55 protein-coding genes and 1 pseudogene (1 of these 56 running past the window's edge) are annotated in these 55,668 nt (G+C 63.1%); 30 read left to right on the top strand and 26 right to left on the bottom strand.

The window, feature by feature from the left end; all coding sequences use genetic code 11:
* The 3 genes in view from AX767_RS07725 to AX767_RS07715 are tightly spaced (at most 31 nt apart) and all read right to left on the bottom strand, a layout consistent with a single transcriptional unit that may run on beyond the window.
* On the bottom strand, positions 1-697 hold the 5' portion of the coding sequence (locus AX767_RS07725) for a serine hydrolase domain-containing protein (protein WP_082754903.1). 623 nt of this gene lie to the left of the window's left edge; 697 of the gene's 1,320 nt are visible here — the first part of the coding sequence; the start codon lies at positions 695-697; its stop codon lies off the left edge, out of view.
* Between the two features lie 13 nt (positions 698-710).
* Positions 711-1,532: a crotonase/enoyl-CoA hydratase family protein gene (locus tag AX767_RS07720; RefSeq protein WP_068630117.1), complete on the bottom strand. Its 822-nt coding sequence runs from the start codon at positions 1,530-1,532 to the stop codon at positions 711-713.
* Positions 1,533-1,563: 31 nt separating this feature from the next.
* A complete protein-coding gene (locus AX767_RS07715; RefSeq protein WP_068630115.1) occupies positions 1,564-2,412 on the bottom strand; it encodes a 3-hydroxybutyryl-CoA dehydrogenase in 849 nt (282 codons plus the stop codon).
* 100 nt (positions 2,413-2,512) lie between these two features.
* On the opposite strand from AX767_RS07715, the gene purT reads away from it, so the two are divergent.
* Entirely contained in the window at positions 2,513-3,712 is a 1,200-nt protein-coding gene (gene purT / locus AX767_RS07710; RefSeq protein ID WP_068630113.1) for a formate-dependent phosphoribosylglycinamide formyltransferase, read from the top strand.
* 39 nt (positions 3,713-3,751) lie between these two features.
* Positions 3,752-4,699, top strand: coding sequence for an alpha/beta hydrolase (locus tag AX767_RS07705; RefSeq protein ID WP_068630111.1), 948 nt, complete (start codon positions 3,752-3,754; stop codon positions 4,697-4,699).
* Positions 4,700-4,789: 90 nt separating this feature from the next.
* Here the strand turns inward: AX767_RS07705 and AX767_RS07700 are convergent, their stop codons facing one another.
* From AX767_RS07700 to AX767_RS07690, 3 genes are all read right to left on the bottom strand, one after another.
* Positions 4,790-5,191, bottom strand: a complete 402-nt coding sequence (locus AX767_RS07700) for an RNA recognition motif domain-containing protein (protein ID WP_068630109.1) — start codon at positions 5,189-5,191, stop codon at positions 4,790-4,792.
* 178 nt (positions 5,192-5,369) lie between these two features.
* Positions 5,370-5,603 carry a DUF3820 family protein gene (locus AX767_RS07695; RefSeq protein WP_068630107.1) on the bottom strand — a complete coding sequence of 78 codons (234 nt, stop codon included), beginning with the start codon at positions 5,601-5,603 and terminating at the stop codon, positions 5,370-5,372.
* 7 nt (positions 5,604-5,610) lie between these two features.
* Positions 5,611-5,997 carry a translation initiation factor Sui1 gene (locus AX767_RS07690; protein WP_068630105.1) on the bottom strand — a complete coding sequence of 129 codons (387 nt, stop codon included), beginning with the start codon at positions 5,995-5,997 and terminating at the stop codon, positions 5,611-5,613.
* Between the two features lie 38 nt (positions 5,998-6,035).
* On the opposite strand from AX767_RS07690, the gene AX767_RS07685 reads away from it, so the two are divergent.
* The 3 genes from AX767_RS07685 to AX767_RS07675 all read left to right on the top strand — a co-directional run bounded on the left by AX767_RS07685 (position 6,036) and on the right by AX767_RS07675 (position 8,074).
* Positions 6,036-7,295 (top strand): DEAD/DEAH box helicase, encoded by a 1,260-nt coding sequence (locus AX767_RS07685; protein WP_068630103.1) that lies wholly within the window; start codon positions 6,036-6,038, stop codon positions 7,293-7,295.
* 140 nt (positions 7,296-7,435) lie between these two features.
* Positions 7,436-7,627 carry a hypothetical protein gene (locus AX767_RS07680; protein ID WP_156480995.1) on the top strand — a complete coding sequence of 64 codons (192 nt, stop codon included), beginning with the start codon at positions 7,436-7,438 and terminating at the stop codon, positions 7,625-7,627.
* A gap of 129 nt (positions 7,628-7,756) precedes the next feature.
* Entirely contained in the window at positions 7,757-8,074 is a 318-nt protein-coding gene (locus AX767_RS07675; protein ID WP_237288594.1) for a hypothetical protein, read from the top strand.
* Positions 8,075-8,098: 24 nt separating this feature from the next.
* On the opposite strand, the gene AX767_RS07670 is transcribed toward AX767_RS07675, so the two are convergent.
* Positions 8,099-8,860, bottom strand: a complete 762-nt coding sequence (locus AX767_RS07670; RefSeq protein WP_068633461.1) for an ABC transporter permease — start codon at positions 8,858-8,860, stop codon at positions 8,099-8,101.
* A 46-nt stretch (positions 8,861-8,906) separates the two neighbouring features.
* Entirely contained in the window at positions 8,907-9,836 is a 930-nt protein-coding gene (locus tag AX767_RS07665; protein ID WP_068630100.1) for an ATP-binding cassette domain-containing protein, read from the bottom strand.
* A gap of 101 nt (positions 9,837-9,937) precedes the next feature.
* Here AX767_RS07665 and AX767_RS07660 point away from each other — a divergent pair, with 101 nt between their 5' ends.
* Positions 9,938-10,408 (top strand): hypothetical protein, encoded by a 471-nt coding sequence (locus AX767_RS07660; RefSeq protein WP_156480994.1) that lies wholly within the window; start codon positions 9,938-9,940, stop codon positions 10,406-10,408.
* On the opposite strand, the gene AX767_RS07655 is transcribed toward AX767_RS07660, so the two are convergent.
* From AX767_RS07655 to AX767_RS07625, 7 genes are all read right to left on the bottom strand, one after another.
* The gene (locus AX767_RS07655; protein ID WP_068630096.1) at positions 10,409-11,926 is read right to left on the bottom strand and encodes an AMP nucleosidase; all 1,518 of its coding nucleotides are present in this window, start codon (positions 11,924-11,926) and stop codon (positions 10,409-10,411) included.
* A gap of 40 nt (positions 11,927-11,966) precedes the next feature.
* Positions 11,967-13,025, bottom strand: coding sequence for a DUF616 domain-containing protein (locus AX767_RS07650; RefSeq protein ID WP_068630094.1), 1,059 nt, complete (start codon positions 13,023-13,025; stop codon positions 11,967-11,969).
* A gap of 39 nt (positions 13,026-13,064) precedes the next feature.
* Positions 13,065-13,856 carry an FkbM family methyltransferase gene (locus AX767_RS07645; RefSeq protein ID WP_156480993.1) on the bottom strand — a complete coding sequence of 264 codons (792 nt, stop codon included), beginning with the start codon at positions 13,854-13,856 and terminating at the stop codon, positions 13,065-13,067.
* Positions 13,853-15,226 (bottom strand): UDP-glucose dehydrogenase family protein, encoded by a 1,374-nt coding sequence (locus AX767_RS07640; RefSeq protein WP_068630090.1) that lies wholly within the window; start codon positions 15,224-15,226, stop codon positions 13,853-13,855. Before AX767_RS07640 ends, AX767_RS07645 begins: the two co-directional genes overlap by 4 nt.
* Positions 15,227-15,477: 251 nt before the next feature.
* On the bottom strand, positions 15,478-16,848 hold the full coding sequence (gene gorA / locus AX767_RS07635) for a glutathione-disulfide reductase (protein WP_068630089.1): 1,371 nt from the start codon (positions 16,846-16,848) through the stop codon (positions 15,478-15,480).
* Positions 16,849-16,891: 43 nt separating this feature from the next.
* Positions 16,892-18,007 (bottom strand): extracellular catalytic domain type 1 short-chain-length polyhydroxyalkanoate depolymerase, encoded by a 1,116-nt coding sequence (locus AX767_RS07630; RefSeq protein ID WP_068630087.1) that lies wholly within the window; start codon positions 18,005-18,007, stop codon positions 16,892-16,894.
* 27 nt (positions 18,008-18,034) lie between these two features.
* The gene (locus AX767_RS07625) at positions 18,035-18,460 is read right to left on the bottom strand and encodes a CopG family transcriptional regulator (protein WP_068630084.1); all 426 of its coding nucleotides are present in this window, start codon (positions 18,458-18,460) and stop codon (positions 18,035-18,037) included.
* 90 nt (positions 18,461-18,550) lie between these two features.
* Between AX767_RS07625 and AX767_RS07620 the strand changes: the two genes are divergently transcribed.
* Both AX767_RS07620 and AX767_RS07615 read left to right on the top strand, forming a co-directional pair.
* A complete protein-coding gene (locus AX767_RS07620) occupies positions 18,551-18,982 on the top strand; it encodes a rhodanese-like domain-containing protein (protein ID WP_068630083.1) in 432 nt (143 codons plus the stop codon).
* A gap of 30 nt (positions 18,983-19,012) precedes the next feature.
* A complete protein-coding gene (locus AX767_RS07615; protein WP_068630081.1) occupies positions 19,013-19,789 on the top strand; it encodes a type III pantothenate kinase in 777 nt (258 codons plus the stop codon).
* A gap of 12 nt (positions 19,790-19,801) precedes the next feature.
* On the opposite strand, the gene AX767_RS07610 is transcribed toward AX767_RS07615, so the two are convergent.
* The 3 genes from AX767_RS07610 to AX767_RS07600 all read right to left on the bottom strand — a co-directional run bounded on the left by AX767_RS07610 (position 19,802) and on the right by AX767_RS07600 (position 23,291).
* Entirely contained in the window at positions 19,802-20,896 is a 1,095-nt protein-coding gene (locus AX767_RS07610; RefSeq protein WP_068630079.1) for a M14 family metallopeptidase, read from the bottom strand.
* Positions 20,893-22,092: a M20 aminoacylase family protein gene (locus AX767_RS07605; RefSeq protein ID WP_068630078.1), complete on the bottom strand. Its 1,200-nt coding sequence runs from the start codon at positions 22,090-22,092 to the stop codon at positions 20,893-20,895. The genes AX767_RS07610 and AX767_RS07605 overlap by 4 nt, the downstream gene beginning before the upstream one ends.
* Positions 22,093-22,160: 68 nt before the next feature.
* Positions 22,161-23,291 (bottom strand): glycerophosphodiester phosphodiesterase, encoded by a 1,131-nt coding sequence (locus tag AX767_RS07600; RefSeq protein ID WP_237288593.1) that lies wholly within the window; start codon positions 23,289-23,291, stop codon positions 22,161-22,163.
* Between the two features lie 162 nt (positions 23,292-23,453).
* On the opposite strand from AX767_RS07600, the gene argE reads away from it, so the two are divergent.
* The 4 genes from argE to AX767_RS21320 all read left to right on the top strand — a co-directional run bounded on the left by argE (position 23,454) and on the right by AX767_RS21320 (position 26,945).
* The gene (gene argE / locus AX767_RS07595; RefSeq protein ID WP_210392577.1) at positions 23,454-24,668 is read left to right on the top strand and encodes an acetylornithine deacetylase; all 1,215 of its coding nucleotides are present in this window, start codon (positions 23,454-23,456) and stop codon (positions 24,666-24,668) included.
* Between the two features lie 10 nt (positions 24,669-24,678).
* Entirely contained in the window at positions 24,679-25,899 is a 1,221-nt protein-coding gene (locus AX767_RS07590; RefSeq protein ID WP_068630074.1) for a DUF445 domain-containing protein, read from the top strand.
* A 278-nt stretch (positions 25,900-26,177) separates the two neighbouring features.
* Positions 26,178-26,552: a GIY-YIG nuclease family protein gene (locus AX767_RS07585; RefSeq protein WP_210392575.1), complete on the top strand. Its 375-nt coding sequence runs from the start codon at positions 26,178-26,180 to the stop codon at positions 26,550-26,552.
* Between the two features lie 54 nt (positions 26,553-26,606).
* Positions 26,607-26,945: a hypothetical protein gene (locus AX767_RS21320; RefSeq protein WP_156480992.1), complete on the top strand. Its 339-nt coding sequence runs from the start codon at positions 26,607-26,609 to the stop codon at positions 26,943-26,945.
* Positions 26,946-27,255: 310 nt separating this feature from the next.
* On the opposite strand, the gene AX767_RS07580 is transcribed toward AX767_RS21320, so the two are convergent.
* Positions 27,256-28,380 (bottom strand): ABC transporter substrate-binding protein, encoded by a 1,125-nt coding sequence (locus AX767_RS07580; protein WP_068630072.1) that lies wholly within the window; start codon positions 28,378-28,380, stop codon positions 27,256-27,258.
* A 74-nt stretch (positions 28,381-28,454) separates the two neighbouring features.
* On the opposite strand from AX767_RS07580, the gene AX767_RS07575 reads away from it, so the two are divergent.
* Genes AX767_RS07575 through AX767_RS07565 form a run of 3 tightly spaced genes read left to right on the top strand, consistent with a single transcriptional unit; the run spans position 28,455 to position 32,015 of the window.
* Positions 28,455-30,527 (top strand): molybdopterin-containing oxidoreductase family protein, encoded by a 2,073-nt coding sequence (locus AX767_RS07575; RefSeq protein ID WP_068630070.1) that lies wholly within the window; start codon positions 28,455-28,457, stop codon positions 30,525-30,527.
* Positions 30,524-31,684: an aminopeptidase gene (locus tag AX767_RS07570; RefSeq protein WP_082754901.1), complete on the top strand. Its 1,161-nt coding sequence runs from the start codon at positions 30,524-30,526 to the stop codon at positions 31,682-31,684. The genes AX767_RS07575 and AX767_RS07570 overlap by 4 nt, the downstream gene beginning before the upstream one ends.
* Positions 31,677-32,015, top strand: coding sequence for a polyhydroxyalkanoic acid system family protein (locus AX767_RS07565; RefSeq protein WP_068630068.1), 339 nt, complete (start codon positions 31,677-31,679; stop codon positions 32,013-32,015). Before AX767_RS07570 ends, AX767_RS07565 begins: the two co-directional genes overlap by 8 nt.
* Before the next feature lie 6 nt (positions 32,016-32,021).
* Here the strand turns inward: AX767_RS07565 and AX767_RS07560 are convergent, their stop codons facing one another.
* The 6 genes from AX767_RS07560 to AX767_RS07535 form a co-directional block, all read right to left on the bottom strand.
* On the bottom strand, positions 32,022-32,288 hold the full coding sequence (locus AX767_RS07560; RefSeq protein ID WP_068630066.1) for an acyl-CoA-binding protein: 267 nt from the start codon (positions 32,286-32,288) through the stop codon (positions 32,022-32,024).
* A gap of 4 nt (positions 32,289-32,292) precedes the next feature.
* Entirely contained in the window at positions 32,293-33,123 is an 831-nt protein-coding gene (locus AX767_RS07555) for a hypothetical protein (RefSeq protein ID WP_156480991.1), read from the bottom strand.
* Positions 33,123-33,812, bottom strand: coding sequence for a TetR/AcrR family transcriptional regulator (locus AX767_RS07550; RefSeq protein WP_068630064.1), 690 nt, complete (start codon positions 33,810-33,812; stop codon positions 33,123-33,125). Before AX767_RS07550 ends, AX767_RS07555 begins: the two co-directional genes overlap by 1 nt.
* A 75-nt stretch (positions 33,813-33,887) precedes the next feature.
* Positions 33,888-34,376 carry a phasin family protein gene (locus AX767_RS07545; protein WP_068630062.1) on the bottom strand — a complete coding sequence of 163 codons (489 nt, stop codon included), beginning with the start codon at positions 34,374-34,376 and terminating at the stop codon, positions 33,888-33,890.
* A gap of 16 nt (positions 34,377-34,392) precedes the next feature.
* Entirely contained in the window at positions 34,393-35,517 is a 1,125-nt protein-coding gene (gene gmd, locus AX767_RS07540) for a GDP-mannose 4,6-dehydratase (protein WP_068630060.1), read from the bottom strand.
* Positions 35,514-36,956: a mannose-1-phosphate guanylyltransferase/mannose-6-phosphate isomerase gene (locus AX767_RS07535; RefSeq protein WP_068633453.1), complete on the bottom strand. Its 1,443-nt coding sequence runs from the start codon at positions 36,954-36,956 to the stop codon at positions 35,514-35,516. Before AX767_RS07535 ends, gmd begins: the two co-directional genes overlap by 4 nt.
* 215 nt (positions 36,957-37,171) lie before the next feature.
* Here AX767_RS07535 and rfbB point away from each other — a divergent pair, with 215 nt between their 5' ends.
* The 15 genes and pseudogenes from rfbB (at position 37,172) to AX767_RS07465 (ending at position 54,805) form a co-directional block, all read left to right on the top strand.
* Positions 37,172-38,239 carry a dTDP-glucose 4,6-dehydratase gene (gene rfbB, locus AX767_RS07530; RefSeq protein ID WP_068630057.1) on the top strand — a complete coding sequence of 356 codons (1,068 nt, stop codon included), beginning with the start codon at positions 37,172-37,174 and terminating at the stop codon, positions 38,237-38,239.
* Positions 38,236-39,126: a dTDP-4-dehydrorhamnose reductase gene (gene rfbD, locus AX767_RS07525; RefSeq protein WP_068630055.1), complete on the top strand. Its 891-nt coding sequence runs from the start codon at positions 38,236-38,238 to the stop codon at positions 39,124-39,126. The genes rfbB and rfbD overlap by 4 nt, the downstream gene beginning before the upstream one ends.
* Before the next feature lie 29 nt (positions 39,127-39,155).
* Entirely contained in the window at positions 39,156-40,043 is an 888-nt protein-coding gene (gene rfbA, locus AX767_RS07520) for a glucose-1-phosphate thymidylyltransferase RfbA (RefSeq protein WP_068630053.1), read from the top strand.
* Complete coding sequence (rfbC, locus tag AX767_RS07515; protein ID WP_068630051.1) at positions 40,040-40,588, top strand: dTDP-4-dehydrorhamnose 3,5-epimerase; 549 nt, start codon at positions 40,040-40,042, stop codon at positions 40,586-40,588. Before rfbA ends, rfbC begins: the two co-directional genes overlap by 4 nt.
* A 40-nt stretch (positions 40,589-40,628) precedes the next feature.
* Positions 40,629-40,943: pseudogene (locus AX767_RS22260) on the top strand (hypothetical protein); the annotation flags it as partial.
* A gap of 1,155 nt (positions 40,944-42,098) precedes the next feature.
* Positions 42,099-43,766 carry a glycosyltransferase family 2 protein gene (locus AX767_RS22255; RefSeq protein ID WP_156481115.1) on the top strand — a complete coding sequence of 556 codons (1,668 nt, stop codon included), beginning with the start codon at positions 42,099-42,101 and terminating at the stop codon, positions 43,764-43,766.
* An 89-nt stretch (positions 43,767-43,855) separates the two neighbouring features.
* Positions 43,856-45,226: a UbiA family prenyltransferase gene (locus AX767_RS07505; protein WP_068633449.1), complete on the top strand. Its 1,371-nt coding sequence runs from the start codon at positions 43,856-43,858 to the stop codon at positions 45,224-45,226.
* Positions 45,226-46,542, top strand: coding sequence for an FAD-binding oxidoreductase (locus AX767_RS07500; protein WP_068630049.1), 1,317 nt, complete (start codon positions 45,226-45,228; stop codon positions 46,540-46,542). Before AX767_RS07505 ends, AX767_RS07500 begins: the two co-directional genes overlap by 1 nt.
* Positions 46,543-46,553: 11 nt before the next feature.
* Complete coding sequence (locus AX767_RS07495) at positions 46,554-47,300, top strand: SDR family oxidoreductase (protein WP_068633447.1); 747 nt, start codon at positions 46,554-46,556, stop codon at positions 47,298-47,300.
* 9 nt (positions 47,301-47,309) lie between these two features.
* Positions 47,310-49,247 carry a hypothetical protein gene (locus AX767_RS07490; protein WP_156480990.1) on the top strand — a complete coding sequence of 646 codons (1,938 nt, stop codon included), beginning with the start codon at positions 47,310-47,312 and terminating at the stop codon, positions 49,245-49,247.
* Positions 49,244-51,070 carry a hypothetical protein gene (locus tag AX767_RS21315; protein WP_156480989.1) on the top strand — a complete coding sequence of 609 codons (1,827 nt, stop codon included), beginning with the start codon at positions 49,244-49,246 and terminating at the stop codon, positions 51,068-51,070. Before AX767_RS07490 ends, AX767_RS21315 begins: the two co-directional genes overlap by 4 nt.
* Before the next feature lie 62 nt (positions 51,071-51,132).
* Positions 51,133-52,065, top strand: coding sequence for an NAD-dependent epimerase/dehydratase family protein (locus tag AX767_RS07480; protein WP_068630045.1), 933 nt, complete (start codon positions 51,133-51,135; stop codon positions 52,063-52,065).
* Between the two features lie 3 nt (positions 52,066-52,068).
* The gene (locus tag AX767_RS07475; protein ID WP_068630044.1) at positions 52,069-53,385 is read left to right on the top strand and encodes an NAD(P)/FAD-dependent oxidoreductase; all 1,317 of its coding nucleotides are present in this window, start codon (positions 52,069-52,071) and stop codon (positions 53,383-53,385) included.
* Positions 53,379-53,774 (top strand): GtrA family protein, encoded by a 396-nt coding sequence (locus AX767_RS07470; RefSeq protein ID WP_068630042.1) that lies wholly within the window; start codon positions 53,379-53,381, stop codon positions 53,772-53,774. The genes AX767_RS07475 and AX767_RS07470 overlap by 7 nt, the downstream gene beginning before the upstream one ends.
* Positions 53,775-53,815: 41 nt before the next feature.
* Positions 53,816-54,805, top strand: coding sequence for a lysylphosphatidylglycerol synthase transmembrane domain-containing protein (locus AX767_RS07465; protein WP_156480988.1), 990 nt, complete (start codon positions 53,816-53,818; stop codon positions 54,803-54,805).
* Between the two features lie 3 nt (positions 54,806-54,808).
* On the opposite strand, the gene AX767_RS07460 is transcribed toward AX767_RS07465, so the two are convergent.
* Entirely contained in the window at positions 54,809-55,435 is a 627-nt protein-coding gene (locus AX767_RS07460) for a hypothetical protein (protein WP_156480987.1), read from the bottom strand.
* Positions 55,436-55,668 lie beyond the last annotated feature (233 nt).

Here is a 55,668-nt window from a genome sequence, read left to right as displayed (position 1 = left end):
GCAGCATGCCGCCGGCGCGCGCATAGTCGAATACTTCAGCTTTCGGGTCGGCGTAGTTCTCCGAGTACTTCACGCCGATGGTCATGTCCATGACCTGCCGAACCGTCGCGTCGCCGTATGCGGTGTCCTTCATCTCGGGCAGGTATTGAACGACCGGCGCGGCCGGGTCGAGCTTGCCTTCGGCCACGGAAATCGCGGCCAGCGTACCGACAAAGGATTTCGTCACCGACATCGCCAGGTGCGGCCGCTCGGGCGTGAGTGCACCGAAGTACTTCTCGTAGACCACGCGGCCCTTGTGCAGCACGAGCACGCCATCGGTGTAAGTGCGCGTCAGCATCTGGCCGAAGTTCAGGTCCTCGCCGGACATCGATTTGAAGGCGATGCCGTCGAGCTCGCGCGGTGCCGTTACCAGCGCGCTGCCGGCACCGCTGCCGCGCCACACATTGGCCGTCGGCCCGAGTTCGCGAACGTGCGAGAAGGTCCAGCGGTTGCGCGGAAACGCGCCGCTCATCGGGTTTTCGAAAACGATCTGCTTGTCGACCGTCGGCGGGAAGCCCTGCATCCAGCCCATCGCGCCGACCGACGTCGTGGCGGGGTCGGGAAGGGCCGGGGTGGGCGGCGTCTGGGCCTGGCTGATGGTCATGGTGAAACTGAAAAAGGTCGCGGCGAGGGCGAGCGGGCGGAGCAGGAACGACATGGCGGTGCGAAGCTCAACGGCCCGTGAACTTCGCCGGGCGCCGCTCGATGAACGAGCGCACCCCTTCGGCCGCATCCTCGCTGTGCAGCAGGCGCTGCTTGACGGGTTCGAAATCCTGCGTGGCCTGCACCGCGCCTTCCTCGATCGCGCGCAGCACGTTCAGGCGCGTTGCGATCACCGCTTGCGGTGCCTGTGCGGCGATGCGCTGGGCGATCTTGATCGCTTCGTCGAGTTCCTGCCCCGCGGGCACCACCTTCTGCACGAAGTTGAGGCGATAGGCCTCGGCACTGTCGAACTCGTCCGCCGTGAGCAGGTGCAGCATCGCATTGCCCATGCCGGCACGCTCGGCCATGCGGATCGTCGCGCCGCCCGAGGCCATGATTGCGCGCTGCACTTCGAGTTGCGAGAAGCGGCAGTCGTCCGCCGCCACCACGATGTCGGCGGCCAGCATCAGCTCGATGCCGACCGTGAAGCAGATGCCCTTGACCGCGGCGACCATCGGCTTGGTACGGCGGCGGTAGCCGGGCTGCCCCATGTTGTGCGGCTCGACCAGCGTGCCGTCGTCGGGAATCACCTTGGCGCCCGTCTTCAGGAACGCCGCGAACATCGGCAGGTCGAGCCCGGCCGTGAAATGGTCGCCCATCGCGTGCAGCACGCCGACGCGCAAGCTCGGGTCGTCGTCCAGGCGCGTATACGCCTCGGCGAGTTGCCTGAACATCTGCGGCGTCCAGCCGTTGCGCTTGGCCGGGCGGTTGATGCCGATCAACAGCACGTGGTCGAGCACTTGCGTGTCGATGCAGCCTTCAGCGGGTGGGGTGGTGGCGATGACGGTCATGGTTTTGTCTCCTGGGGTTTTTTTGAAGGGGTCAGTACGTGTACACGCCGCGTTGGGTCTTGCGTCCGAGCTGGCCCGCCGCGACCATCTCCTTGAGCAGCGGGCAAGGGCGGTATTTGGAGTCGCCGAACTGGTCCAGGTACACCTCCATCACGGCGAGGCACACGTCCAGGCCGATCATGTCGGCGAGCGCCAGCGGGCCGATGGGCTGGTTGCAGCCGAGCTTCATGCCGGCGTCGATGTCTTCTGCGGTCGCGATGCCTTCCGACAACACGAAGAAGGCCTCGTTGATCATCGGCACCAGGATGCGGTTGACCACGAAGCCGGGCGCGTTCTTCACCGTGATCGGCGACTTGCCCAGCTTCTCCGACAAGGCCTTCACCGCATCGTGCGTCGCGTCGCTCGTGAGGTAGCCGCGGATGATCTCGACCAGCGCCATCATCGGCACCGGGTTGAAGAAGTGCATGCCGATGAAGCGGTCGGGGCGCGCGGTGGCGGCGGCCAACTGTGTGATCGAGATCGACGAGGTGTTCGACGCGATGATCACTTCGGGCGCCAGCAGTTCATCGACCTGCTTGAGGATCTTGAGCTTGAGCGCGTGGTTCTCGGTGGCCGCCTCGATCACCAGCTGCGCGCCCTTCAGGTCGTCGTAGTTCGTTGAGCCTTTGATGAGCGCGAGCGCCGCGGTTTTCTGCGCCTCGGTCAGCTTCTCTTTCTTGATCAGGCGGTCCAGGCTGCTCGCCACGTTGGCCACGCCCTTGTCGACCGCCACCTGCGCGATGTCCACCATCACGACGTTGACGCCTGCCACTGCGCAGGCCTGCGCGATGCCGTTGCCCATGGTGCCGGCGCCGATGATGCCGACCGTTTGAATCGTCATGGAAAAACTCCTTGAATGTGAAAGCTGGGAAAAGGGAGGGGCGCGCGGGCGCCCGATCTGGCCGACATTGTGGGACAGCGTCTGATTTAAAGTCGTCACCATGACGACCCTCGGCACCCCACTTTCCCCTTCTGCAACCCGCGTGATGCTTCTGGGCTCCGGCGAACTCGGCAAGGAGGTGCTGATCGCCCTGCAGCGCCTCGGCGTCGAGACCATCGCGGTCGACCGCTACGAGAACGCACCCGGCCAGCAGGTGGCGCACCACGCGCACACCATCACCATGAGCGACCCGGCCGCGCTGAAGGCGCTGATCGAGGCCGAGCGGCCGATGCTCGTGGTGCCCGAAATCGAAGCGATCGCCACGTCGATGCTGCAGGAGCTCGAAGATGTCGGCGTGGTGCGGGTGATTCCGACCGCCCGCGCAGCGCGCCTCACCATGGACCGCGAGGGGATTCGGCGCCTCGCCGCCGAAACGCTGGGCGTGCCGACCAGCCCCTACAAGTTCTGCGATTCGCTGGAAGAACTTCAGGCCGCGGTCGATGGCGGCGTCGGGTATCCCTGCATCGTCAAGCCCGTCATGAGCAGCTCCGGCAAGGGCCAGAGCAAGATCGACGGTCCGGCGGACGTGAAGAAGGCGTGGGATTACGCGATGGCCGGCGGCCGGGTCAGCCACGGTCGCGTCATCGTCGAGGGCTTCATTGACTTCGACTACGAGATCACGCTGCTCACGGTGCGCTCGCTCGACGCGGCCGGCCAGGTGCAAACGTCGTTCTGCGAACCGATCGGCCACGTGCAGGTGAGCGGTGACTACGTCGAAAGCTGGCAGCCGCATGCGATGGCCTCGCCCGCGCTGAAGAAGGCGCAGGAGATTGCCGAGAAGGTCACGTCCGACCTCGGCGGCCAGGGCCTTTTCGGCGTCGAACTGTTCGTCAAGGGCGACGAGGTCTGGTTCAGCGAGGTGAGCCCACGGCCGCACGACACCGGCATGGTGACGATGGCGACGCAGTGGCAGAACGAGTTCGAACTGCACGCCCGCGCCATCCTCGGCCTGCCGGTCGACACCGGTTTGAAGAGCCCGGGCGCGAGCGCGGTGATCTATGGCGGTGTCGACGCGACCGGCATCGCGTTCGATGGCGTGGCCGACGCGTTGCGCGTGCCGGGGTCCGACATCCGTCTGTTCGGCAAGCCCGAGAGCTTCGTCAAGCGCCGCATGGGCGTCGCGCTGGTGCATGCGGCGGATGTCGAGACCGCGCGCACGCTCGCCAAGGATGCCGCCTCGCGCGTCAAGCCGCGCCGCTAGCTTTTTCTGTCACCCGATCGATCAACGGAGAAACGTCCCATGCTGCATCCCCAGGCCCGCGCGCTGATCGACTTGATGGTCGAGCGCGGCGTTCCGCCGACCCACACGCTGTCGCCCGCCGACGCGCGCAAGTTCTATCGCGAGCGCCGCACCTTCACGCAGAACGAGCCACTGGCGGTCGCCGAGGTGCGCGACCTGACCGCCGAATCGGGCGGCGCCGCAATCCCGCTGCGCCTGTACCGACCGGCCGGTTCGCAGGCGACGGATGCATTGCCCGTGCTCGTCTACTACCACGGCGGTGGCTGGGTCATCGGCGACCTCGACACGCATGACGTGCTGTGCCGCGAACTCGCCAACGGCTCGGGCTGCGCGGTCGTCGCGGTCGACTACCGCATGGGGCCGGAGCACCGCTTCCCGGCCGCGGTCGACGACGTGCTGGCCGCCACGCGTTGGGTGCGCACCAACGCCGTGAGCCTGGGCGTCGATGCCGACCGCCTGGCTGTTGGCGGCGACAGCGCGGGTGGCAATCTCGCGGCCGTGGTCGCGATCGCCGCACGCGATGCCGGCGACCTGCCGATCGCGTTCCAGCTGCTGATTTACCCCGCCACCGACATGCGCCGCGGGCACGCCTCGCACGTGACCAACGGCGATGGCTACATGCTCACCAAAGACACGATCGCCTATTTCCACGACCACTACATCATCGACCCGGCGCACGACCTCGACTGGCGCGCCTCGCCATTGCTGCAGTCCGACCTGAAGGGCTTGCCGCCGTCGCTGCTGATCACCGCCGGCTACGACCCGCTGCGCGACGAAGGCCTCGACTACGCACGCGCACTGACGGCGGCCGGCAACCGGGTGAGCTACGTTTGCTTCGAGCGCCAGATCCACGGGTTCATCACGATGGGTCGCGTGCTCGACGAGGCGAACACGGCCGTTTCGCTGTGTTCAGCGGAATTGCGCCGTGCGTTGAAAGCCCTCGCCTAGGCGGACGACTCCGGCGACCGAGACATCGCGACCATGAAAAAAGGCTCCCGAGGGAGCCTTTTTTAGTTCAGCGAGTGCTGATGGGGGAGCTTAGTAGCCGCCGCGACCACCGCCGCCGCCGCCACCACTGCGGCCACCGCCGCCGCCGTAACCACCACCGCCGCCGCCAGCGCCACCACCGTAGCCGCCACCACCGCCGCCGCCGCTACGGCCGCCGCCGAAGCCGCCGCCAGCAGGACGGGGTTCCATCGGACGGGCTTCGTTCACGGTGAGTGCACGACCGTCGAGCGAATGGCCGTTCATGCCTTCGATGGCAGCGAGCGCTTCAGCGTCGGTGCCCATTTCGACAAAGCCGAAGCCCTTCGAGCGGCCGGTGTCACGTTCCATCATGACCTTGGCGGATGCCACCGAGCCGTACTGGCCGAAGGCCTGTTCCAGATCGTTGTCGCGGATGTTGTAGGACAGGTTGCCTACGTAAAGTTTCTTGCCCATGTGGGACTCCTAAATCAAACCAAAAAAATACAAAGCGATGGAGTCCCAGAATCACAACAAACAAAATGGCGCTGTGGCGCGAAACTGACCGATCACCCAATCCGTGCAGCAGTAAAACCGCTTGCACGTCTGAGGATTATCCGCTCGAAATGGAGATTGGGGGCGAAATTGTGTTTTATTACTTCCGAACACCGGTTGACGGGCGGTTGCGCAACGGTTTCAGCAGGTCGGACAGGCCGTTGTGGTCGATTTCATGCATCAACGCCAACAACCGGCCGATCTCACCCGAGGGAAAACCCTCGCGCGCGAACCAAGTGAGGTAGTTTCCGGGCAGATCGGCGATGAGTGTGCCCTTGTGCTTGCCGAATGGCATTGGAAGGGTCACCAGCCGCTGCAGGTCTTCGGGTTGCATCGCGGACTCAGCCTCCGGCGCGTTTCACGGTCTTGCCCAGCTTCACGAGGGCTGCGATGACCAATTCGCGGTGGTCGCCCTGGATTTCGATGGTGCCGTCTTTCACCGTGCCGCCCGAGCCGCAAGTGGCCTTGAGCTGTTTCGCGGTCTGCGCCAGCGTCTCGACATCGCGCGCGAGGCCCTTGATCAGCGTGACGCCCTTGCCTTTGCGGCCCTTTGTTTCGTGCGACACACGCACAATGCCGTCTGACGGCGCTGCGGCGCCCAACGCCCGGTTGGCACGGCAGGCGCATTGCGCCACGGGCTGACCGCATTCGGGGCACATGCGCCCCGCATCGGTCGAGTACACCAGGCGGGTGGCGCCGGCAGCGCCCGTCGAACTGTTTTTTTTCATCTTTCCAACCGACCTCGCATCAGCGCACCCTCTTCGTCATGTCATTCCAGTCTCTCGGCCTCGTCGCCGCCCTCGTCAGCGCTGCCACCGAGCGGGGCTACGCCACGCCGACGCCGATCCAGACCGCGGCCATTCCCGCGATTCTGCAGGGCAGCGACGTCCTCGGCTCGGCGCAAACCGGTTCGGGCAAGACGGCCGCATTTTCGCTGCCGATGTTGCAGCGCCTCGCAGCCGGCCAGGCGGACCCTCATCCGTCGGGCTCGCGCCGCGTGCGTGCGCTGGTGTTGGTGCCTACGCGTGAACTGGCGGCGCAGGTCGGCGAGGCGATTCGCGCGCTGGCACAGCATCTGCCGCAGCCGATGCGCATCGCGATCGTTTTCGGCGGCGTGTCGATCAACCCGCAAATGATGGGCTTGCGCGGTGGCGCGGACATCGTCGTGGCCACGCCCGGACGGCTGCTCGACCTGGTCGCGCACAACGCGCTCAAGCTCTCGTCGGTGTCGACGCTGGTGCTCGATGAAGCCGACCGCCTGTTCGACCTCGGCTTCGCCGAGGAACTCGGCAACATCCTCGCGCTGCTGCCGGTGCGCCGCCAGAACCTGCTCTTTTCGGCCACCTTCCCGCCGGCGATCCAGACGCTGGCCGACAAGCTGCTGCAAGACCCCGTCCGCATCGAGGTGCAGGGCGAGCCCGGTACCGAACCCGACATCGTGCAACGCGTCATCGAGGTGGATGCCAACCGCCGCACCCAGCTGCTGCGGCATCTCATCAAGGAAAGCAAGTGGGAGCGCGTGCTGGTGTTCGTGGCGACGCAGCACGCGGCGCAAACGGTGGCCGAGAAGCTCTACAAGAACGGCATCTATGCGGTGCCGTTCCATGGCGATATCGCCCAGGGCACCCGCACCGACATCCTTTCTCAGTTCAAGGACAGCCGCTGGGACGTCGTGGTCGCGACCGATCTCGCCGCGCGCGGCCTGGACATCGTCGACCTGCCGGTGGTCGTCAATTACGACCTGCCGCGTTCCACCGTCGACTACACCCATCGCATCGGCCGCACCGGGCGCGCCGGTGAAAGCGGGCTGGCGATCAGCTTCGTCACAGCGGCCACCGAGCCGCACTTTCGTCTCATCGAAAAGCGCCAGGGCCTGAGCTTGCCGCGTGAGCGCATCGAGGGCTTCGAGCCGGTCGAGACAGCGCCGGAGGCCGTGCCGCAGGGCAATGGCGGCGTCAAGGGCGCGCGCCCCAGCAAGAAGGACAAGCTGCGCGCCGCCGCGGCCGGCGCCATCAAGCCCGACTGAGCCCCGTGCCGCAGGCCCACTGCGGCTTACGCATGCGGCATCCGCCTGGATTCAGGCGCTTTCCCCCTACCGTTTCGGGCCGCGCGGCGTAACTTTGACGTCTGGTCAGGGAGTCGTCTGTGATCTTCGCGGAGACGGGCATGCGGAACAGGACAAGCGAATTGGGACCGGTGTTCGGCGACTGGCAGGACGCGGCCGACGCTTATGCGGTGCAACTGGACGCGCTGATGCGGCGCGAACCCGGCGCGGCCGAAGCGTTGGCGCGGCTGTCGAGGCGGCTCGCGCAATGCGCGTCCGAGTTCCGGGAGACCGGTGGCGAGCTGAACGACTGAAAAGCGCTGACGGACTCCCTGCCCATGCGTGCAAAAGTGTGTGGGCTTGCGGCAACTGGCGGGCTGTGTCCGACACCCGGTGTCGGATATTTTCGCTAGAGTAAAGAGCTCATCAAAGGAGAGCAAGCCGTGGAAAACAACGACGCAGGTCTGGACGTCAATGCGAAGCTGGTGTTCGACATGAACCTGGCGCTTTACCTCGACCTGATCGCCGTCCTCGAAAAATCCGGGGTGGTCACTTACCGCCAGATGGCCGCACGCGTGCTCAACATCAGCATCGATGCGCGGGACGATGGCGACACCAACCTGGCGACCGCACTCGAAGGCGTGGCCAAGGGCTTCGCGGGACAAGACGGCGGCCTGTCGATCGGCTTGCTCAAGACGGCTGGCGACCTGCGCAACGACGAGGCGCTGGGCGACATCCCGATGCGCCCGAACGACCTCTGAAAAACTCCTGAGCGTTGGGCGGCGCTAGGCTCTGAAGCGTTTGCGCGTCAGCGCCAGCGCGATCCAGAAGGCCGCCACCGCATACACCGCGAGCACGGTCGCATGGCGCCACCAGTCGGTGGGCCACTGGTCCATGAAGAGCGGCCGCACCAGCGCCACCGCGTTGGCCAACGGCAGCCATCCCGCCACCGCACGCACCACGCCCGGCAGTTGGTCCAGCGGAAAGAACACGCCACTCAGGAACATCATCGGCGTCATGTAGAGCGTGAAGTAGTAGGTGAAGAAGTCGTAGCCCTTGGCGAGCGCGTTGAAGATCAGCGCGATGCTCGAGAATGTGATGCCCGATGCCACCAGCACGAGCCAGGCGACCACCAGTTTCGGGCTGTGGCTGATGCCGAGTGCCAGCATCACGAACAGGATCGCCGTCACCGTGAAGATCGACTTGAACGCCGCCCACAGCATTTCGGCCAGCACGATGTCGTCGAGCCCGACCGGCGCGTTCATGATGCCGTCCCAGGTCTTTTGCACATGCATGCGCGAGAAGGCGGAGTAGAGCGCTTCGAAGCTCGCTGCGTTCATCGCGCTCATGCAGATCGAGCCGCTCGCCAGGAACAGGATGTACGGCACCTTGACGCCATCGACCGCGACCTCGCCGACCAGCGCGCCCATGCCGTAGCCGAAGGCCACGAGCCAGATCAGCGGCTCGGCGATGTTGCCGATCAGGCTCGGAATCGCGAGCTTGCGCCACACCAGCAGGTTGCGCAGGAACACCGGCCACCAGCGCATCGAGAGTTCGGGTGCGCGCCACACCGAGGGGGACGCGGCTTGCGCTTCAGCCGTCTTCACGAATTTGCCTTCCAGTCAATTTGAGGAACAGGTCTTCGAGGTTGGCCGGCCGGTGAAAGGTGCGCAGGCCGCCGCGCTGCGTGAGCGCATCGCGCAGGCGCCGCGCATCCTGCGTGTAGAAGAACACCGTCTCGCCGCTGACCTCGACGCGTGCGGCCATCGCCGTCAGTTCGGGCACCTCGGCCAGGGCCACCGCGCCGTTGCCATACACCTCGACCACGTCGGGTTCGAGGTGCTCGGCGATCAGGTCGCGCGGCTTGCCTTCGGCGATCTTGCGACCGTGGTCGAGCACCAGCAGGCGAGAGCACAGGCGCTCGGCCTCGTCCATGAAGTGCGTGGTCAGCAGGATCGACTTGCCCTGCTGCAACAGCACCTGCAGCCGCTCCCACATGAGGTGGCGGGCCTGCGGATCAAGGCCGGTGGTGGGCTCGTCGAGCAAGAGCAGCTTCGGGTCGTTGACCAGCGCGCGCGCCAGTGAGAGCCGCCGCCGCATGCCGCCCGACAACTCGCCCGGCTTGGCATCGGCCTTGTGCGACAGTGCCGCGAACTCGAGCAGTTGCGGCACGCGCGGCTGGATCTGCGACTTGGCCAGCCCGAAATAGCGTCCGTAGACAACCAGGTTCTCGGCACAGGAAAAGTCGGGGTCGAGCGTGTCGAACTGCGTCACCACGCCGAGCTGCGCCTTGATGGCCAGCGCATCGCGCGGCATGGCGAGGCCCATGGCCTCGATGCTGCCGCCGTCGGGGGCGGTCAGCCCGAGGCACATGCGGATCGTGGTGGTCTTGCCGGCGCCGTTCGGGCCGATCACGCCGAGGCATTCACCGGGAGCGATCTCGAACGAGAGATCGTCGACGACGGTAGTCTCGCCGTAGCGCTTGCGCAGCTGGTGCGCCTTGAAAAGGGGAGGTGCGGACACCGGCGCATTGTGGCGCAGGGCAGCGATCGCGCGCTGCGCAGCCCGACGAACCGGAGCCGTACACTGCCGCGCAGCGCCCGTCGGGCAGCCAAGGATTTGCGATGAAGGTTCGAATTTCGGCGGGATGGGTTGGAATCGTGGCGCTGGCCGCACTGCTGACGGCCTGCGCCGCGCCGACGTTGACGCCGGAGCGCGTGGGCCAGCTGGCCTATGCCGCGCTCGGCCCCGAAATGCAGATGGGCGAGCAGCTGACGCTGGTGTGGATCGAGGCGCCCGGCGCCACCGCGCAGCCGGTGGCGAATGCAGCCGCCGAAGCGGCGCGTTCACCGATGGTGCCCGAGCTCACGGCAGCCTTGTCGCGTGCGGCGCGGGAGCCGATCAACCTGGCCGTCGGCGGGCCCGACAGCGCCTATGCCGCGCAGGTGTTCCTGCAGGCCTTGCGCGCGGTGCCGCAGCCCGAACTGCCGGGGCTGCGCGTGGCCTTCGTCGGGCAACGCGCGGATGCCGCGCAGCTGGCGCCCGTCATGGCCGCCAAGCGCGCGGCGCTGCACTTCGAGCCGCCGTCCGACTGATCACTGGAACGCCACTTCCGCGAAGCTGCGCAGCTTCCGGCTGTGCAGCTTGCTCGACCCTTCGCTGCGCAGGATGTCGACGGCGGTCATGCCGATGCGCAGGTGCTGCTCGACGCGCTCGCGGTAGAAATGATTGGCCATGCCGGGCAGCTTGATCTCGCCGTGCAGCGGCTTGTCGCTCACGCACAGCAGCGTGCCGTAGGGCACCCGGAAGCGGAAGCCGTTGGCGGCGATGGTCGCGCTTTCCATGTCGAGCGCGACCGCGCGGCTCTGGCTGAAACGGCGCTGCGGCGTGTTGTTGGGCAGCAGTTCCCAGTTGCGGTTGTCGGTGCTCGCCACGGTGCCGGTGCGCATGAGGGTCTTGAGCTCCGGACCCCCCAGGCCGGTCACCTCGGCCACCGCGCGCTCGAGCGCAAGCTGGATTTCCGACAGCGCCGGGATCGGCACCCAGAGCGGCAATTCTTCGTCCAGCACATGGTCTTCGCGCACATAGGCGTGGGCCAGCACGTAGTCGCCGAGCTGCTGGCTCGGGCGCAGGCCGGCGCAGTGGCCGAGCATCATCCAGGCGTGCGGACGCAGCACCGCGACGTGGTCGGTGATGGTCTTGGCATTGGCCGGGCCGACGCCGATGTTCACCATCGTGATGCCCGTGCGGTCTTCGCGCACCAGGTGGTAGGCGGGCATCTGCGGCAATCGCGGCGGGGCCATGCCCTGCGTGCCGTCGAGCAGTTGGCCGAACACCTTGCTCGCGCCAGCCGTCAGTCCGCGCCGCCGCGTGACCACGTTACCGGGCTCGACGAAGGCGATGTATTCGCTGTGCTCGTCCGCCATCGCCTCGTGGCCGAGCCGCACGAATTCGTCGATGTAGAACTGGTAGTTGGTGAACAGCACGAAATTCTGGAACCACTCGGGCACCGTGCCCGTGTAGTGGCGCAGGCGGTGCAGCGAATAGTCGACGCGCGCGGCGGTGAACAGCGCCAGCGGCTGCGCCTCGCCCGACTTCGCTTCGTAGGTGCCGTTGGCGATGCCGTCGTCCATCGCGTGCAGGTCGGGCAGGTCAAACACATCGCGCATCAGCGCACGGCGTTCGGTGGCCATGGTGCCTTCGATGTGGTCGTTCTCCGCGAAGGAAAAGTGGATGGGGATCGGCTGCGTGCTGGTGCCGACCTCGAGCTCGACCTCGTGGTTCTCGAGCAGCAAGCGGAACTGTTCAAGGTAGTACGCGGCGAACAGGTCAGGCCGGGTCAGCGTCGTCTCGTAGCGGCCCGGTCCGGCGACGAAGCCGTAGCTCAGGCCGGCGTTGGCGGGCGGCGTCTTGCGCGCCGACGTATGGGTGTGCACCCGCACGAACGGGTAACAGGCGCGCACGCGGCCCGGCAGGCTTTCGCCGGCCACGAAGCGCTGCATGGTGTCGCGCAGATGCTGCAGCCCGCCGTCGTAGATGCTGCGCACCTGGGCGAGTGCCGCGGCGGCATCGGTGAAACGGGCGGGCGCGATGAAGGCGGGCATGTAAGGCATCGACGGATTGTGCAATGCGGCCCGCAGGAGCCGGCGCCACTCACACTCGGCGCAACCAGCGCTTGATACGACGAAGTGGCCCGGTCACGCGCCAGCTTGTGCTCGCGTGCACGGCGGCCAGCATTTCTTCCAGCGCTCGCATCTGGTCGGTTGTTGCGGCTTGCAAAGTGGCGAACCGTTGCGCTGCATGCTCGGCGTCAGTCCGCTGTCTGTCGACCATGGCTTGCACTTGGTCGAGTTGTCGGGCGCGCGCCGTGATGCCGTCGAGGAAGCCGTTGGCTTCCTGGCGAGAACCATCCAGCTCGACTTGAGCAACCTGCAGTTTGGCTTGGGTGCTCTCCAGTTCGTGGCGCAGCTGTGCCAACTGCGTCTGCGGCGGCATGAACGACGTCAGCGGATTTCTGGGTCCCGCGAAGCGCTCGCGCTGTGGCGTGTGCGGCCATGTATGAAAAAAGGAATCGTGGTTGTCGATCTCCCAGCGGTCGGGGACGAGGCCGACTGAGCGCATGGCCGTGTTGAACGACAACTGGTCCCGCCTCGAATAACGCAGAACGTGGAACATCCAAGATTCCATGGCGCGCCGTACCTTGTCGTTGCGGTGGTCCCGCAGCAGGATCGCGGTCCAGTGGGGCCGCTCTTCCAGTGCGGCATCCCCGGTGGCCAGGTAGTGGTTCAACTGCTCGAAGATCCGGTTCTGGTCGTCGAAGCCAACCCGCGCCACCTCGATGAATTCGTCGTGAACCGTGTTCCTGAAGCTGTGGGTCGGAAGACCGATACCGCTGGCAGCTTCCAGGCTTCCGACGAATCGCTCCGGCGCCTCGCGCAAGATCACCGAGTTGTCGATGTAGAGCGATCGATCGAATTCCGACAGGGCCGGGATCCAGTGAGGGCATGTTTTCAGGATGCGCTGGCTGCGAATCGGATCCATCGGAAACGCAGTGGACACCTGGACAATGGTCCAGCTCTCGCTCGTGAGCAGCGGGTTGTCGGTCAGGCAGATGAACGGAATGTCCGATTCCAGTGCCATGGGCTGTTCGTTCAGCGCTTCATAGTCGCCGATCAGCAACGTGTAGACACAAAATTTGGAAGGAATGTTCATGAAGCTTGGCCGGCCGGGCGAACAGCGCGGCGAGCGTGACTAGCGTTGAGGTCTGCGCCGCAGGGCGATGTCTTGCGAGTGGAAGGCGCGGGTCGCCAGCACGGCGGCCAGACGTCTTCCGTCGCCTTGGATCGGGGTGAAGGCGCCGGTGGCGGGATCAAACACCTCCGGCTGGAAGCGGCTCACGAGCCAGTCGATGTCCGCCTGTCCCAGGTGATGGACTTCGAGAAAGATGACAAGGTCGGCCAGCGCGTCGCCAACGCCATGAAGGCCGCGAAGGACATCGCACTCCCAGCCCTCCACGTCCAGCTTGACCAGCACTCGCTTTTCCTTGAGAGGTGTGCCGTCGTCGATCAATGCGGCCAGCGTGGTGACCGCCACATCCAGGCTTCTGACGGTATGGCCTTGGCTTTCGGCATGAGGTTCCGCCCCGAGCTTGCTCAATCCGGACCATGTTTCGTCCACGAGCAGGGGCAGCGTGCCATCGGCTCTGCCGAGCGCCTTCTCGACGACCGGGATTTCCAGCCCCGCGTCGGCGATCGAGCGCCGGAGCAAGGCCGCGAGCAACGGATTGGGTTCGACCGCTACGCATCGTACGGCCAGAGGAACATCGATGTTGAGCAGCATTTCGCCGTAGTTCGCGCCGACATCGACGATGTCGGTCCACGCGGAGGCCGCCAGCCGTTGCCATGCCTTGAGGGACAGGGGGTTCAGGTTCCCAGCGCACTCGCGCAGCCGCACGCCACGCAGGTCGTTGGCCGCCACATGGATGCGTCGTCCGTTGGTGCACACGGCGACCAGGGGATCATCGGCAACATTTTCGAGAGTCACGGGCGCACCCCCTGCTCGGAGCTCACGGGGCCGCGCTTGCTGCCCTGAAGATTCCCTTTCCCCAGCCCGGTGTAGGCAAAGCCGGCGGCCACAGCGGCTTGCGGGCAAAAGATGTTGCGCAGGTCGATGAGCACCGGTGTGCGCATTCCGCGGCGCAAGCGGGGAAGGTCCAGCGCACGGTATTGCGACCACTCCGTGGCAATCACGATGGCATCGCAGCCCTTGCTGCATTCGTAGGGATCGTCCAGACACGTCGCTTGGGGCACCAGTGCAAGCACATGGTGCAACGCCTGCGGGTCGGACAGCCTGACGGTGGCGTTGGCAGCGCACAGTGCGATGGCCAGGGCCAACGCCGGCGCTGCCCTGACGTCATCGGTGTCCGGCTTGAATGCGACGCCCAGGATGGCAATCGTCTTGCCGTCAACATTGCCATCGAACGCACGTCGGATCTTCTCGACCATGGCTTCGGTGCGTTGTTCGTTCAACGCGATGACCGTTTCCACGATCCGCAGCGGCGCGTGGTGCGCCTGCGCCGTTCCGCGCAGCGCGACGAGGTCTTTCGGCAGGCAGGAGCCGCCGTAACCCGGGCCTGCCCGCAAGTATTGCGACCCGATGCGGGGGTCGAGGCCCATCCCCACCGCAACCTCCTCCACGTCGGAGCCGACCTGCTCGCAGAAGTCGGCGATTTCGTTGATGAAGGCCAGCTTGGTGGCGAGAAACGAATTCGCCGCGTACTTGATCAACTCCGCCGTGCGCCGGCTCGTCACGACGACGGGGATGCCTTTCGCCGTCAGTGGTGCGTAGAGGCGTCGCACCAGCGCCGAAGCCTTGTCCGATTCGCTGCCAATGACCACGCGAGCGGGTTCGATGAAGTCGTCAATGGCACTGCCTTCGCGCAGGAACTCAGGATTCGACACCACGGCGATGTGCGCCGAAGGGCGCACCTCCTGCACGCGGCGCTGGATGTCGTCGCCTGTGCCGATCGGCGCGGTGGACTTGATCACCAGCACCGCATCGGGCTGCATCGCTTTTGCGCTGGCCTCGACCGACGCGTGCAGTTGGGAGAGGTCGGCGTTCTCGCCGTCCTGCGCCATCGGCGTGCCCACGGCGATGATCACCAGCTCGGCTTGCGCCACGCCTTCTTCGAGGTTGCTGGAAAAGCGCAGCGGCGTGCGGCCGTCTGGTCGCACAACGCGGCCTTCGGCCACCAGTGCCTGCAATCCTGGCTCGAAGAAGGGAATCTTCCCCTGCTCCAGGTCCGCGATGCGTTGGACGTCTCGGTCGACACAGGTGACGCCGTGGCCCAGCGCGGCCAGGCAGGCACCGGAGACGAGACCGACGTATCCGCTGCCCACCACGCAGATGCGCAATGCGGGATGGTCCGGGTCGGGCGCTGAAATTGGGGGGTGGGAGAGGAGGGAAGTGAGAACGGATGAGGGCACTGAGAATGGGTCATTCGAAGAGGATGGGGGGCAGTACCCGGCACCTCGACAAGCTGGTGACGCCCAGCTGGAGCCGATTAATCTTTGTGAAAAATTATTAAACAGTGGATGCCCGGCGATCTCAAGCAGGCAAAAGTATTCGGCAACCCCGGTCGTGAACCTTGGAGACAGCCCTTCGCTCAGGCCATCGACCCCGCCACCGGATCGCGCATCGTGACGAATTCTTCCGCCATCGTCGGGTGGATGCCGATGGTGCTGTCGAACAGCGCCTTGGTCGCGCCCGCGCGCATCGCCACCGCGAAGCCCTGCACGATTTCGCCGGCGTCCGCGCCGACCATGTGCAGGCCGACCACGCGGTCGCTCGCCGTGTCGACGATCAGCTTCATGAAGGTGCGCTCGGTGCTGCCCGACAGCGTGTGGCGCAGCGCCCGGAACTCGCTGGAGAACACCGTGACCTTGCCGTATTTCGCGCGCGCGTCGGTTTCTGAATAACCGCAGGTGCCGATGTTCGGATGCGTGAAGACGGCGGTCGGAATGAACTCGTAGTCCATGCGGCGCCGACGCTCGCCGAAGAGCGCGTCGACCACCACCATCGCCTCGGCCAGCGCGACCGGTGTGAGCTGCACGCTGGTCGAGACGTCGCCCACCGCGTAGATCGACGGCACCGAGGTGTTGTAGTGCCCATCGACCGCGATCGCGCCGCGCTTGTCGACCGCGACGCCCGCGGCTTCGAGCCCGAGTGCCTGGGTGTTGGGCACGCGCCCGGTCGCCATCAACACCGTGTCGACCTCGAGATGGCGTCCGTGCGACAGCATGACTTCCAGCCCGTTCGCGCCGCGCGTGATGCTTTGGACTTCGGTGCTCAGCATCAGGTCGACGCCGGCCTTGCCCATCTCGGAAGAAACGAACTGGCGCACGTCGTCGTCGAAGCCCGACAGCACATGGGCGCGGCGATGCACCTGCGTGACCGTCGCGCCGAGGCCGTTGAAGATCGATGCGAACTCGCACGCGATGTAGCCGCCGCCGACCACCAGCAGCCGCTTGGGAAAGGGGTCGAGGTCGAACATGCCGTCGGAAGTGACGGCGTGCTCGCGGCCCGGAAGCTCCGGCACGAAAGGCGTGCCGCCGGTCGCGATGAGGATGTGCCGCGCGGTGAAGGGCTGCCCGTCGACATCCACCGTGTGCGCGTCGAGCAATTGCGCCCAGCCGTTGAGCAGCTTGACGTTGGCGTTCTGCAGCAACGCACCGTAGATCCCGTTGAGCCGGGTGATCTCGCGCGCGCGCTGCGACTTGAGCAGCGACCAGTCGAGCTGCGGCGCCTCGGGCGGCACGCGCCAGCCGTAGCCGGCGGCTTCTTCGAAGGCCTCGCCGTAGCTGGCCGCATAGCTGTAGAGCTTTTTGGGAATGCAGCCGACGTTCACGCAGGTGCCACCCAGCTCGGCGGCCTCGGCCACGGCCACGCGCGCACCCCGCTGGGCGGCCATGCGTGCTGCGCGCACGCCGCCGCTGCCACCGCCGATGACAAAGAGATCGAAGTCGTATGTGCGCATCAAAAAGCTCCTTCGCGATGACTGTAGCGGGCTTGCATTGTCATCAAGCGTTGGCTTTCGGATGTGCGAGGAAGAAGCGGAGCATTTCGCTGCTGGCGTCGGCGCCGCGTGGATCGGTGAAGCTGCCGCGTGCGCTGCCACCGGACCACGCATGTCCCGCGCCGTGCAGTTGCCAGTATTCGACAGCCTGATGGCCGTCGGCTGCGGCGTACACGGTGCGCGTGAAGCGCTGGCCCCCGGCCGAAGCGCCTTCGGCTGCGCGCTGTGGTGCTGCGTCGCCGGCGTTGCGAGCGCCGAGCGCGCCCGCCACCACCGCCTCGCCATTGCGCGCGCTCACGGTGGCATCGGCATCGCCGTGGAAAACGATGAGCGGCGGCATCGGCGACGCGTCGGTTCGGTGTGCCATGGCCGGGCCGCCATGCATCGCGGCCATGGCCGACATCACGTCGTGCGCCGCGCCGGCCGGCAGGCCCGAATGCACGCCCACCGCTGCGAAAACGTCGGGGTAGCTGCGTCCGAGGATGTCCGCCATCGCGCCGCCTGCCGACAGGCCCGCCACGTAGACGCGCGCCGGGTCGATGCCGTTTGCCGCCATGACCGACTGCGTCAGCGCGACCAGCGCCGCCGGTTCGCCCCGACCGCGCTGCTGGTGCTGCGGCTTGAACCAGTTCCAGCATTTTTGCGGGTTGGCGGGCTGCGTCTGCGCCGGGTACAGCACCGCGACGCCGAGCTCGCGCGCCAGCGTGTTCATCTGCGTGCCGGCCGCGAAGTCGTCGGGGTTCTGCGTGCAACCGTGCAGCATCAACACGAGCGGCAGGCGCTGTGGGGCGTCGGCGATCGCGCGGGCCGCTGGCGGCAGGTAGAGCTTGTAAGCGAGCGTGCGGCCCTGGTGGGTGAAGCTGCCGTCGGTCCACTGCTCGGACGCGCTGTCGGTGCGCTGCATGGGCACGGCTTCATCGCCGACCACGCGCGCCGGTACGTCGATGACAACGGCGGCGTGGTGCGGCGGGGCATCGGCCGCAGGCATTGGCGTCGGCGCGCTTGCGACGCTCGGCTCGCCACGCAATGCGCGCTGGATCGCGTCGGTGGCGTCCTGCAGGTTGCCGCCGCGGGTGAGGCGCGTGGCTTCGTTCATCAGGCGTTGGAAGAGGGGGTTCATGGGCGCTGCTTTCGGATTGTTCGGATGTCAGTGGATGCGGCCGGCAAGCGCGACCTTGACCGGACCGCTGGCGTGCAACGCGCCGAGCACGGTGATCGACTCGATGGTGGCCAGCGCCAGTTCGGGCGTCACGTCGGCCGCGAGGGTCGCGAGGCCCAGCACGCGAATCTGCAGCGTCTGGCCGGCGGCGCGCACCGCCTCGAGATCGGCGGCAGAAAACTGTTGCAGCCCGAGCACCAGCATCTTGCGGGCGACCACCTGCCGAAGCGCGTCGCCGTGGGCGGTGAGCTGGTTGCGGATGGCGGTGCGGATGAAGTCGGTGCGGTTCGAATAGAAGCCCTCGGCGACGAGCAGGTCGATCTGGCCGAGATCGACGTAGCCGAGGTTGATCGTGATTTTTTCGGAATCGAGCGGTTTGACTTTGGCGGGAAGGGGTGCGGTCGCTTGAGGCATGGCTCAGAGCATAAAACCATCTGTATGGATGGTCAAGGGATGGAAATTGATAGGAATGCCTAAATCCCGGGCCGCTGTCACAATTTCTCCATGACGCTTTCCCACACACCTTCCGACCCGGTCCAACCCGCCGAGGGCTACGCCGGGGACATCTCGCCGCCGATGGCCGCGCATTGGGTGACGGCAGGCGATGCCGTGCTGGTCGACGTGCGCAGCGATGCCGAACGCGAGTGGGTCGGCTACGTGCCGGGCGCCGTGCCGGTGGCCTGGAAGCAGTGGCCCGGAATGGCAATGAACGAGGGCTTCGATGCCGCGCTGCGCGCCGCCGTGCCCGCTGGCCAGAAGGTGGTGCTCCTGTGCCGCAGCGGCGTGCGCTCGATCGCGGCCGCCCGGCGCGCGACCGAGTTGGGCATCGAGGCCTACAACATCCTCGAAGGCTTCGAAGGCAACCCCGATGCGCAGGGCCAGCGCGGGCGCACCGGCGGCTGGCGTTTTCGCGGCCTGCCCTGGAAGCAGAACTAGGCCTGCTGCCCGCGCGCAATAATCCGGCCAATGGCCTTCCTCGCAATCGACATCGGCAACACCCGGCTCAAGTGGGCGCTCTACGAGGCGCCACGGCCGGGCGCTCCCTTGCTTGGGCAGGGCGCTGAATTTCTCGACCACATCGAGCGGCTGGCCGAGGGCCCGTGGGCCGACCTGCCGCAGCCGACCTCGATGCTCGGCTGCGTGGTGGCCGGCGATGCGGTGCGACGGCGCGCCGAAGAGCAGCTCCACGAACGCTTCGACTGTGCGCCGCGCTGGGTCGTGTCGAGCGGGGCTGAAGCCGGCATCGTGAACGGCTATGACCATCCGACGCGCCTGGGCGCCGACCGCTGGGTCGCGATGATCGGCGCGCGCCACCGCATGCTGCAGCAGCACGGTGCCGCCCGGCCGATGGTGGTGGTGATGATCGGCACCGCCGTGACGGTCGAAGCGGTGGATGCCGACGGCAAATTTCTGGGCGGGCTGATCCTGCCCGGCCACGGCATCATGCTGCGCGCACTGGAATCCGGCACGGCTGGCCTGCACGTCCCGACCGGCGAAGTGCGGGAGTTCCCGACCAACACCAGCGATGCGCTCACCAGCGGTGGCACGTACGCCATCGCGGGCGCGGTCGAGCGCATGGTGCAGCACCTGCGCCAGCGCTGCGGGGCCGAACCGGTCTGCTACATGACGGGTGGCGCAGGGTGGAAGATGGCACCGTCCATGAACGGCAGCTTCGATCTGGTCGAGAGCCTGATCATGGATGGTTTGCTCGTCATCGCGCAGGATCGCGCGTTGGCGAGCTGACGCCGCGCGGCATCAGCCGCTCAGCCCGTCCACTGCCTGGAACAGCGCCTGCCGGGCCTGGCTGACGATCTGACCTTTCCAGGCATCCGTGTCCGTGTAGAACGCAGCCAGCGTCCCCGCGCGAATCGCGTCGGTGAGTTCGGCAGGAGCTTCGGGATGCTTGTGCAGCCAGTGGTCGGCGCGCAGCGCGCCGGTCACTTCCAGGATCGGCTGGGTGCCGTACTCGAGCGCGATGGCGGTGTAGTCGGCGTCGGGGCACTCGTCGTAGATCGCGCTCCACATGAGCCCGGTGAGAAAAGCCGATGTCGACGAGCCGTCGTAGATCGAGGTGACCGGCGCAGCGGGCGTTCCCCACCACGCATTGGCGCGCGCATAGGCGGCCTTGTCGTCGCGACACGCGAAGATCCGCTCGCCCAGGCCGTTCGGGCCGAGGCCGGTGTGCAGGTCGATCCAGGCGAGCTGGCGCGCGGACTGAGCGTATTTTCTCAGCACCTTGCGGAAGGTCTGGTTGCTCCAGGTCGGGGCCTGGCCGCCGAAGAAGAGTCCGTCGGGAAACTGGTACTGCCCGCCCGTGACCGCCGCCTGATAGGCCGTCGTGCCGTGCTCGGCGATCCAGCCGTTGATGGCGGCCTGGTTCTCTTCGGTCGGTGGCCACGCGTCCGGGAGCAGCAGCGCATGCAGCTTGGCGTAGGCGGCGTTCACCGGCAGCGGCTTCGTGTAGTCGACGAAGTTGCGGTTCAGGTCGACGTTCTCGTTCGTGACCCGACGGCGGTGCGAAAAGCCGTGCGGGTTGAGCGCGTGCACGTACATCACCGCCACGCCTGCAGCTCGCGCCTTCTCGCGCCACTCGTCGTCGTGCAGCGCGAACACCTGCACGCCGCTGCCGCAATGGCCCTCGACGCCGTGGCACGCGCTGGTGACGATCAGGAGGCGCATGGCATCGGGCGAGCCGTCCAAGGCGATGTCCATCGACAGCTCTTCGCCGTCACGGCCCTTGGACGGATGCACGTTGGCATCGACCTGCAGACCTGCGTCGGCAGCCGCCTTCAGGAATTTCTGGCGCGCGACGGCGTAGCTGGGCGAGAAAGCGTCTGGAATCCCGATCACGCGGCGGCTCCCGGTTTCAGGAACTGTTCCGCCAGCTCGACCCAGCAGGTCGCACCGAGCGGGATCAGGTCGTCGTTGAAGTCATAGCTCGCGTTGTGCAGCGTGCACGGACCGCCACCGTGGTGCATCTCGCGGTGCGCGCCGTCGCCGTTGCCGATGAAGGCATACGCGCCCGGCTTGGCCAGCAGCATGAAGGAGAAATCTTCGGCCGTCATCGCCGGTTCCTGTGTCAGCACGTTGTCGGCGCCGACGATGCCGGCCATCACGCGGCGCGCGAAGTTCGCTTCGTCGGCGGAATTGATGGTCGGCGGGTAGTTGCGGACGAACTCGAAATCGCACTCGGCGCCGTGCGCCGCGCAGAGGCCCTCCGCGACCTGCTTCATGCGCGACTCGATCAGGTCGAGCACCTCGAGCGTGAAGGTGCGCACCGTGCCGCGCAGCTCGACGTTGTTCGGGATCACGTTGACCGCTTCGCCCGCATGAAACATCGTCACCGAGATCAGCCCCGCATCGGTCGGCTTCTTGTTGCGCGTGAGGATGGTCTGGAAGGCCTGCACCATTTCGCAGCCGATCGGCACCGGATCGATGCCGGTGTGCGGCAGCGCGGCATGGCCGCCCTTGCCGCGGATGACGATGCGGAACTCGTTGCTCGACGCCATCGCCGGGCCGGGGCTCACCGCGAACTGGCCGACCTTCATGCCGGGCCAGTTGTGCATGCCGAACACGGCGTCCATCGGGAACTGTTCGAAGATCCCTTCCTTGACCATCTCGCGCGCGCCGCCGCCGCCTTCTTCCGCGGGCTGGAAGATCAAATAGACGGTGCCGTCGAAATTCCGGTTCTTCGAGAAATGCTGCGCCGCGGCCAGCAGCATCGCGGTGTGGCCGTCATGGCCGCAGGCGTGCATCTTTCCTTCGTGCGTGCTCTTGTGCGCGAAGCCGTTGAGCTCGGTCACGGGCAGTGCGTCCATGTCGGCACGCAGGCCGATGGCCCGCGGGCTGTTGCCGTTCTTGATGATGCCGATGACCCCGGTCGTGGCCATGCCGCGGTGGATCGGGATGCCCCATTCGGTGAGCTTCGCCGCGACCACATCGGCCGTGCGCACCTCCTGGAAACAGAGCTCTGGATGGGCGTGGATATCGCGCCGGATCGACGCGATCCCGGCCGCCTGCGTGACGAGGGAATCGATGAGTTTCATATGGGGAGACAGTCTAGGCTTTGCGGTCCATGCCCGCAAAACCCGTGCCGTGTTTCCCCACGAACGACTCAGCGCCCGATTTCTTTCAGGTAGGTCGCGCGGGCCGCCAGCGCCGTGTCGGTGAAATCGGTGAAGACACCGTCCACGCCGAGGCGGTAGTAGGCGAGGTACTCGTTCTTCGGATCGCCCTTGTAGTCGGCTGCGAGTCGACGGTTTTCGTTCCGGAAAGTGAAAGGGTGCACGAACAGTCCGGCCTGGTGCGCATCGGCGACCAGCGTGGTCGGCGCGATCGAGTTGGCGTCGGCATCGTTGACCTTGCCGTCCTTGTTCGCGTCGATGGCCTTGCCGTCGGCGCCCATGTTTCCCTGGATGCTGACGATGTAGCGCTTCCATGGGCCGATGCCGTCGGCATAGGTCTTGATCTCGGCCAGGCCGGCCGGCGTGACCATCACGCTGAAGGTGCGCATGTCGCCGGCCTGGGTCCATTCGTAGGGGCGGTCGACCGGCACGGCGTACGTCATGGCGCCGGTCTTCATGTCGATGCCGTCGCCGTCGATGAGCTGGATCAGCCGCGTGTTCAGGCCCTTGCTCTTCATGTACTTGAGGCTGCCGGGCTCGAAGGACTGCACGAAGATCGGCGCCGTCTTGCTGTTGAGGCCGGCGGCGTTGATCATCGCGATGAGCTTGTCTTCCATGGGCAGGCCCATGTCGCGAAACCAGGTCGGGTTCTTGGTTTCCGGGTAGATCGCGATGGGGCGGCCTGTCTCGAGCGTCTTGGCTTTCTGGAAATCGAGGATTTCCTGGAATGTCGCCACCTTGTACTTGCCGTTGAATTCCTGCGGGCGTTCGGCATCGGTCGAAATGGCGCCCAGCGTCTTGAGCTCGCGCAGCGTGAAGTCCTGGACGAACCAGCCGGTCTGCGTCTCGCCATCGACTTTGATCGTCTTTTTGCGCGCAGCGAATTCCGGATGCTTCGCGATGTCGGTGCTGATCGACAGGTTGGGGTCGTGGCGTGCGACCAGCACACCGTCTTTCGTGACCAGCAGGTCCATCTCGATCACATCGGCGCCGAGGTCGACGGCACGCGCATACGCTTCGATCGTTTCTTCGGGCAGATAGCCGGACGCGCCGCGGTGTGCGACCACCAGCGGTGCCTTGCCGTCGAGCGTGAGCAGGCCGTTGGGAGCAGCCCGCGGCATGCTGCAGGCAGAAAGACACAAGACGGCCGCTGTTGTGAGCGCGGTTGCAATTGGTTTCATGAGCGGGTCGCCTCCGGCAGGGTAAAACGGCAGCGTACACCGGCAGAGTGACACTTCAATGGCGCACGCATCTTGCATGCCGACTTTTCGGACAATCGATCCATGGCGAACATTCTTTCCTCCCGCAGCCTCGAATTCGCGCAGACGCTCGTGCGCATGAACACGGTCAGCGCGAACAGCAATCTGGAACTGATCGACTTCGTGCGCGACCACCTGGCCGGCCTCGGCGTGCGCAGCCGTCTCACCTACAACGCCGACAAGACCAAGGCCAATCTCTTCGCCACGCTCGGCGCGGGCAAGCCGGCCGGCGTGATCATTTCGGGCCACACCGACACGGTGCCCTGGGACGGGCAGGACTGGAGCATCGATCCGCTTTCGGCGATGGTGCAGGACTGGCCACAAGCCTCGTTGCGCGAAGACGGCGAGATCCAGCGCGCCGAGGCCCGCCTGTATGGCCGCGGCGCCGCCGACATGAAGAGCTTCATCGCGATCGCACTCGCCAACGCCGAGCGCTTCATGGAAAGCACCTCGCCGTTCGCGGTGCACTTCGCGTTCACCTACGACGAAGAAGTGGGCTGCTTCGGCGTGCGCGAACTCATCGCCGACATGAAGGACCAGGGCGTGAAGCCGCTGGCCTGCATCATCGGCGAGCCCACCAACATGGTGCCGGCCATCGCGCACAAAGGCGTGTACCGCTACAAGTGCTGCGTGCGCGGCAAGGAGGCGCATTCGTCGCTCACGCCGCAGTCGGTGAATGCGATCGAGATGGCGGCGCGCGTGGTCTCCCGCCTTCGCGACATGGCCGACGGCTTCGAGAATTCCGAGAAGCGCTACGAAGGCTTCGACGTGCCCTTCAGCACCGCGAGCGTGGGCCAGTTCCACGGCGGCATCGCCGACAACGTGGTGCCGCGCGATGCCGAGTTCCGCTACGAATTCCGCAACCTGCCGACCGCCGACGCCCAGCTCATGCAAAAGGAAGTCGTCGCCTACGCCGCGCGCGCCGAAGAGGCCATGAAAAAGGTCGCGCCCGACGCCGGCTTCAGCTTCGAGACGATCTGCGAAGTGCCGAGCTTTCTGGGGTCGGCCGCCGATCCGGTCACGCGACTCGCGCAGCGCCTGGCCAACGAAGACCGCACCACGCTCGTCGCTTTCGGCACCGAGGCCGGCCTCTTCAAGAACGCCGGCATCCCGACCGTGGTGTGCGGCCCCGGCAGCATCACGCAGGCGCACCAGCCCGACGAATACGTGTCGCTCGACCAGCTCGCGCGCTGCGAGCTGTTCATGCACGGCCTGGCCAACACGCAAGAGATTCGCTGAAAGTCGCCGCATGAAGCGCGTCGCGCTCGGCCTGCTCTGCGCTGCCGCACTGCTGTATGCGCTGGCCAAGGCGTTCGAGCCGCGCCATGCGTGGCTCGGTTACGTGGCCGCGTTCGCGGAGGCCGCGATGGTCGGCGCCATCGCCGACTGGTTCGCGGTGGTGGCGCTGTTCCGCCACCCGCTCGGCCTGCCGATCCCGCACACCGCGATCATCCCGGCCAACAAGGACCGCATCGGCGCCAACCTTGCCGGCTTCATCTGCAACAACTTTCTGAGCACGACGCAGGTGCTCGGGAAGCTCAAGCAGTTCGACCCGGCTGCGCGCATCGCCGACTGGCTGGCGGCGCCGGCCAACGCGGCGAAGCTCGGCGACCACGCGGTGACGGTGGTGCGCTACGGCCTCACCGCGTTCGACGATGCGCGCGTGCGCGATTTTCTCGGCCGCACCGTCGTCGCGGGCCTCGGTCAGGTCGACCTGTCGCGCCTGCTCGGCCAAGCACTCGATGGGCTCACCGCAGGCAACCGGCACCAGGCGCTGCTCGACGATGTGCTGGTGCAGGTCGCTGGTCTCATCGAAGGCGAAGAATTGCAGGAGCGCATCACCGAAGCCATCGCGCGCGAGATCAAGACGCTGCGCTACGTCGGCCTCGATCAGTTGGCCGCCAAGCTCGCGACGCGCAAGATCGTGGCGGCCGTGGCGCGCACCCTCACCGAACTGGCGGCCGAACCCGACCATCCGCTGCGCCGTCGCTTCGATCATTTCGTCGACGATTTCGTGGTGCGCCTCAAGCACGACCCGGAGTTCCAGGCGCGCGGCGAGCAGATCCGTGCCGAGCTGCAAACGCATCCGGCACTTGCCGAGTACGCGCACGGCCTGTGGACTGAACTGCTCGCGTGGTTGAACGACGACCTGTCACGCCACGACTCGGGCATCCGCCAGCGCGTGGTGACCATGGCCACCTCGCTCGGCGCGCGGCTGCAGCGCGATGAGGCGATCCGCCGCTGGATCAACGAACAGATCGAAGCCGCCGCCCCCGCCGCGATCGACCGTTACCGCGAAGACATCCGCCGCTACATCGTCGAGCGCGTGGGCGAGTGGAACGCGGACGAGATGACCGATGAGCTGGAGCGCAACATCGGTCGGGACTTGCAGTTCATCCGGATCAACGGGACGTTGGTGGGTGGGCTGGTCGGGCTCCTGATCTATTCGGTGACGCAGTTGTTTGCGTGAGTGCGTGACAGTGCGGGCGGCGTCGGCGGGCGGTGTGCCTGTGGGCGGCTGGCGCCTGCGGTCCTTCGGACTTCGCTGCTGCTCCTCGCCAAAGACGGGGTCCGCGCAAACTCGCTTCGCTCAAACAAGCGCGGCCCTGATCCGTCTTTTGCTGCGGTGCTCGCCGCAGGCTGACGCTCGCCCACAGGCACACCGCCCACCGACGCTGGACAGGTTGTCGAGCGCACTCGACTACATCGCGCCGCTTGGGACAAATGCGAGGCGTCAAAATGCAGCTTATGAATCGCCTGCTCGAGATTGGCTTTGAACCCGCCGGCAATTGGTTCAACGATGCTGGAAAACTGAGGGTTGAGCTCACGCGACACTCCGCACAGAAGAACATCCTTTACGCCTTCGTCTGTGATGGCGTTGTCATGTACGTCGGGAAGACCGTTCGCATGCTTGCTACTCGGATGTCGGGCTACAGAAATCCTGGCAAGACTCAGACCACAAATATCAGTAACAACCGGCGATTGCTTGACGCCCTCGATGCTGGTTCAGCTGTCGAAATCTTGGCACTCCCCGACAACGGGCTGTTGCACTACGGTAGGTTTCACTTGAACCTGGCCGCTGCGCTGGAAGATGACATCATTCGGGTGCTCGACCCGCCTTGAAATGGTGGCAAACCCGAGAAAGTCGCGGAACCTGATGCCGCAGTCAACGCACTGATGGCAGAGGCGGCGATTCCATTCGCTGAGACCTTTCGGTTTGTTCTGCAGCGGACCTACTTTAATACTGGATTTTTCAACGTGAGCGTCGCTGCACAGACTTATCTGGGTAGCGATGGCGAAACGATCGAACTGTTCCTTGGCGACGCCCAAAATGCCGCGCTCGGGACCATTAACCGCACCGCTAATCCGAATCGCACGCCGCGAGTAATGGGGGGAGCTGCGCTCAGAGACTGGTTCCAAATTCATTCGCACGAAATGGCAACAATCTCCGTGCAAGTTTTATCGCCAACATCCATTCGACTTGCTTCTGCCGGCGAGAGAAAGGATGCCGGCTAGGTGTCGCTTGGGCGAGTCGCGAGCGATCAGCACCAAGCCCGACACGCGGAGCGCCCTGCCCGCCTCCCCTGTGCGCGGCTGAGGAGCGCAGACGCAGGCGGATCAGGGCTGCGCGTGTTTGAGCGCAGCGAGTTTGCGCGGACCCCGCCGGAGTCGAGTACCGCAAGGCAGCCCGCAGGGCCCGCGCAGTGGGGAGGCGGGCAGGGCGCTCCGCGTGCCGGGCGCTCTCACCATCGACAACGCTTTGCAAGCCAAAAGTGCCTGCAGCCCGCGCCAGTCAGGCGCTAATAGCTATTAATTCAATAGCAGATCAAGTCCGAATCCGCCCATCCCCCGTGATCATCGACAGCTCGACGAACTTGGATGCCACATGGTTCTTCGGCGAGAACGAAACTTCGAAGCCGCCGAACTGCTGGCGGTCGATGCCTTCGAGCCCGGCGATCAGGCCGTCGCGTGTGGCCTTGCCCGAGGTCTTGCGAAGGCCCTCGGTCAGCACCCGGGCGGCGAGGTAGCCCTCCATGCTTGAAAAGTTGGCTTTGGTGTCGCCGCCACTCTTGCGCAGGGCTTCGGCGAAGTCACGCGTGATGCCGTTGGCCGGGTTGTAGGGCGAGGGCACGACCTGCGTCACGACCACGCCGGCGCCTTCCTTGCCGAGCTCGTCCGACAGCGCTTGCGTGCCGACGAACGACACGTTGAAGAACGTGCCGCCGTAGCCGGCCTTGCGCGCCTCGCGGATGAACGCGGCGCACGATTTGTAGGCGCTCACCTGGACCACGGCGTCGGGTCGGGCCGCCACGATCTTCTTCACCGCGTCGCCGACGTCGACCGAGTTGCGCTCGACCGTGGCCTGCGCCGCGGGTTGCAGGTTCAGCTGTGCCAGCGCGAGGTTCACGCCGTCGAGCCCGGCCTTGCCGTAGGCGTCGTTCTGGTAGAAAACCGCGATCTTCTTCAGGCCCAGGTGCGTGAGCTGCTTGACGATCAGCGCGGTCTCGTCGTTGTACGAGGCGCGCATGTGGAACACGTTTTTATGAAACGGTTCGCGCAATGCCATGGCGCCGGTGAAGGGCGCGATGAAGGGCACCTTGTCTTTCACCGCCAGCGGCAGTGCGGCCAGGCTGGTCGGCGTGCCGATGTAGCCGAAGAGCGCGAAGGCGTCGTCGTCGATCAGCTTCTTCGTGTTGGCGGCGGTGCGTTCGGGCTCGTAGCCGTCGTCCAGGAATTTGATCTGCACATCGCGGTGACCCGGCACGGCGTTGTACTGGTCGAGGTACAGCTTGGCGCCTTGGTAGAACTGGATGCCGAGCTGCGCGGCCGGGCCGGTGAACGGGGCGGACTGCCCGAGAACGATCGGCGTCTCGCTCTGCGCGCGCACGACACCGGCACCGCCGAGCGCAGCAGCTCCAGCGCCAAGGGAAAAAATTCTTCGGTTGATCATCTGAAAACCCCTCACGACGCGGCGCCCGCGCACAAACTAGACTTCTCCGTCGCTCTCGCCACGGTGCTTATTCGATGACTCCTACATCCCTCCAGCCGGCCCCTGCAACCCTCGCGACGGTGCTTGGCGCCTGTCCGCACGATTGCCCCGACACCTGCGCGCTCGTCACCACGGTGCAGGACGGCATCGCCGTCAAGCTGCAGGGCAATCCGGCCCACCCGCACACCGCAGGCGTGCTGTGCACCAAGGTCTCGCGCTACATCGAGCGCAACGACCACGCGGAGCGGTTGGTGCAACCGATGAAGCGTTGCGGCCCCAAAGGCGCTGGCCAATTCGAGCCGGTGTCGTGGGATGCGGCGCTCGACGCCATCGCGCAGCAGCTGCGGTCCAAGAAACATCCTGAAACGATTGTGCCTTACAGCTATGCCGGAACGATGGGTTTGGTGCAGGGCGAATCGATGGACCGTCGTTTTTTTCACAAGCTCGGCGCGTCGCTTCTGGACCGCACGATCTGCTCGACCGCAGGGGGTGAGGCCTTAGGTTTTACTTTGGGCGGCAAGGTCGGCATGCGGGTCGAATTTTTCGCCGAGGCGAAGCTGATCCTGATCTGGGGCAGCAACTCGATCGGCAGCAACCTGCATTTCTGGCGCCACGCGCAAGCGGCCAAGCGCGCCGGCGCCAGGCTGGTGTGCATCGACCCGCGCAGGACCGAAACGGCCGACAAATGCGACGAGCACATCGCGCTGCTGCCCGGCACCGATGCGGCGCTGGCTTTCGCGCTGATGCACGAACTCATCGTCAACGACTGGCTCGATCACGACTACATCGCCGAACACACGCTCGGCTGGGACGCCTTGCGCGAGCGCGCGTTGCAGTGGCCGCCGGCACGCGCGGCCGAGGTGTGCGGCGTGCCCGAGGCGCAGATCGTCGCGCTGGCCAGGGCGTACGGCACCACGAAGCCGGCAGCCATCCGCCTCAACTACGGCATGCAGCGCGTGCGCGGCGGCGGCAACGCGGCACGCGCGATCGCCAGCCTGCCGGCGCTGGTCGGCGCCTGGCGCGATCGCGCGGGCGGTTTGCTGCTGAGCAGCTCGGGGCAGTTTCCGATCGACCGGGCGGCGTTGCAGCGGCCCGATCTGCTGGCCGGCCGCCGGCCGCGCACGGTGAACATGGTGCGCATCGGCGACGCGCTCACGGGCGACGCGGCGGCGCTGTCTGACGGGCCGCCGGTCGAGGTGGTGATCGTCTACAACAGCAACCCGGTCGCGGTCGCGCCGGAGTCGGCCAAGGTGGCGGCGGGCTTCGCGCGCGAAGACTTGTTCTGCGTGGTGATGGAGCAGTTTCAGACCGACACCGCCGACTACGCCGACTATCTGCTGCCCGCCACCACGCAACTGGAGCACTGGGACATCCACACCAGCTACGGCCACACCGACGTGCTGCTGAATCGCCCGGCCGTCGCGCCGCGCGGCGAGGCGCGCAGCAACGCCTGGGTGTTCCGCGAACTCGCGCGCCGCATGGGCTTCGACGAGCCGTGCTTCGCGGACGACGACGAGGCGCTGTGCCGCGCCGCGTTCGCCGAGGGTGCGATCGATTACGCGCAGCTCGAAGCGCAAGGCTTCACCAGCGTGAACGTGCCCGAGGCGCCGTTCGCGAACGGCAATTTCCCGACACCTTCAGGCCGCTGCGAATTCGTGAGCCCGCGCTTGCAGGCGCAGGGGCAGGATGGCCTGCCCGATCACGTGCCCAACTGGGAGCCGGCCGGCAGCTCGGCCGAATTCCCGCTCGCGATGATCTCGCCACCGGCGCGCAATTTTCTCAACTCGACCTTCGTCAACGTGAAAAGCCTGCGCGCGATCGAGGTCGAGCCGCTGCTCGAAATCCACGCCGACGACGCGGCCGCGCGCGGCATCGTCGATGGCGCCACCGTGCGGGTTTTCAACGCGCGCGGCGAGCACCGCTGCCGCGCCGAGGTCTCGCGCCGCGCCCGGCAGGGCGTGGTGCACGGCATGGGCATCTGGTGGCGCAAGTTCGGCATGGACGGCACCAACGTCAACCAGCTCACCAGCCAGCGCCTGACCGACATCGGCCGCGGCCCGACCTTCTACGACTGCCTGGTGCAGGTCGAGGCGGTGCCCGCGCCATGAAATGGCGGACGGCAGCGCTCGGGGTGGTCGTTGTGGCGGCGGCAACGGCGCTCGCCGGCTGCAGCAACCTCGGCTACTACTGGCAGTCCGCTAGCGGCCATCTCGGCGTGTTGCGCGCGGCACGCCCGGTGCCCGACTGGCTCGGCGACCCGACCACATCGGCCGCGCTCCGCGCCAAGCTCGAACTCACCCAGCGCATCCGCCGTTTCGCGTCGGACGAGCTCGGTCTCCCCGACAACCGCAGCTACACGGCTTATGCCGACCTGCACCGCACCGCCGCGCTGTGGAACGTGGTGGCGGCGCCGGAATACTCGCTCAAACTCAAGACCTGGTGTTTTCCGGTCGCAGGCTGCGTCGGCTATCGCGGCTACTACGACGAGGTGGCAGCGAAAGCGGAGGCCGCGCAGCAAGCGGCCGACGGCTTTGAAGTCGCGGTCTATCCGGTGCCGGCGTACTCCACGCTCGGGTTGCTGGACTGGGCCGGCGGCGATCCGCTGCTGTCGACCTTCATCGGCTATCCCGATGGCGAGTTGGCGCGCATCGTCTTCCACGAGCTGGCGCACCAGGTGCTGTATGTGCCGGACGACACGCTCTTCAACGAGTCGTTCGCGACGGCGGTCGAGCGCATCGGTGGCGCGATGTGGCTGCAGCGCGAAGGCAGCGAAAGCGTGCGCCGCGACTACGCACAGTTCGACGCGCGCCGCCAGCAGTTCCGCGCGCTCACCCTGGAGACGCGACGCACGCTGACCGCCATCTACGGTTCCGGAGACACCGCAACGCGCGACTCGCCAGCGCTGGCCGACCTGAAAGCAAAGGCCATGAGTGACTTTCACGCGCGTTACGCCGTTCTGCGCGCGAGCTGGCCCGGCCCGCGCCAGGGCGCCTACGACGGCTGGGTCGCGCGCGCCAACAACGCGATGTTCGGTGCGCAGGGCGCCTACGACGACCTGGTGCCGAACTTCGAGGCGCTCTATGTGCAGCAAGGTCGCGACTGGCCGCGCTTCTATGCGGCCGTGAAGCAACTGGCGAAGCTCCCGAAGCTACAGCGGATGGCGGCGCTGGGCGCGCTTGTCCCACCCGGGCCCGATTCGGCGGCTGCGATGATGGCGCCTTCGACAACGACCCATCGACCCCAACACGGAGACCGCGGTGCCTGACATCCATATCGAACGACAACACACGCTGGGCATCGAAGCCGCACGCGAGGCCGCGCACCAATGGATTGCGCAGGCGCGCGAGGAGTACGGCATGGAATGCAACTATGTCGAAGGCGACGCCTGCGACACGGCCCAGTTTTCGCGCGCCGGCATGGACGGAACCCTCGAGGTGACCGCCGACCGCTTTCTGCTCGAAGCCAACCTCGGCTTTTTGTTCAGCAGCTTCAGCGACCAGATCGAAAGCAAGATATCGAAGAACCTCGACGAACTGCTCGGCACCGCGGCCTCCGAGCCGAAGTACGACGACGACGGGGCCTACGGCAAGTGGTGACCGGGGTCAGCCGCGCAGGGAGTCGATCAGGTCGATGTAGCCCTGCTTCGCGTCGTCGGCGCTGAGGCTTTTCTGGGCCGTCCATGCGTCCCACTTGGCGCGTGCCACGAAGTCGCTGAAGCTCGGCCGCTTCTCGGCATTGGCGCCTTGCGTCGCCTGCTTGTAGAGGCCGTAGATTTTCAACAACGTCACGTTGTCGGGGCGCTCCGGCAGCAGTTTGGATTGGGCCTCGGCGGCTTCAAATCGGGTTTGGAGGTCGTTGGTGTCAGGCATGCGCTCAGTCTGCCAGACCGGCGCGCGCCAGTTCCACATCGAGCCGCTCGCGTGCGTCAGCGGGCGTGAGCGCCGCGGCCTTTTCGTAGAGCGCGGTGGCCTCGGCCATGCAGCCTTCGCCATGCAGCGCAAGCACGGCGCGTGCGTATTCCATGAGGCCGCTCGCGGAGTCGGGGTTCAGCGCGAGACCGCGCTCGAACAGCGTCATGGCCGTTTCGGCCCGCGCGCCGTAGGTCATGCGGCCGACCAGCGCGCCGACCTTGTCGATCACTTCGGCATGGAAGGTGGCCAGCGCGATGTGCGCATCGGCGTGGTGCGGCTGCAGCGCGATGATTCGCTCCAGCGCCAGTTTGACCTTGCTGCCCAAGCCCTTGGCGAGGGCGCGCGCGACGCTGATGCCTTGCGCATAGCGGCCGATCGCGTAGGCCTGCCAATAGAGCGCCTGGCAGTTGTCGGGCTCGGCCACCACCTGCGCATGCGCACGCTCGGCGACCTCGCGGAAGAGGGCGAGCCGCGCGGCTTCGCGCGGCTCGAGGTAGTTCGCATAGATGGCCGTCGCCTGGTTCGCGAGCGCCATGCCTTCCGTGCCGTGGGCGAGCCCGATGTTCGCGGCCGCCTCAAAATCGCCGCTGTGATAGCGCGCCCAGCCTTCGGCCAGCGGTCCGGGTGCGGGCGGTTGCAAGCCCTGGCCGGCGTGCAGCCGGACCCAGCGGTGTCGCAGTTGGTCCACGTCGATCTTCGGCGCGTCGGCATAGGGGAAGCGGGTCCACGCCCCCGTCGGGGACGCAGCGCCGGGCATCAGCAGCGAAAGGGGTTGGAGGTCGGGCGGTGACATCACGGCAGTGCCGGTTCAGCCGGTGCGTCTTCGTTCGCCTGGGCGTAGGCGTCGTTGAGCGTCAGCAGGTGCCGCCGTTGATCGGGCTCGAGGTACGGCGCCAACAGTTGCAGCACGTGGTGGCCGCCGCGCAGCAGGGCGCCCTGCACGTGGGCCGGCTCCAGCGCCTGGCGGGGGTTGCGCACGTACTCGTAGCTGAGCCAATACGTCAGCACCACCACCATGCTCTGCGCCAGCGCATCGACCTCGCGCACGTCGATGTCGAGATGGCCCGCGTGGCTCAGGCCGGCGAGCAGGCTGCGGATCGCGCGCACCTTGTTCTTCAGCACCAGCTGGAACTGCGTCTCGAGGTTGCGGTTCTTGCTGAGCAGGTCGTTCAGGTCGCGGTAAAGAAAGCGGTACCGCCAGATCAGCTCGAACAGGCTGTGCATGAAGAACCAGGCGTCTTCCACGTCGTGCACGCCTTCGCTCGCGTGCAGCAGCTCGTTGAGCTCGGTCTCGTAGCCTTCGAAGAGCTTGTTGATCAGCTCGTCCTTGGCGGGGTAGTGGTAGTAGAGATTGCCGGGGCTGATGTTGAGCTCGCCGGCGACGAGCGTGGTCGACACGTTCGGTTCTCCGAAGCGGTTGAACAGCGCCAACGCGGCCTCCAGGATGCGTTGTGCAGTGCGTCGTGGCGCTTTCTTGGCCATGCGGTGCCCCGGTGTTTTTTGTCTCGGGGCCACTCTAGCGCAATCCCGGCGTTGCCGGGTAGGACGGGACCCGACTCAGCTGCGCCGGCGCGTCGCGGTGCGGCCGGAGGGCTTGGCCGCCGTGGGCGCGGTCGCGCGCGAGGCGCTCTTGCGCGGTGCCGTCTTGCGTGCGGCCGGTGCTTCCTTCGCTTTCAGCTGCGCTTCCAGCACCTCGACCCGCGCCTGCAAGGCGGCGACCTCGGCGGCAGAGGGCATGCCGAGTTTTTCGAGCGCCTTGGCCACGCGCTCTTCGAAGATGTTTTCGAGCTTGCCCCAGCCGCCCGCGGCCTTGGTGCCGAAGTCGCCCGCGAGGCTCGCCATGCGGGCCTGTGCCTGCGCCAGGGTTTCTTCGGCCGCCTGCTGCGTTTTCTTCTGCATGCCGGTGCCGTCCTTCACCAAGGCTTCGAAGGCCTTGCTGCCCTCCTGCTGCATCTTCGCGAAGGCGCCCAGGCCGGCGAGCCAGATCTGCTGGGCGGAGTCCTTGATGCGGTCTGCGGACTTGTCGTCGTCTTTGGTGGCTGGCATGGGGGCTTTCCTGAAATCAGTCTTCTTTGCCGACCGCGATGTTGTAGCCGTGCTGTTTCAGCAATGCGTGTTGCCGAGCGCTTGTCAAATCGGCAGTCACCATCGACTTCACCAGTTCATGCAAAGTTATTTCGGGTATCCAACCGAGATCATTTTTAGCCAAGCTGGGATCCCCGAGAAGCGTTTCGACTTCAGCAGGTCGGAAATAGTTCGGGTCGACCGACACCAGCACGTCACCAGGCTTGATGCCCGGCGCATCGTCACCCGCGATGGTCTTCACGATCGCTTTTTCATCCACTCCCTTGCCGACGAAGTCCAGTGTGATCCCCAGTTGCTCTGCAGCGATACGAATAAAGTCACGTACGCTGTACTGCACACCTGTCGCAATGACGTAGTCCTTGGGCGTTTCTTGCTGAAGCATCATCCACTGCATCCGCACATAGTCTTTGGCGTGGCCCCAGTCGCGCAACGCATCCAGATTCCCCATGTACAACCGCTTTTCCAGGCCCTGAGCGATGTTGCAAAGGCCGCGCGTGATCTTGCGAGTCACGAAGGTCTCACCGCGCCGTTCGCTTTCATGGTTGAACAGAATGCCGTTGCACGCGTACATGCCATACGCTTCACGATAGTTTTTGGTGATCCAGTACGCGTACAGCTTGGCCACGCCATAAGGGCTCCGCGGATAGAACGGCGTGCTCTCCCGCTGCGGGATTTCTTGCACCAATCCATAGAGTTCGCTGGTACTGGCTTGATAAAAGCGGGTCTTTTCCTGCAGGCCAAGCAGACGTATGGCTTCGAGCAAACGCAAAGTGCCAATGCCATCAACGTCGGCGGTGTATTCCGGCGCCTCGAAGCTGACCGCCACGTGGCTTTGCGCGCCGAGGTTATAGATCTCGTCTGGCTGTACTTGCTGAACGATCCGCGTGAGATTGCTCGTGTCCGTCAAGTCGCCGTAGTGCAAATGAAGATTGCGGCCAGAGACATGTGGATCCTGATAAAGGTGATCAATGCGCTGCGTGTTGAACGACGAGGCGCGGCGCTTGATGCCATGGACCTCGTATCCCTTTTCGAGCAGAAGTTCTGCAAGGTAGGAGCCGTCCTGGCCAGTGATGCCAGTGATGAGCGCTTTCTTCTGTGTCATTTACCGCTTACTTTCTTGAGTTGGGTGACTCGCCCATAGGTGTCGTCGAACCTCACGATATCGTCTTCGCCGAGATAGCCGCCTGATTGAACCTCGATGACCTCGAGCATTGTCTTGCCAGGGTTCTCCAGACGGTGAACCACTCCGAGGGGAATGTAAACCGACTCGTTCTCGCGCAGAAGAATGGTTTCTTCATCTCGCGTGACCATCGCTGTTCCCTTGACTACGACCCAATGTTCGGCCCTGTGGTGATGCATCTGCAATGAGAGTTTTGCCCCGGGCTTGACGGTCAGTCGCTTGACTTGGAACCTTTCTCCGGCGTCGATGCTGTCGTACGCACCCCACGGGCGCGCTACGCGTCTGTGCTCGGTGGCTTCGGTGCGTCCAGCGGCCGTCAGGAGGCCCACGACGTCTTTGACCTGTTCAAGGCAGTGGATGCTTGCTACCAGTAAGGCATCCTGCGTATCAATGATTACAAGGTCCTCGGTGCCGAGCGCGACGACCGGCCGCAACGGAGCATGAACAAACGTGTTCTTTGAGCTCAGTGCAACAGCTTTGCCGCTCAAGCGATTTCCGTCCTCATCTGCAGGATGCATGGCGGCCACTGCGCTCCAGCTTCCAACGTCGCTCCATGCGCCAGCAAATGGAACGACTGCGATCCGCTCGTACTTTTCCAGCACCGCGTAGTCGATGCTGTCGATACGACAGCTTTCGAAAGCCTTGCGTTCCGGGCGGAAGAAGTTGCCATCGGTGCTTCCGCTTTGCATGGCTTGTCGGCAGCTTGCCAATATATCCGGAGCGCAGTTTTCTAGGGCTTCAATGAGCGTATCGGCGCGCGCCAGCAGGATGCCGGCGTTCCAGAGCATGTCGCCACGCAGCAACATACGCTGGGCATCGTCGGCAGTGGGCTTCTCATGAAACTCGGCAACTGTCCGGCCGGCAGACGCGCCCTTGCTTTCGTCCAGAACTCGTCCTGGCTCGATATAACCGTAGCCAGTGCTCGGAAAGCTGGGCGCCACGCCAAATGTGACGATGTAGCCAGCCAGCGCCGCATCTACGCCCTGAGCCACGGTGCTCGCGAAAAGTTTTGGGTCGGCGATGTAGTGATCTGCGGGCGCCAGCAAAAGCATCGCATCCGGTTCCGCCAAAAGCGCAGCCATTGCAACGGCAGCGGCGGTGCCACGGCCGACCGGCTCCAGAATTTCGCGGCCCGTTACCTTGCAATTGACCATCGCCTCATCGAGCATGAATCGATGGTCGTCGGATCCGATGCAAGTGACCTCGGCGTTGAGTAGCTTGAGTCGATCAAGCGTGAGCTCGAGCAGGCTTTTGCCATCGATGAGAGGCGCAAACTGCTTTGGCAGGGCCTTTCGCGAGAGAGGCCAAAGGCGGGTGCCGCTGCCGCCACACATCACGACAGGTTGAATCACAGTAGCCATGGTCAAGCTCTCAGGTTAAGCACTTTGTACAGCGGCGCAAAACACGTCGCCTGCAAACAAAAGCATACATGAAACAATTGTAACCTTGCCTCGCCTCTGGCCGTCGAAGTGAGTGTGGAAAGGCGCGAAACCGCGCAGTTTTTCACCTGTTTGCGAATGGGATAATGGGTGATTCGACTACGAGGAGTGGTCTTTTCATAACAACAGGGGACCCCATGATCCTGGTTACCGGAGGCGCCGGCTTTATCGGCGCGAATTTCGTGCTCGACTGGCTCGCGCAGAGCGACGAACCGCTTGTCAACGTAGACAAGCTCACCTACGCCGGCAATCTCGAAACGCTCGCGTCGCTCAAGAACAACCCGAAGCACATCTTCGTGCAGGGCGACATCGGCGACAGCGCGTTGTTCGACAAGCTGCTCATCGAACACAAGCCACGCGCGGTCGTCAATTTCGCGGCTGAATCGCACGTCGATCGTTCCATCCACGGGCCCGAAGATTTCGTGCAGACCAATGTGCTGGGCACCTTCCGTTTGCTCGAAGCGGTGCGAGGCCATTGGAACGCGCTGCCGGCCGACCAGAAGGAAGCTTTCCGGTTTCTGCACGTGTCGACCGACGAGGTCTACGGATCGCTGTCGAAGACCGACCCGGCCTTCACCGAAGAAAACAAGTACGAGCCCAACAGCCCGTACTCGGCCAGCAAGGCCGCCAGCGACCATCTGGTGCGGGCCTGGCATCACACTTACGGCCTGCCCGTGGTGACCACGAATTGCTCGAACAATTACGGGCCGTTCCATTTTCCCGAAAAGCTCATCCCGCTGATGATCGTCAACGCGCTCGCCGGCAAACCGCTGCCGGTGTACGGCGACGGCATGCAGGTGCGCGACTGGCTCTACGTCAAGGACCACTGCAGCGCGATTCGCCGAGTGCTCGAAGCAGGCCGCCTGGGCGAGACGTACAACGTCGGCGGCTGGAACGAAAAGCCGAACATCGAGATCGTGAACACCGTGTGCGCGCTGCTCGACGAACTGCAGCCGCACGCAGGCGGCAAGAGCTACCGCGAACAGATCACCTACGTCACCGATCGCCCCGGCCACGACCGCCGCTACGCCATCGATGCACGCAAGCTCGAGAAAGAACTGGGCTGGAAGCCGGCCGAGACCTTCGACACCGGCATCCGCAAGACCGTCGAGTGGTACCTGGCCAATGGCGAGTGGGTGCGCAACGTGCAAAGCGGTGCGTACCGCGAGTGGGTCGAAAAGCAATACGAGAAGGCGCCCGCATGAAGTTGCTGCTGCTGGGCAAGGGCGGCCAGGTCGGCTGGGAACTGCAACGCAGCCTGGCGCCGCTGGGCGAAGTGGTGGCGCTCGATTTCGACAGCACCGACTTTCATGCCGACTTCAGCCACCCCGAGCAATTGGCCGAAACCGTGCGCAAGGTGCGGCCCGATGTGATCGTCAATGCGGCGGCCCACACGGCGGTCGACAAGGCCGAGAGCGAAGTCGAATTCGCGCGAAAGCTCAACGCGACGTCTCCCGGCGTGGTCGCTGAGGCCGCGCAGCAAATCGGCGCGCTGATGGTCCATTACTCGACCGACTACGTATTCGACGGCAGCGGCAGCAAGCCCTGGCGCGAAGACGATGCCACCGGGCCGCTGAGCGTGTATGGCCGTACCAAGCTAGAAGGCGAGCAACTCGTTGCGCAGCACTGCGCCAAGCATTTGATCTTTCGCACCAGCTGGGTTTACGCGGCGCGCGGCGGCAACTTCGCCAAAACGATGCTTCGCCTTGCCAAGGAACGCGATCGCCTCACCGTCATCGACGACCAGTTCGGCGCGCCCACAGGGGCCGAATTGCTCGCTGACATCACCGCGCACGCGATCCGCGACACGCTGCGCGATCCGTCGAAGGCGGGCCTTTACCACCTGGTAGCGGGTGGCGAGACGTCGTGGCACGGCTACGCGAAGTTCGTGATCGAGCAGGCGCAGCAGGCCGGCGTCGAGCTCAAGGCATCGCCTGACGCGGTCGACCCGGTGCCGACCAGCGCATTTCCGACGCCGGCGACCCGGCCCCACAACTCACGCCTCAACACCGGAAAGTTGCAGGCCGCGTTCGGCCTCACCTTGCCGCCCTGGCAGGTCGGCGTCGCACGCATGCTGCGCGAAACACTTTGAAGTCGATCGACAAGAAAAAAGGGACACCCATGACGCAACGCAAAGGCATCATCCTCGCCGGAGGCTCCGGCACCCGGCTGCACCCGGCCACGCTCGCCATGAGCAAGCAACTGCTGCCCGTGTACGACAAGCCGATGATCTATTACCCCCTGAGCACTCTGATGCTGGGCGGCATCCGCGACATCCTTATCATCAGCACCCCGCAAGATACGCCGCGCTTTCAGCAACTGCTGGGCGACGGCAGCCAGTGGGGCATGAACCTGCAATACGCGATTCAGCCGAGCCCGGACGGGCTGGCGCAGGCTTTCATCATCGGCGACAAGTTTCTGGGCAACGCACCCAGCGCGCTGGTGCTGGGCGACAACATCTTTTACGGCCACGACTTCGAGCATCTCTTGAGCGACGCCGATGAAAGCAACGCCGGCGCGACCGTGTTCGCGTACCACGTGCACGACCCGGAGCGCTACGGGGTGGTGGCCTTCGATACCGCCGGGAAGGCCAGCAGCATCGAAGAGAAGCCGCTCAAGCCCAAGAGCAGCTATGCGGTGACCGGGCTCTACTTCTACGACAACCAGGTTGTCGACATTGCCAAGGCCGTCAAGCCCAGCGACCGCGGCGAGCTGGAGATCACGGCTGTCAACCAGGCCTATCTCGACCGCGGCCAGCTGAATGTGCAGATCATGGCGCGCGGGTATGCGTGGCTGGACACTGGCACGCATGAGAGTCTGCTTGAGGCGGGGCAGTTCATAGCCACGCTGGAACATCGCCAGGGTCTGAAGATTGCTTGCCCGGAAGAGATCGCTTGGCGCCGCGGGTTCATCGATCGCGGGCAACTCGAAAAGCTGGCCGCGCCACTCCAGAAAAATGGCTATGGCAAATACCTCAACCACCTGCTGGCCGAGAAGATTCGCTCATGAAGATCACCTCGACTGCCATACCCGACGTCCTGGTCATCGAGCCAAAGGTATTCGGCGATGCGCGTGGCTTCTTCATGGAGAGCTTTAACCAAAGCGCTTTCAAGGAAGCCGCGGGCAGTGCCGTTGACTTTGTGCAGGACAATCATTCCCGCTCTACTCAGGGCGTCCTGCGCGGTTTGCACTATCAGGTGCAGCGGCCGCAAGGAAAACTGGTACGCGTTGCCAGAGGCTCCGTGTTCGACGTCGCCGTCGACATCCGTAAGTCGTCGCCGACCTTCGGCAAGTGGGTGGGGGTTGAGTTGAGCGAAGGTAACCACAAACAGTTATGGGTGCCCGCGGGGTTCGCACATGGTTTTCTGGTCCTCAGCGAAACGGCAGATTTTCTGTACAAGACGACTGACTATTACGCGCCGGAGTTTGAGCGCAGCATTCGCTGGAACGACCCGGCCTTGGACATCACGTGGCCGGACTTCGGTGCAACTCCGAGGCTCTCGGCCAAAGATGCCGCAGGTGCATTTTTGGCGGGTGCAGACCTATTTGCTTGATCGCCAAATCGACGCGGCGCTATAAAAATTTCAGGAAACGATGAACACGAAAACGCTGCGCGAGCTCTATGAACAGCACAAGGGGAAGGTTTCGGACAAATGGTCGATCTACCTCTCCGAATACGACCGGTTCTTTTCCGCGTACAGGGATAAGCCAATTCGGCTTCTGGAAATCGGCATTCAAAATGGTGGATCGCTCGAAATATGGGGCGAGTATTTCCCGGTGGCTTCCAAGATCGTTGGATGTGACATTAACCCCGACTGCGCCAAGCTGATCTATACAGACCCACGTGTCTCGGTGGTGGTGGGGGATGCAAATTCCGACGACGTCGAAGAAAAAATCTCGGACGTCAGCCCGGGGTTCGACTTGATCATTGACGATGGGTCACATGTCTCAGGGGATATCGTTCGCTCCTTTGCGCGGTATTTCCCTCGATTGGTAGATGGCGGCCTTTTCGTCGCAGAAGACCTGCATTGCAGCTACTGGCAGAGTTTCCAAGGTGGGCTGTTCGACCCGGCTTCTTCCATTGCATTCTTCAAGCGATTGGCCGACATCGTCAGTCATGAGCATTGGGGAGTGCCCGCCTTGCGAAAGGATGTGTTGGCGAGCTTCATGCGCAAATACGATTTCGACATTGACGAGAACCTATTGACACATGTTCACTCAGTCGAATTCGTGAACTCCCTGTGCGTTATCCGAAGAGCTGCGCCCTTGAAAAACCAACTCGGCGTGCGCTTTATCGCGGGCACAGACGAAGCGATCGTCGACGGGCATAGGGGGCTGCACCTGACGCCGCCGGTCGCCGTAGATGAGCGAGGCAACTTCTGGGCTCAGCGCGACCAACTGCCCGAGGACGAACTTGAATCCACGACGGCCCGATGTCAGAAGCTGCAACAGCAGCTGACATCAACAACAGCCCAATGTCAGATGCTGCAACAGCAGCTGACCACCCTGCGCGCGACCCTGATGGAGAGTCATGCAAAAGCGGCAAAAACGGGCTCCGAATTGCAAGTGAGCCAACGTGAACTGGAACGATTGCGGTACCAGAACAATGCGATCGTCGCTTTCGACGGCACGCGTGAACTGCGCTTCGCGGATTTGCCGGCGGTGCTGATTGAAAGCCAGCAGCACGTTGTGGGGCTACTTCGGCAGACCAGGGAAATCCACGCATCGACCAGTTGGCGTGTGACGGCTCCTCTAAGGTGGGGTGGACTGCAAGTTAAACGCGTGAAGCGGACGCTGAAGGTCATTTCGCCTGTCGTCGAGCACTTCGGCGGCGTGCCTGGTGCCTTGGGCGGTATTTCAGGGATCGTTGGTGCGTCAGGTGTTAGCGGACTTCGCCAGTGGGTGAGCTTGTTCGAAGCCAAGCGCAGGGCGTCGCCGTCCTTTTCGTCTTCATCGTCATCGTCACCGTCATCAACTGTGACACCGCAAGCGCCAAACAAAACCTATGCAGAGTGGTTGCGTCTGTACGACCCTGTCCCGGTGGACGCCGCAACACAGGAAAAAATGCGCCGCCGCATCGCCGCGATGGTTGGTACGCCCCGCATTTCCATTGTGATGCCCACTTACAATGCCCGCTCCGTGTGGTTGCGCGAAGCGGTGGAGTCGGTGCAGCGTCAGATCTATCCGAATTGGGAGCTGTGCATTGCAGACGACGCATCGTCGTCTGCCGAGTCACGCGCACTGGTGGCGGAACTGGCGGCCAGCGACGCGCGCATCAAAGTGGTCTTCCGGCCGGAGAACGGACACATCTCCGCCGCCTCCAACAGTGCGTTGGAACTTGCCACCGGCGAATGGATTGCGCTGATGGACCATGACGACGTACTGTCAGAACACGCGCTCTTCTGGATAGCCGACTGCATCGATCGCAACCCCAAAGCCCGGCTGATCTATTCCGATGAAGACAAGATCGACGAAGAGGGCGTGCGCTCGTCCCCCTATTTCAAATCGAACTGGAACCTCGATCTCTTCTACTCGCACAATATGTTCTCGCATTTGGGCGTGTTTCGCGCCGATTTGGTGAGGCGCGTGGGTGGCTTCAGGCTCGGCATGCAGGGTTCGCAGGATTGGGACCTTGTGCTGCGCTGTATGGAGAAGATAGATGCCTCGCAGATCCTGCATGTGCCGCGGGTCCTCTACCACTGGCGCATTCACGCGGAAAGCACTGCTGGCTCGGCTGATGCGAAGCCTTACGCCGCGATCGCCGGGGAGCGGGCACTTAACGAGCATTTTTCGCGCCTTGGGGTAGATGCAAAGGCCGAATACACCGGCGCGGGACATCGTGTCCGCTACGCCCTTCCGGCGAGCCCGCCGCTTGTCTCGTTGATCATCCCGACGCGCAATGGCCTGCACCTGCTGCGTCAGTGCGTCGACAGCATTCTGGCGCGAACCGCCTACGAGAACTACGAGATCATCATCGTCGACAACGGATCGGACGATCCCGACACACTGAACTATCTTGGATCGTTCCAAGATTCCGCCTTTGTCAGAGTGATTCGTGACGATCGCGAATTCAACTACTCGGCGCTCAACAACATGGCCGTGGCCCAAGCGAAAGGCGACATTGTCGGTCTGATTAATAATGACATCGAAGTGATATCTCCCGATTGGCTGTCCGAGATGGTCTCACTTGCGATTCAGCCCGGAGTTGGTGCGGTGGGTGCGAAATTGTGGTACCCCGATCGAACCCTGCAGCATGGCGGTGTGATTTTGGGAGTAGGCGGCGTGGCCAACCACTCTCACAAGGGAATTGCATTTGGAGACAGCGGGTATTTTTCGCGCGCCAACCTTATTCAATCATTCTCCGCGGTGACCGCGGCATGCCTTGTCGTCAAGAAGGAGCGTTATCTTTCTATCGACGGGCTTGATGAGGCCCACTTAAAAGTTGCATTTAATGACGTTGATTTCTGTCTCAGGTTGATTGAGAAGGGATTCAGAAACATTTGGACGCCCTACGCTGAACTCTTTCATCATGAATCTGCAACCCGAGGTGCCGACACGGCGCCGGAAAAGCGAGAGCGTTTTGTCCGTGAAGTGAACTACATGCTTGATCGTTGGGATGCCCTTTTGAAAGATGACCCTGCATACAGCCCCAACCTGACTCTTGATCGGGAGGATTTCAGTTACGCGTGGCCGCCGCGGGTTGAGTTGCTTTCCACCGCGCGCATCCAGTGAAATCGACGGCCACATTCGGCACCGAAACCTTGCATGTTTCTCGGCGCGTGATCGCCGTCGACTTGGATGGCACGCTGATCCGGTCAGACATGCTCATCGAGGGGCTCTTTCTCTTCTTGCGTACCTACCCCCTGCGTATCTTCGAATTGCTTAAGTGGCTGTTCAAAGGCAAGGTGTATTTCAAGCGCCAAATCGCTCAAGCCGTCGAACCGGATGTGCAAAGCCTGCCTTACAACTCGCGTCTGATCGACTGGCTGATTGAGCAGCGAATCCAGGGTGCCACACTTGTGTTGGCGACGGCATCCGATGCGCGTTTGGCACGCGCCATCGCCGGCCATCTTGCGATTTTTGACGACGTGCTTGGCACGCAGGATCTGAACCTGGCTGGCGCCAACAAACGTGCCGCGCTGGTCGCGCGCTATGGTGAGCACGGCTTCGAATACGTGGGCAATTCCTCAGCCGATGTTTGCGTTTGGCAGGCTGCCTCATTGGCGCATGTCGTCAACCCGGAGCGCGGCGTCCTCGCGCGCGCCCGCGGGATTGGTCGCATGGGCGATGTGTTCGATGACCAACTCAGATACGCCAAGGGCGTGCGAAAGGCCTTTCGTTTGCACCAGTGGGCAAAGAACCTTCTGGTGTTTGTGCCCCTTTTGGCTGCTCACAAATTTGCCGATCTTCACTTGGTGGCGAGCGGGGTGCTGGCATTCCTGTGCTTTGGCGCCTGCGCGTCCAGCGTCTATCTGCTGAACGACCTGCTCGACCTGCAGGACGACCGGCAGCATCGAACCAAGCGCAACCGGCCTTTGGCAGCTGGAACATTCCCGATGTTCCATGCCATGGTCTGGATTCCCGCGCTGCTCTTCATATCCTTTGGCGTAGCGCTAGTCTGGTTGCCATTCAAGTTTTCGCTGGTGCTGCTGGGCTACTACGTGCTGACCCTGGCGTACTCGTTGGTGCTCAAGCGGGCGGTGATGATCGACGTGGTGGTGCTGGCGATGCTCTATACGACGCGGGTGGTGGCGGGCACCGCAGCCATGTCGCTGACGCCGACCTTCTGGATCCTGGCGTTCTGCATGTTCATTTTTCTCAGCCTGGCCTTGGTCAAGCGCTACACCGAGTTGTACGAGGTCCGAGAAAAGGGCATCCAGGAAAAAGCGCCTGGCCGCGGCTACGTCGCATCCGACTTCGAGTTACTGGCTTCATTGGGCGGCTCTGCCGGATACCTGTCGGTGCTCGTGCTGGCGCTCTATATCAATGACCCGCAATCGCACCTGCTTTATCGACATCCGCACTGGCTTTGGGCCGCCTGTCCACTGCTGCTGTTCTGGCTGAGCCGCGTCTGGATCATTGCCCATCGCGGCGAAATGCACGATGACCCGATCGTGTTTGCCTTGCGCGACCGCATGAGCCGCTGGGTCTGCATCTGCTTTATTGCGATTTTTGGAATCTCGGCGTTCTGATGCTGACGGTCGGCTCATGGGGGCGATATCCCCACCATCCCCAGACACCGCATCCCATCGCCTGGCCCTTCGAGATCGAGGGTGCCTTCTCGCGTGTAAGAAGCCAAGGGGCGGAGTCGACGCTCGGCTACGGTTGCGGGCGGAGCTACGGCGATTCCTGCCTCGCCCAGTCGGATCATGTGATTTCGCTCGCGGGTATGGACCGTCTGATCGCGGCCGACTGGCACACCGGCATCGTGACGGCTCAGGCCGGCGTAACTCTGGACGGACTGATTCGCGTCGGCCTGCCCAACGGGTGGTTCTTGCCTGTCACGCCTGGGACGAAGTTCGTGACCTTGGGCGGTGCCGTTGCGAACGACGTGCATGGCAAGAACCATCATGTGATGGGGACGTTCGGACGGCATGTACGCCGAATCGTTTTGTACAGGTCCGATACCGGCGTTTGCGAGTGCTCTCCGACGGTCAACACAGAGCTGTTCAATGCCACCGTCGGCGGTCTCGGCTTGACCGGCATCATCCTTGCGGTAGAGCTTCAGCTGCGCGCTGTGCGCTCCAGCGACATCGCACAGACATGCATCAAGTTCGGCGATCTCGACGAGTTTTTTGCGTTGTCTTCGCAGCACGATTCGAAATACGAGTACACCGTGTCTTGGGTCGATTGCTTGGCTGGTGGCAAGAGTGTCGGCCGTGGTCACTATATCGGCGGAAATCATGCGACCGAAGGCGAGCTCAAAGTGGCGCGCGGCAAGGCCAAGCGCATGCCGATCGATCCTCCTTGTTCGCTGGTCAACACCTTGACGTTGAAGGCGTTCAACACGCTGTATTACCAGCGTCAGGTGCGCAAGGTCGTGGAAACGCGGGTCAACTACGACCCCTTTTTCTACCCGTTGGACAAGCTGCTGCTATGGAATCGGATGTACGGCAAAGCGGGCTTCCAGCAGTACCAGTGCGTGATCCCCCCCGAATCCGGGCGCGACGCGGTCGCCGCCATTCTTCGGGAGACTTCGCTCAATGGCGCGGGGTCTTTTCTCGCGGTGCTCAAGCAGTGCGCAGACATCAAGTCTCCGGGCTTGCTGTCGTTTCCCAAGGCAGGCGTTTCGCTGGCGCTGGACTTTGCACAGCATGACGCCCTCAACATCCGTTTGTTTGCTCGGCTCGATGCCCTGGTGCACGAGGCGGGCGGGCGGCTCTATCCAGCGAAGGATGCGCACATGAGTGCCCATCATTTTCGGCAGGCGTATCCCGCTTGGACCCGCATGGAGTCGCTGCGCGACCCAATGCTCATGTCGCGATTCTGGCGGCGTGTGACTTCTTGAATGGTTTGATCATGAACAAAAAAAACGTACTCATCATTGGCGCCAGCTCCGGCATTGCCGAAGCGGTGGCCCGGCGCTATGCGGCGCATGGCAGCAACTTCGTGCTGGTCGCGCGCAATCAGGCGAAGCTGGATGTCATCGCCGCCGATCTGATCGCGCGCGGCGCGACTGGCGTGCAGACGAGGGTTTGGGAAGGGCATGACACCGAGTCGTTGCCAGAGATCGCAAGCTTTGCCTGGAGCACGTTGGGCACCGTCGACCTCGCGCTCGTTGCGCACGGCACCTTGCCCGATCAGGCTAGGGCCCAACGCGATCTGCCCTATGCGGTGGAGCAGTTCCGCACCAATGGCGAAAGTGCAGTGGCCTGCATGCTCGCGTTAGCCGGGCATTTCGAGACGCAAGGCAATGGCGTGCTGGCCGTCATCGGCTCGGTCGCGGGCGATCGTGGCCGTCAAAGCAACTACGTCTACGGCGCTGCTAAGGCAGCAGTGGACGCTTTTGCTTCGGGCCTGCGCGCGCAACTGTTCAAGAAGGGCGTGCATGTGCTGACGATCAAGCCCGGTTTCGTCGCCACGCCCATGACAGCGGAACTCGACCTGCCGGCAGCACTCACTGCAACGCCCGATCGCGTGGCGGCCGACATCGAGAAGGCCGTCAACGCGCGTCGCAATGTCCTCTACACACCGTGGTTCTGGGCTTTGATCATGCTGATCATCCGGCTCGTGCCGACTGCGATATTCAAGCGCCTGAGTTTGTAGGAGCGCGTGTTGACGAATGACGATGTGCGGTCTTCTGTGCCGAGGCGGTTTGCGCTGCTGCTTCAGTTCGTTGCGTTTGCGGCGACTTTGCTTGGGTTGAAGCTGTGGCTCATCCATTCCTATGGAAACGAAGTGCCGTTTTGGGACCAATGGGACGCAGAAGCTGCGCACTTGTACCAGCCGTATCTGCGTGGGGCCTTCTCATGGCTCGACTTATTCGCCCCTCATAACGAACATCGCATCCTCACGACGCGGATCCTCGGACTGTTGTTGCTGCAAATCAATGGGTTGTGGAGTCCGCTGCTTGAAATGGTGGTCAATGCCGCTCTGCACGCGCTTGCGTTGGGGACGTCTGTCTGGTTGATGAGTAAGGCTGCGAACGAAAGATCGCTTGCGGCATTGCTGCTCTTCACGCTGCTGCTCTTCGGCATCCCGTTCGGCTGGGAAAACACGCTGACCGGCTTTCAGGCGCAGTTCTATTTCGTCTTGCTGTTCAGTGTTTTGTCGATCTGGTGGCTTACCATCTCGCCAACGTTCGGTCGTTGGTGGTGGTTCGGCATTGCAAGCGCCGTCATGGCCTATTTTTCGCTGGCCTCGGGCGTATTCGCACTCGCGGCAGCATCGGTGATTTTGCTTTTGCGCTTCATCTTCGTGTCCAGGGACAAGCAAGAACTGGCTGGCGCTTTGTTGCTCCTTGTTCTCTTTATGGCGGGCGTCCTCACGACTCCTGTGTTGGAACTTCATGCCCAACTCAAGGCTTCGGACGCAAAGCATTTCTTCAAGGCTTTGAATCTCGTCCTCGCATGGCCTTTTCAGATTTCCCCTGAAGCCCTCAAAGCGGCTGCCAACGAATGGCCATCGCTCATGGAATGGTTGCTCGTAACTGCGAGGAATCTTCCAGCGCTCGTGCTTGTCTGTTGCGTGATCTGGAAACGACCTGCGCGCAGCAACCCCGTTTGGTTTCTCGTCGCTCTGACGGTCTGGTTCGGGGGGCAGGCGGTTGCCGTTGCATACGGACGCTCGAACGATGCGCTGTCTTCGCGCTATCTGGACCTGCATGCGATGGGAGTGTTGGTCAACTTTGCAGCTCTTGTCGCGATCTGCACCATGTCGCAGAGATGGCTTCGAATCATTGCCGTGATCGGCGGATGCTGCTGGATTCTGGCAACAGTGAGCGCCCTTGCAGATGCCGCTGATGAGCTACCCACCATCTTGGATGGAAAGAGATACACGACTTCTGTTCAAGAATCGAACGTAAAAACCTACCTTATCGACAAAGACTCTGCCAAATTTCGCGCGTTGCCTTTTCTGAGGTTGCCGTATCCGGATGCCGATCGTTTGGCAGGATTGCTTGACTCACCCGACATACGTCGCTTTCTGCCGAAGATTATTCAGATGCCTTTGCAGCCTGCCGCAATTGCGCCAGCCACTGAATCTGTTTTCGACCGAGGTGGGGCATATGTGAGTGTGCCGCCGTGTCACTGCGAGTTCTTGGGCAGCTACGGAGCCAAGGGCGATGCTGCGACCGGGGAAACTTACATCAAGTACGACCTGCCTGTGGCATCAACGCGAACAGGCGGTGTATTCGCACTCAAAGTTGCGGGCTATCCGGCAACAGCAGGGCGCATAGACATCATTCAGGGAAGCAGAGTGAGGCAATTGCGTTTTGCAACGGACCCGCGCGAAGCATGGGTCGAACGCTATATCTCTGTTCGGCCAAATGAGCCGTTTGTTATTCGCCTTGTCGACAGCAGTGCAAAGGGGTGGTTCGCGGTTAGCCAACCTGTCCCCGCCGGGCGACTGGACCGATTGGTGTCGAGCTTGCTCGCCAGCTATGGGACGTTCCTCGCAATCGGGGTGGCTGCAGCGGGCTTGCTGTTCTTGGTTTGTTTGCGGCCAACCGCCGCCAAAGCTCTGGGCGATGCAGTTCAGGAACGCATCCTGTGACCGCAATTCCTGAGTCATCTATGTTGCGCGCTCGTGCGTCTGTTGTCGGATGGGCGACCTTCGTCTTGCTCGGCGGTACGCTCTTGGTGAGCAGCTCCGCCGTGACACAGACCATCGTTGTCATGCTCGTGTGGCACGGCGTCATATTGGCATTGCCGTTCATCGCCGCTGTGCTCGATGCGCTTCATCGTGGAATCGACGATCCGATACTTTTGGCCTTATGGGGAGGAACAGTAAGTGGCGTCTGTGCGTATCTGTCGTTTTGGTGCCTGTTCTTCGATCCGGTATTTGCACATGTTTTGCTGCTGTCGGCGCTGATTGCGGCACTTGCAGTTGGATGGAGATCAGCAAGGCGATTGACCTTTTCGCAACGACAAATTTGCAAGCGATTTTTGTTGCCGTTCGGCTTGTGTCTGGTTTATGCCGCAGTCTTATTGATTGCTGCCATCTCTCCATCAGGTGCAATCGATCAGCCACTTGAAATTGCGAGATCGAGATTCAGCCATGCACTGCCATTCGACAACGAATTGCCATTCCTATTTGCTAAAAATGTACTGGCCAATAACTATCAATCGCCAATGTTCGGTGACTGGTTGGGCAGTGACCGTCCGCCGCTGCAGTCTGGCTATTTTTTATTTTCCACCTTAGGGCTAAGCCAGCTGCCTTGGTCTTGGGTGCAAGAGGAACTGAGCTACCAAATTCAGAGCACGATTTTGCAAGCATTCTGGCTTGCTGGACTATGGATTTTATTGAACTCCATGAAAATCCGCCGCAGCGCCGTCATTGGTGCAGTGGCTTTGTGTGCAATTTCGGGATTTGCATTTGTACATGGAATTTTTGTGTGGCCGAAGTTACTGCCAGTCTTCCATTTGGCCTTGATTGCTGGATTCGTTTTTAAAAGTGATCGAATGCAATTGTCGAATGTTCGGATTGGTGCGCTGTTGGGATGCAATGCGGCTTTGGCGATTCTTTGTCATGGGGGCAGTTTTTTTGCGCTTGCTGGCTTGGGGCTTTATGCATTGATAACCTGGAAGATACCGAGCATCAAATTCCTGATTGCTGCGATCTTGGTTGGACTTGCAATGCTTCTGCCTTGGAGCCTTTATCAGCATTATTTTGATCCGCCCGGCGATCGATTGCTTAAATGGCATTTGGCAGGAGTAATCGATATTGATGCACGATCACTCTCAATCGCACTTGAAGATGCCTATCGAACTATGACTTTGAAGGAATTTTTCTCTACCAAGTTGAGCCAAATTAGTGCGATGGCCGGACTGTCTTGGCAGTGGCCGTTGCTTCAGGTCAAAGCGCTATCTCTTCAATTATCGAGCTCTGATGCCGTGCAATTGCGCGGCGGGCAGTTTTATAGTTTGGCCGCAGTGCTGGGTTTTTTTGCTTGGGCTCCGCTGCTATTCGCTTTCGGGCAGCGATTTTCTTCGAGCGATGAAATGACTGCGGCAAAAAAACTCTTTAGCTTAAGTGTTTTGATTGTGACGATCTGGACTTGCGCAATGTACGAGCGCGGCGCCACGACTATTCACCAGGGGAGCCTCGCAGTTGTGATGTTTGCTCTGGCGGGGAGTTTTTTATTGTGCTTCGCGTGGAAGCCGTTAGTCGCTTGGGTGCTGTTTTCCTGTCAGTTGCTGGTATCGATTTCTCTTTACATTCCGCTGAATGAACAACAGGAATTGTCAAGTTCGAATTCCTTATCGCCTCCGATAGCTGACAGCGTGTTTGTCGGTTTGTTGGTATTGATCCCTGTCTTTTTTGTAATAAGACATGCCGTGAACGGATTTGGAGGCGCCGCGCGCAACCGTTCTTGAATTCGCTTTCACCGAAATCGTTGTTGATTTGATATTTCTTGCTTTCCTCAAAGAGTTTTTTGATGAATAAAATTGTTTTGCCAGGCGGCGCCGGCTTGGTTGGTCAAAATCTCGTCGCCCGTTTGCGCGCAAAGGGCTACTCGCACATCGTCGTTATCGACAAGCACAAAGAAAATCTGGCAACGCTCAAGAGCGTGCAGCCCGACGTCGTCGTCGAACTGGCCGATCTGTCGAAGCCCGGCTACTGGCAGCGCCACTTCGAAGGCGCATCGGTGGTGGTCATGCTTCAGGCCCAGATCGGCGGCATTCACTATCAGGAGTTCGTGGACAACAACGTGACCTCCACGCACCTAGTGCTTGAAGAAATTCGAAAGCACAAGGTTCCGCAACTGATTCACATCAGCTCTTCGGTCGTTGAATCGGTGGCCGACGACTTCTACACGCGCTCGAAAAAAGAGCAGGAAAAAATGGTTCTCGCGAGCGGAATCGAGTGCCCGATCCTTCGACCCACGCTGATGTTCGGCTGGTTCGACCGCAAGCACCTGGGCTGGCTTTCGCGCTTCATGGCCAAGCAGCCGGTGTTTCCGGTGCCAGGCGACGGGCGCTTCATGCGTCAACCGCTCTACGTGGGTGACTTCTGTAACGTGATCATCAGCTGCATCGAGAACAACGTAAGACAGGGTACGTTCAACATCTCGGGGCACGAAAAAGTCGACTACATCGACATCATTCGCGAGATCAAGCGCGCAACCGGCGCCAAGGCAAGGATCGTCAGGATTCCCTATGGCTTGTTCTATGCCCTGTTGTGGGTTTGGGCGTTGTTCGACAAGAATCCGCCGTTCACGACGCAGCAGTTGCAGGCCTTGGTCGCCAAGGACGAGTTCGAGGTCGTCGATTGGCCGGGAATGTTCGGCGTTCGCAGCACGCCTTTTGCCGAAGCGATCAATGAAACCTTCAATCACCCCGTCTACAGCAAAGTTGTGCTGGACTTCTAGGCCATGACCCAACCACAACAACGTATTGCCGTGCTCGGTGCCGGCCCCATGGGGCTGGCGGTTGCCTACCAACTGGCGCTGGATGGTCATCGGCCCGTGATCTTCGAAGCCGACGACCGCGTGGGCGGCATGACGGCGGCATTTGATTTCAGCGGCCTGCAGATCGAGCGCTACTACCACTTCCACTGCATCTCGGACAGCGCGTTTCTGCAGGTGATTGGCGAGTTGGGGCTGGCCGGAAAAATGAAATGGGTCGCGACCAAGATGGGCTACTGGTATCAAAACCGGTTGCAGCCCTGGGGCAACCCGATGGCGTTGCTGACCTTCAAGGGCCTCGGCTGGGTCGCCAAGTTTCGCTACGGACTGCATGCGTTTCTGTCGACCAAGCGAAACGACTGGAAGCCGCTGGACCATGAGGATGCCATCGTCTGGATCAAGCGCTGGGTCGGCACGGAAGCGTACGAAGTGCTGTGGCGGCGTTTGTTCGACTACAAGTTCTACGACTACAGCTCCAACCTTTCGGCTGCATGGATCTGGAGCCGCATCCGCCGGATCGGACGCTCGCGCTACAGTTTGTTCAAGGAAAAGCTTGGCTATCTGGAAGGTGGCTCGCAAACCCTGCTCGATGCGCTGAAGTCCGCAATAGAGACCCGCGGCGGAGAGCTTCGCCTCTCGACGCCGGCCTCCGAGGTGGTCATCGATAACGGGGAGGTCAAGGGTGTCAGGACCGCCGCAGGCTTCGAAGCCTTCGACAAGGTCGTGAGCACCGTTCCGCTGCCTTATGTGCCGAGGTTGATCCCCAGGCTGCCGGCATCGACCCTCGATGCGTTTGCCGCGCTCAAGAACATCGCCGTCGTTTGTGTGATCGCGAAGTTGCGCAAGCCGCTTACGGAAAACTTCTGGCTCAACATCAATGACCCGGAAATGGACATCCCCGGGTTGGTCGAATACAGCAACCTCCGGCCTCTCGACCCGCATGTGCTGTACGTGCCGTTCTACATGCCCGGCGAACACCCCAAGTTCAAGGATGCCGACGAAGTCTTCCTGGCCAAGGTCAGGAAGTACTGCATGAAGATCAACCCCGACCTCACACCGGACGATTTCATCGACATGCGGGCCAGCCGCTATCGGTATGCGCAACCCATCTGCGACCCAGGCTATCTGGATCGTCTGCCGCCCGCGATGTTGCCGGTGAAGGGCCTGTGGGTCGCGGACACGTCGTACTACTACCCCGAAGATCGCGGCATCTCGGAGAGCATTGGCTTCGGACGCAAACTTGCAACGTCCGCCGCCGCCGGGACGGACATGCCGGCATGCTGAGTTCGCAGTTCATCCGGTTCCTTGTCGCCGGCGGCATTGCCGCTGCAGCGAACTACGGATCGCGTTTCCTGTTCAGCATCTGGCTGAGCTATGGGCCGGCGATCGTGCTGGCTTACCTGGTCGGGATGAGCGTCGCCTTCGTCCTCATGCGACAGCATGTGTTCTCCGCCGGGAGCGGGGCATTGGGGCCGCAGGTTGCCAAGTTCGTCGCCGTCAACCTTCTGGCGGTGATACAGACCCTGCTCATCAGCCTGGTCCTGGCTCGCTGGATTCTGCCAAGCCTCGGCGTCGTGGCCCAGGCCGAAGCCACCGCGCATCTGGTGGGGGTTCTGGTCCCGGTGGCGACGAGCTATTTCGGGCACCGGATGCTGACGTTCAAGAAAGCGTGAACACACCGGGTGTCGATACGACTCAGTTGCTGAGCAGGCCGATGTACCAGCTGCTGCGCTGGCTGATCCTGTTCGTGCTTCTGGGCGCCGCCTTGAGCCTCGGCGGCATGGTCTGGAGCGGTTGGGACGAAGTGACCAGCGCGCTGGTCCGGCTGAGTTGGCTGTTGTTGGTGGGCGCGGCGTTCGTTGCCAGCACCGCCCACGTGATCCGGTTCGTTCGGTGGCATGTGGCGCTGCGGTGCCTGGGGAATAGCGTGCCCCCTGGCATCAACTTCGCGATCTACCTCTCGGGCTTGGCACTCACCACCTCGCCGGGCAAGCTAGGTGAAACCGTCCGATCGCTGTTCTTGCTGCCTATGGGGGTGCCTCTTTCCAAAAGCCTTGGTGCGTTCTTAGCCGATCGGTTATCGGACGTGCTCGGCGTGTGCCTGCTCGGGGCCGTTGCAGGTCTGCTTGTACGATGTTCGTTAAATTTCGTGGGTGTCGTGATGGGCGTCGTCCTGGGGGGCAGTTTTGCTCTTTGTCATCTGGTTCGAAGCCCGCTGATGTTTGGTCGTGCAACGGCGGTTGCAAGCAGATGGGGCTTCGCGCCCGGGCGTGTGGTCGTCGAGGCGCTAGGGCAATGGGCGCAGCTGTGGACGCTGCGCAATGCGGCTTTGTTCACCCTGCTGGCCGCGTTGGCCTTTGGCATCCAAGCTGCAGTGTTCACCGTGCTTTGTACAGGGGTGAGCCTGTCGTTGCAGCCGGCGACGGCGGTGGAGATATTTGTGAATGCCACGCTGCTCGGCGCCGCGAGCATGGTGCCGGGAGGGCTCGGGACCATGGAGGCATCGCTGGTGTTTCAGCTGATGGTGCAGGGCGCCAAGAAGGGGGATGCAGTTGCAATCGCAATCGCAACGCGATGTGTCACCCTCTGGTGCGGCGTTCTCATCGGGCTGATCTCCTTTGCGGGTGTCGGCTTGCGTATGAAGCCAACCAAGCGAATGGGATCACCTCTGTTGTGCAAGGGGGCCGATACCTCGCTGAAGTGACGGCTACTGAAGCAGGCGCCGCACGGCACGCAGCGGTGCCGTGACTTTCCACGACGTGGACCCCCGCAAGGCCTCGATGACGGTGGTTAAATTTTCAACCTGCTGTTGCAATGATGCAGTGACCTTGAGGCTCTCGACAGCTTGAACTGGATGATCCGGGACGTGCCCGCGCAGCCGTTCTACTTCCGCACGAAGTGCGTCGGCGTGTCGTAATGCTTCGGCCAGTTCCTCGCGGACGACGGATCGAAAATCGCCACCTTGGGCGAGCACCTCGACCTGCAGCGTCTTCCAACTTTCCATGATGCGCTGCCTGTCGTCGCAGGCTTCCAAGGTCACAAAGAATTCGAATGTGTGACGCTCCGTCGGAAAGAAGCTCGCGCATCGAAAGGGCTGATGCCCAGTCTCAGCAAGTCGCCCCATCAATACGGCAAACGAGTGTGGCGTGAATACCCAGCAATGACTGTCGCGATAGGTGCCATGGGTCAGCATGTCTTCTGCGGCTTCGATCGCCGATCTGGAATCGACCTGTCGCGTCGCAGTTTCGCCAGTGATTCGCTCTTCCCAAGCATCGACACAGTCGATATGTGCCACGTTGAGGAAATGATCCAGGATGGCGCGCGCCTGCGGCACTCTGGCTCCCATTAGGTGAGCACTCAGAACGTCAGCAATTTGGGTCTCCGCTCGCGGCAAGTCGAATGTGTATCGCTTGTCGGGAATGCAAAGCCGAACTTCGCCGCCAGGCCTCAAGACTGTTGGCGCCGGCCGAAAATTGACCCACCTGTGAGGGTTGTGCCGCTTCAAATTTGACCCGGGTGTTCAGCCTACCCTGCTGCTTTTTTAAGCGGCGGGGGTATGAGGAGTGA

Source organism: Variovorax sp. PAMC 28711, from assembly GCF_001577265.1.
GTDB lineage: Bacteria > Pseudomonadota > Gammaproteobacteria > Burkholderiales > Burkholderiaceae_C > Variovorax.
Note: the sequence above shows the minus strand (reverse complement) of the source record. Positions and strands in the feature narration are given on the sequence as shown.

What these genes read in the sequence shown, in the direction of transcription:
- AX767_RS21320 (WP_156480992.1), top strand. Translation starts at nt 26,607, where the DNA reads ATGGCAGAGGCGGCGATTCCATTCGCTGAGACCTTTCGGTTTGTTCTG.
- AX767_RS07585 (WP_210392575.1), top strand. Translation starts at nt 26,178, where the DNA reads ATGAATCGCCTGCTCGAGATTGGCTTTGAACCCGCCGGCAATTGGTTC.
- AX767_RS07570 (WP_082754901.1), top strand. Translation starts at nt 30,524, where the DNA reads ATGAAATGGCGGACGGCAGCGCTCGGGGTGGTCGTTGTGGCGGCGGCA.
- AX767_RS07600 (WP_237288593.1), bottom strand. Translation starts at nt 23,291, where the DNA reads ATGCCGCGGGCTGCTCCCAACGGCCTGCTCACGCTCGACGGCAAGGCA.
- AX767_RS07555 (WP_156480991.1), bottom strand. Translation starts at nt 33,123, where the DNA reads ATGTCACCGCCCGACCTCCAACCCCTTTCGCTGCTGATGCCCGGCGCT.
- AX767_RS07705 (WP_068630111.1), top strand. Translation starts at nt 3,752, where the DNA reads ATGCTGCATCCCCAGGCCCGCGCGCTGATCGACTTGATGGTCGAGCGC.
- AX767_RS07560 (WP_068630066.1), bottom strand. Translation starts at nt 32,288, where the DNA reads ATGCCTGACACCAACGACCTCCAAACCCGATTTGAAGCCGCCGAGGCC.
- rfbC (WP_068630051.1), top strand. Translation starts at nt 40,040, where the DNA reads ATGAAGATCACCTCGACTGCCATACCCGACGTCCTGGTCATCGAGCCA.
- AX767_RS07495 (WP_068633447.1), top strand. Translation starts at nt 46,554, where the DNA reads ATGAACAAAAAAAACGTACTCATCATTGGCGCCAGCTCCGGCATTGCC.
- purT (WP_068630113.1), top strand. Translation starts at nt 2,513, where the DNA reads ATGACGACCCTCGGCACCCCACTTTCCCCTTCTGCAACCCGCGTGATG.
- AX767_RS22255 (WP_156481115.1), top strand. Translation starts at nt 42,099, where the DNA reads ATGCGCCGCCGCATCGCCGCGATGGTTGGTACGCCCCGCATTTCCATT.
- gorA (WP_068630089.1), bottom strand. Translation starts at nt 16,848, where the DNA reads ATGCGCACATACGACTTCGATCTCTTTGTCATCGGCGGTGGCAGCGGC.
- AX767_RS07615 (WP_068630081.1), top strand. Translation starts at nt 19,013, where the DNA reads ATGGCCTTCCTCGCAATCGACATCGGCAACACCCGGCTCAAGTGGGCG.
- AX767_RS07505 (WP_068633449.1), top strand. Translation starts at nt 43,856, where the DNA reads ATGCTCATCGAGGGGCTCTTTCTCTTCTTGCGTACCTACCCCCTGCGT.
- AX767_RS07690 (WP_068630105.1), bottom strand. Translation starts at nt 5,997, where the DNA reads ATGAAAAAAAACAGTTCGACGGGCGCTGCCGGCGCCACCCGCCTGGTG.
- AX767_RS07625 (WP_068630084.1), bottom strand. Translation starts at nt 18,460, where the DNA reads ATGCCTCAAGCGACCGCACCCCTTCCCGCCAAAGTCAAACCGCTCGAT.
- AX767_RS07650 (WP_068630094.1), bottom strand. Translation starts at nt 13,025, where the DNA reads ATGAACATTCCTTCCAAATTTTGTGTCTACACGTTGCTGATCGGCGAC.
- AX767_RS07465 (WP_156480988.1), top strand. Translation starts at nt 53,816, where the DNA reads ATGTACCAGCTGCTGCGCTGGCTGATCCTGTTCGTGCTTCTGGGCGCC.
- AX767_RS07475 (WP_068630044.1), top strand. Translation starts at nt 52,069, where the DNA reads ATGACCCAACCACAACAACGTATTGCCGTGCTCGGTGCCGGCCCCATG.
- AX767_RS07500 (WP_068630049.1), top strand. Translation starts at nt 45,226, where the DNA reads ATGCTGACGGTCGGCTCATGGGGGCGATATCCCCACCATCCCCAGACA.
- AX767_RS07700 (WP_068630109.1), bottom strand. Translation starts at nt 5,191, where the DNA reads ATGGGCAAGAAACTTTACGTAGGCAACCTGTCCTACAACATCCGCGAC.
- AX767_RS07720 (WP_068630117.1), bottom strand. Translation starts at nt 1,532, where the DNA reads ATGACCGTCATCGCCACCACCCCACCCGCTGAAGGCTGCATCGACACG.
- AX767_RS07470 (WP_068630042.1), top strand. Translation starts at nt 53,379, where the DNA reads ATGCTGAGTTCGCAGTTCATCCGGTTCCTTGTCGCCGGCGGCATTGCC.
- gmd (WP_068630060.1), bottom strand. Translation starts at nt 35,517, where the DNA reads ATGACACAGAAGAAAGCGCTCATCACTGGCATCACTGGCCAGGACGGC.
- AX767_RS07590 (WP_068630074.1), top strand. Translation starts at nt 24,679, where the DNA reads ATGAAGCGCGTCGCGCTCGGCCTGCTCTGCGCTGCCGCACTGCTGTAT.
- AX767_RS07480 (WP_068630045.1), top strand. Translation starts at nt 51,133, where the DNA reads ATGAATAAAATTGTTTTGCCAGGCGGCGCCGGCTTGGTTGGTCAAAAT.
- AX767_RS07535 (WP_068633453.1), bottom strand. Translation starts at nt 36,956, where the DNA reads ATGGCTACTGTGATTCAACCTGTCGTGATGTGTGGCGGCAGCGGCACC.
- AX767_RS07715 (WP_068630115.1), bottom strand. Translation starts at nt 2,412, where the DNA reads ATGACGATTCAAACGGTCGGCATCATCGGCGCCGGCACCATGGGCAAC.
- argE (WP_210392577.1), top strand. Translation starts at nt 23,454, where the DNA reads ATGGCGAACATTCTTTCCTCCCGCAGCCTCGAATTCGCGCAGACGCTC.
- AX767_RS07680 (WP_156480995.1), top strand. Translation starts at nt 7,436, where the DNA reads ATGCGGAACAGGACAAGCGAATTGGGACCGGTGTTCGGCGACTGGCAG.
- AX767_RS07550 (WP_068630064.1), bottom strand. Translation starts at nt 33,812, where the DNA reads ATGGCCAAGAAAGCGCCACGACGCACTGCACAACGCATCCTGGAGGCC.
- AX767_RS07655 (WP_068630096.1), bottom strand. Translation starts at nt 11,926, where the DNA reads ATGCCTTACATGCCCGCCTTCATCGCGCCCGCCCGTTTCACCGATGCC.
- AX767_RS07695 (WP_068630107.1), bottom strand. Translation starts at nt 5,603, where the DNA reads ATGCAACCCGAAGACCTGCAGCGGCTGGTGACCCTTCCAATGCCATTC.
- rfbA (WP_068630053.1), top strand. Translation starts at nt 39,156, where the DNA reads ATGACGCAACGCAAAGGCATCATCCTCGCCGGAGGCTCCGGCACCCGG.
- AX767_RS07605 (WP_068630078.1), bottom strand. Translation starts at nt 22,092, where the DNA reads ATGAAACTCATCGATTCCCTCGTCACGCAGGCGGCCGGGATCGCGTCG.
- AX767_RS07620 (WP_068630083.1), top strand. Translation starts at nt 18,551, where the DNA reads ATGACGCTTTCCCACACACCTTCCGACCCGGTCCAACCCGCCGAGGGC.
- AX767_RS07580 (WP_068630072.1), bottom strand. Translation starts at nt 28,380, where the DNA reads ATGATCAACCGAAGAATTTTTTCCCTTGGCGCTGGAGCTGCTGCGCTC.
- AX767_RS07685 (WP_068630103.1), top strand. Translation starts at nt 6,036, where the DNA reads ATGTCATTCCAGTCTCTCGGCCTCGTCGCCGCCCTCGTCAGCGCTGCC.
- AX767_RS07660 (WP_156480994.1), top strand. Translation starts at nt 9,938, where the DNA reads ATGAAGGTTCGAATTTCGGCGGGATGGGTTGGAATCGTGGCGCTGGCC.
- rfbB (WP_068630057.1), top strand. Translation starts at nt 37,172, where the DNA reads ATGATCCTGGTTACCGGAGGCGCCGGCTTTATCGGCGCGAATTTCGTG.
- AX767_RS07545 (WP_068630062.1), bottom strand. Translation starts at nt 34,376, where the DNA reads ATGCCAGCCACCAAAGACGACGACAAGTCCGCAGACCGCATCAAGGAC.
- AX767_RS07670 (WP_068633461.1), bottom strand. Translation starts at nt 8,860, where the DNA reads ATGCGCTGGTGGCCGGTGTTCCTGCGCAACCTGCTGGTGTGGCGCAAG.
- rfbD (WP_068630055.1), top strand. Translation starts at nt 38,236, where the DNA reads ATGAAGTTGCTGCTGCTGGGCAAGGGCGGCCAGGTCGGCTGGGAACTG.
- AX767_RS07630 (WP_068630087.1), bottom strand. Translation starts at nt 18,007, where the DNA reads ATGAACCCCCTCTTCCAACGCCTGATGAACGAAGCCACGCGCCTCACC.
- AX767_RS07575 (WP_068630070.1), top strand. Translation starts at nt 28,455, where the DNA reads ATGACTCCTACATCCCTCCAGCCGGCCCCTGCAACCCTCGCGACGGTG.